Source organism: Candidatus Formimonas warabiya (genome assembly GCF_002777255.1).
GTDB classification, from domain to species: Bacteria; Bacillota; Dehalobacteriia; order Dehalobacteriales; family Dehalobacteriaceae; genus Formimonas; species Formimonas warabiya.
Window position 1 is genome coordinate 865,072 of the sequence record NZ_CP017634.1, and the last position, 57,530, is coordinate 922,601.

Sequence of the window (57,530 nt, forward strand, 5' to 3'; positions counted from 1 at the left end):
TCTTTTTTCCACCTCCTTACCAACCGCTCCCTCCCGTCTGGTTCATCCGCCCAGAATGGCCGGGGCTAAGACGATTTGGGAATTCTCCGTGACGGATTTCCATGCTTCTGTAGAACCGGCAAAAGTGCTCGGCAAGATTAAGTATTATGAGGAATTAGCCGGTTTTTCCGGATTATGCAGAGCCCAAGGGGCGGTTTTGGAAGCAGCCATTGCAGCTACCCGCTGGAGATGGATGACACGCAGCAAGATTGAGGAATCTTGGGCCCAGTGGAGGGAAACGGTGGAGAGGACCGGAGGATCCAGGGAACAGGAAGCTTTCAGCCGGGTGTGCGACTTTTTTGCCCAGAACGGGATCGACATGGGGGATGCGAAGTAAAAGGAGGAGTGATGATGAAAAAAATTCTTATTCATTTGGAATCAGATGCAAAAGCAAGCGTTTTCGATCAAATTACAGCTTATGATGCAGGCGTTGACCAGGTGATTGCTTATGGGGGCGTCCAGGTGGAAGAAGTGCCAAACTTGGTTTATGGCGCCATGTTTACCCGGGGAGGAGAGGGATTGCGCCATAGCGCAATTTTTATCGGCGGCACCCATGTGCCTGCGGCAGAGCGGCTGATGAAAAAAGTACTCGATACTTTCTTCGGTGATGTTCGGGTATCGGTGATGTTCGATGCCAATGGATCCAATACCACTGCGGCAGCTCTTGTCAGGAAAATAACCCAGGGCAGGGACTTAAAAGACAAGAAGGCTTTAGTCCTGGCCGGAACCGGTCCGGTAGGCATCCGGGGGGCCATCCTCCTGGCCCGGGAGGGATGTGAAGTACTTCTTTCTTCACGGCAGCTTTCCCGCGCCCAGGAGGTGAGTGAACATATCCTGGAGCATCATGGCATTCCTGTCACTCCCGTTGAAATTGCTACCCAGGAAGATGTTTCCCAAGCGCTCAGCCAGGGCATCCACATTGCCGCTTGCTGCGGTGCCCCGGGTGTCCGGGTGCTGGACCAAAAGACTTGGTCAACCGCGCCTGCCCTGGAAATCATTGCCGACATCAATGCCGTCAACCCTTTAGGGGTGGAAGGGATGAAAGTAACGGATAACGGCAAGGAACGGGAAGGCAAGATTTTCTACGGTGCCATCGCCATCGGCAATTTCAAGATGAAAGTACACCGTGCCGCCGTGCAGGCTTTATTCCAAAGCAACCATCAGGTGTTGGATTTCTCATCCATCTATGAATTGGCTCGGAACATGGAGGAATAAGATGATTCTTCTTGTCGGAGCAAGTGTAAGAGCTCTGATGGAATCGGCTGCCGCATCAGGGTATCAAGTAATAGGCATCGATTTCTTTGGCGATGTGGATGCCGGATGGCAGGGAAAAATCCTTAGCCTGGTTCAGGATGGTGGTTTGACACCTTCCCTGAAAAACTTATGGAAAATGGCCCGGGCCACGCCCTGTCAGGGCCTGGCCTATACTTCCGGCCCGGAAAATACGCCTAAGGAATTAATCTATTGGGAAAACCGGGGTCTTCTTCGGGGTAATGGCGCGTCTGTTTTGACCGGGGTACGTAATCCCTGGAGATTATCGGCTAGTTTAAAGCAAATCGGTTCTCATATGCCCAGGTTCTCTGCACCGGTCCAGGGGAAATCAGGTGAAGGCGGGGAGAAATGGCTCCTGAAACCGCTCCACCGGGGAGGAGGACATGGCATCGTGGAATTGCCTGAGGCAAAAGAGGATGTGGGGAAGCTGATTTCCCGCTTGCCTGATCCGGCCCAGTATATTATCGAAGAATATGTGGAGGGAATTCCTGCTTCCGCTACTTTTCTCGCCAACGGCCGGGAAGCCCTTTTATTGGGTACGAGCCGTCAGCTCATCAGCAGAAGGGGAGTAGCTAGACCCTTTCTTTATCAAGGAAATGTTGTTCCTTTGGATCTCAGCGGCATCTTAGAGGAAAAGGCCTTTGCGGAGGAACTGATCAAGATCATCGTACATCTCACCGGTGACTTTAAGTTACTAGGGATCAATACCCTGGACTTTATCGTCAACCGGGACGGCATCTGGATTCTGGAGCTCAACCCACGCTGGTCGGCCTCCGTGGAATTGATCGAAAGCTATTCGGGGAAACGCCTCTTTGCCGCCCATTTAGCCGCCTGTGCGGGACGGGAAATGAAAAAAATCTTTCCGGACTTGTTTCCTTTGTGGGGGAGAGGCAGAGAAAAAGCACCTGTTTTTTGGGGAAAGAGCATTGTCTATGCGGATCCTGCCCTGGTGATCAAGGCGCATAAAGAACAAGACCTGCGCTTTCTTTATGCACAGGGTATGCGCGATATCCCCCGGGCAGGAACGAAAATCAAGAAAGGGCAGCCTATTTGTACCGTATTGGCTGGGGGTGCCAGTGATCAGGATTGCCTGAGCAGGCTGAAGGAAAAATCCCGCTGGGTGGATCATTTTTTTCGGGAGCACTAGGGAAAAAGTCATTTAACAAAGGGGGAAGCCTATGGGAAGTATCACTGGATTATTGATTACAGTACGCACGGGTCGCCAAGGGGCCGCCATGGAAAAAGGAAAACTTTCCGCGGAGTATGAAGAGGAAATTTCCTCCCTGTCCCTGAATCCGGAGGATTTTGCCTTCCTGAAGTTGGCTTCGGACCGGCGGGCGATCCTAAAAAGTGCCGCGGGAGAAGTTCCGGTGGTATGCCGTTCCGCGGAAGGTCCCAGGGGGCTTTTCTTTCTTCCCTTAGGACCTGTGGCAAACCGGTTGATCGGTGCAGAGACTTATGGGACCGGCGTCCCGGATTTTAAAGGGATCCCGGTGCTGATTCGGGCAGATTACTCCCATATGGAGGGAGCAAAGGGGAAGGAGGGAATAAAAGATGGCTGTGACCCTACATGAAGACGTGGTTTGTGCTTTTTGCGGCTGCCTTTGCGATGACCTTCAGGTAGAGGTGGAAAACAATGTGATCCGGAAAGTGGGACATGTGTGCACCATTGGCCGGAATAAACTGATGCATGCCCAATCCCATTTGGCTTCGCTCCGGGTGAAAGGGCAGGAAGCCTCTTTAGAAGAAGCCCTCAATGCGGCGGCTGATATCCTCGTTGAGGCCCAGTCTCCTCTGGTTTATGGTTTAAGCAGCACCACGACGGAGGCCATCGGCGAAGCCGTGGCCTTGACGGAATTAGTCAAGGGTACGGTTGATAATCCTTCTTCCTACTGACACGGACCGGGCGTTCTCGCCCGCCAGCAAGTTGGGCTGGCTTCATGTACATTAGGAGAAGTGAAAAACAGGGCGGACCTTCTCATTTATTGGGGCGCGAACCCCATGGAATCTCATATGCGCCATTTAAGCCGCTATACCGCCATGTCCAAGGGGCTCTATACCGCGGAAGGGCGGAAAGGACGAAAGGTGGTTGTCATCGATATCAGACCCACCCCTACTTCAAAGGCTGCGGATCTGTTTATTCAGGTCGCTCCGGGAGAAACCTTTGAAATTGCCCATGTGCTGCGTTGCTTAGTGAAAAACATACGCTTGGAAGGCATTACCGAAACCAGTCTCATCGGGGGTGTCCCCCTGTCTCAATGGCAGGAATTAGCCCGCATGATGAAGCAAAGCCATTACGGCGTGCTCATGTTTGGCATCGGTGCTACCCAGAGCCGGGGCAAAGACATCAATATTGAAGAAATCAACACTTTAGTAAACGAGTTAAATCAATATACCCGTTTTTATGCCATTGCCATGCGGGGACATGGGAACGTCAATGGGAGCAATCAGGTTTTAGTCTGGCATTCAGGGTACCCCCTAGCCGTAAACTATAGCCGGGGCTATCCCCGCTTTAATCCAGGGGAGTTCAGCGTAGTGGATATGCTGATGCGCAAGGACGTGGATGCCGCCTTGATCATTGCCACGGATCCTGGGGCTCATTTACCCCAGCCGGCGGTCCGGTACCTGCAAAGCATTCCTACCATTGTGCTGGAGCCCCATGAGAACTTAACCACGCCCTGGGCCACGGTGGTGATTCCGGTTGCTCCGGCAGGCGTGGGTGCGGAGGGAACTTTTTACCGTATGGACAACGTACCTTTACGTCTGAAAAAGCTGGTAGATTTCCCTTATCCGTCGGACCTTACAGTTTTGCGTGCCATAAAGGAGAGAGTGCGCCATGCTAAAAATTGTTAACGGGCAGGTTTATGATCCCATCCATGGGGTAAGAGGAGAAGTAAAAGATATTTTTATGGAAAAGGGGAGAATTATGGAACCCCCTTTATCCGGTGCAGTCGATGAAATCATTGATGCCGCAGGCTGTGTGGTGATGCCCGGGGGCATAGAAATTCACAGCCATATTGCCGGAGCTAAGGTTAATAGCGCCCGCAGCATGTGCCCGGAAGACCATTATGACCATTTTAAACTGAGCACAAAGGAAACCCGGTCAGGGACAGGATACACCGTGCCCAGTACCTTCCTAACGGGATATTTATATGCCCAATTAGGCTATACCACCGCCTTTGAAGCAGCTGTACCGGCCTTGGAGGCCCGGCATGCCCATGAGGAATTGACGGATACCCCTTTGCTGGATGCCGGGATCTATACCCTGATGGGAAACAACCACATGATCATGAAGGTGTTAAGCGATCCGGACCCCTGCGCCTGTAAAGAACGCCTGCGTGACCTGGTGACCTGGCTCTTAACCAGCAGTAAAGGCTATGCCGTGAAAGTGGTGAATCCGGGCGGCGTGGAAAGCTGGAAGTGGAGTCAGGGGGCTGTAGACTTGGATACGGCCATTCCTCCTTTCGGAGTTACGCCCAGAAAGATGCTCTTGAATTTGGCAGAAGTGGTACGAGATTTAAAGCTTCCCCATGCCCTGCATCTGCATGCCAACCATTTAGGAGAGGCGGGCAATTATCGAACCACCTTGGAAACGATGAGAGCCCTGGAGGGATACCGGGTCCATTTTACCCACCTGCAATTTCATTCTTACGGGTTGACGAAAAAGGGAGGTATCCGTTCCGCGGCCCGGCGCATTGCCGAGTATCTCAACGAGCATCCGGAATTCACCTGTGATGTGGGGCAAATCGTCTTCGGACCGGCCACGACCATGACGGCGGATTCTCCCATGCAATTCCGGCTTCATCAAATGACCGGGCATAAATGGATCAATGCGGATATTGAAATGGAAACAGGGTCGGGAATTGTGCCTATGATGTACCGTCCTTCCGTGCTGATCAATGCCATTCAATGGTGCATCGGTTTGGAGTTGCTTCTTTTAGTGAAAAATCCCTGGCAGATTATTTTAACGACAGATCATCCCAACGCAGGGCCTTTTACCTCTTATCCCCATATTATTCGTTTGCTGATGGATGCGGATTACCGCAACGCTATGTTCCAGACCTTACACCCGAAGGTGGCCCAATATACCCACCTGAAAGAGCTGGACCGGGAGTATTCTCTGGAAGAAATCGCCATTGTCACCCGGAGTGCTGCCGCTAAGGCTCTAGGCCTGCCTCAAAAAGGACATCTGGGCGCCGGGGCCGAGGCAGATGTGGCCATTTACCGGGTGCAGCAGGATCAAGAGAAAATGTTTGCGCAGCCCGCCTATGTGTTGAAGGAGGGCAAGGTGGTGGTGCGAAACGGAGAAGCCGTACAGAGTTTCCCCGGCCGGAGATTGCTGGTGGAGCCCGATGGGGCCAAAGCTTTAGGTTCCGATCTGGCCCTGGATTTTGCCAATTATTATTCCATTGCCTTATCCAATTTTCCCGTCCAGGAGGAATATCTGTGCCGTCCGGAGGTGATACCATGCATTTAAACGGTGTAGAAATAGAAGATACCTTTGCGGAAGCCTTTACCATGCGCGCCGCCCGCCTCACCATTACCGCTGTCAACGAAACATGGGCCCAACATGCGGCTATTGCCGCCACCGGTTTTGCCACTTCGGTGATCGGCTGTGGCGTGGAAGCAGGCATGGAAGGGCCTACACCCTTTACCCCCGATGGAAGAGCCGGGGTGGATTGCCTTTTCTTTGCCTCATCCAAGGAGGATCTGGAGACCAATCTGATCAAACGGGTGGGTCAGGCGATTATGACGTCACCGACTTCTGCCTGTTATGATGGGGGCTTACCGGAGTTTTCTTCCGGCTATCAGGGGTTCAGTAAATTTAACATTGGCGGCAAGCTGCGCTTTTTCGGCGATGGATTTCAGGCCAGCAAGATCATTGGGGATCAACGTTACTGGCGTATTCCCGTCATGGAAGGAGAGTTTCTGATTCAGGAAGAGTTCACCATGGCAAAAGCAGTGGGGGGAGGAAACTTTTTGATCCTGGCCGAAAGTGTGGATGCTGCTCTTCAGGCCTCTGAAGCGGCAGTGGGGAAGATGAAGGAAATGCGCGGCATCATTCTTCCCTTTCCCGGAGGCGTGGTGCGCAGTGGCAGTAAAGTAGGGGCCAAGTATAAATTTCTTTCCGCGTCCACCAATACGGCTTACTGCCCCACCATTCGGGGCAGAGTGGAAAACAGCGCTTTAGCAGAGCATACCAATGCTGTTTTGGAGATTGTGATTGACGGTTTAACCGACCGCTTGGTGCATCAAGCGATGGAAGCAGGTATCCGGGAAGCGGTGAAAGTTGCAGGGGTGCACCGCATTACCGCCGGCAACTACGGGGGACGGCTGGGCAAATATCATTTTCATCTCCAGGAGATATTGGGAGGGAAGGAATCATGAAAAGGCAAATCACATTGAGACTGAAGGAACAGCCATCCTTACCCGTGGAAGCGGAAAGCATTACACCGGAAAATTTAAGCGGAAAAAGCCTGGACCAAATCTACCGGCTGCCCCTGTGGAGCGGTAACCGGGAAACCAGGCTGACCGACTATTTTGAAGTGGACATGGCCGAATTAGAGGGGGAAGAGCATCCGGATCAGGAAAGCCTAGCCAGGATTGTGATGCGGGGGGACTTATCCCGGTTTAAACGATTAGGCCAGGGCATGCGGGCGGGAGAAATGGAAATTCACGGACCAGTAGGTTTCCACGCAGGCGCTGGGATGGAAGGAGGCTCTCTCTTGATCAGGGGAAACGCCGGTGATTGGCTGGGTGCCCATATGAAAGGCGGAAACATTATCGTAGAAGGTTCCACCGGGCATTTTACCGGCGCGGCCTATCGGGGAAAAGTGCAAGGCATGACCGGGGGAACCATTTTGATCAAGGGAGATGTAGGTCAAATGGCCGGCTCCCGGATGCGGCGGGGTCTGATGGCAGTGGGCGGAGACTGTGGTGATTTTTTAGGTTTTAAAATGTTGGCGGGGACCATTATCCTGGCCGGTCGTGGGGGAAGCTGGATTGGGGCAAACATGCGCAGGGGGACAATTATTCTTTTTAAAACCATGGACCTCCTCCCCTCATTTTATTATAACTGCCTGTACCGGCCTGTCTTCTGGGGATTGCTCCGTCAAGAACTGGAGCGAAAAGGGTTTCTTGCCACCAATTGCTGTCCAGACGGTTTTTTTAAACGTTTTAGCGGGGATGCCCAGGAAGGAGGAAGGGGGGAAATTCTGATATGCCAATCCAATTGAACGATATGCCGGCGCTCAGCCCTAATTTGCGTGCACTTCCCTTTGTCAATCAGCTGATCGCCCATCGTGAACAGTTCAAGGTAGAGGTAAGCAAGATATCCGGGGTTACCATCATTGATTGCGGGGTCAGTGTCCCGGGAGGATGGGAAACCGGGTTGATCTTTGCCAAGATTTGCCTGGGCGGTTTGGCCAAGGTCAAGCTGCATTGGGCTGATTTCAGGGGATTACGCTGGCCGGCCCTAGAGGTGATCACGGACCATCCGGTTCGAGCGTGCATGGCTTCCCAATATGCCGGATGGTTTATTAAAAGGGACAAATTTTCTGCTATGGGCTCGGGACCTGCCCGGGCCGTGGTTCATTCGGAAGAGCTGTTTGGCAAGTTAGGATACCGGGATTCTGCCCAGGTGGCCGTACTTTGCCTGGAAAGCCGTAAGCTTCCTCCGGAGGGAGCGGTAAATCTGATCCTGGAAAAGTGTGGCTGTCAGGCAGAAAACCTTTATATCCTGGTGGCACCGACAGCTTCTATCGTGGGTTCAGTACAGATTGCCGCGCGTTCGGTAGAGACCGGGCTGCATAAAATGATGGAGCTGGGTTATGATCTGGGTCTGGTGGAAAGAGGCTGGGGCATTTCTCCCCTGGCTCCGGTGGCGGCGGATGACCTGAGTGCGATAGGGCGGACAAATGATGCCATTCTTTATGGAGCCACCGTCCAATATCAGGTGCAGGATGAAGATGCCTGCCTGAAAGCACTGGTGGGGAAAGTGCCTTCTGCCAGTTCCCGGGATTATGGACTGCCTTTTCGCGAACTATTTGACCGGGTGGGAAATTTTTATGACATTGATCCCCTTCTTTTCAGTCCGGCAGAAGTATGGCTCAGCAATGAGAAAAGCGGCTGCTCTTTCCATGCTGGAGAGATCCGCCCCGATTTATTACGTAAATCCTTTCAGCTGGGATCTTAAGGAAAGCTATTTCGTCTTTACTACTCAGGAGTCAGGTGCGTAATTCCGCACACCTGACCGACAGCAAGGAGAGAAATGGATCTATGAGCGCAACAGAGATGAAGAAAAAGCCGAGGATCGGTATTCTGGGCACAGCGAAAGGGTCCCATGTCCAGGCATTAGCAATTTCTTTACAGGGATTAGGCGCAGAGGTTATCTTAGTTGATCCCAAAAGGATGACTTCTTATCTGCCGGAACCACGGACGGTACGATGCGAGCGGGATGGTTCCAGCGAAACAATGGGAGATCTGGATGCCCTGGTGGTACGCTCTCTGCCCGGCGGTTCCCTGGAACAGGTGATCTATCGGGTCAATGTTTTGCATCGTTTAGAGAATTTAGGCTTAAAGGTGATCAACAGTGCCGGGTTAATCGAAAAAACAGTAGATAAATTCTATACCTCTGCCTTGCTGGCGGAAGCCGGTTTACCCGTGCCCAGAACGGTGGTGACCGAACGTTTTGATGAAGCCATGGAAGCGGTGAGAAAGCTGGGGACAGTGGTGGTAAAGCCGGTTTTCGGATCCTTAGGGAAAGGGATGATCTGCATCGACGACCTGGATATTGCCCATCGGGTTTTTCGTGCCCTGGAACTGGGCCGATACATCTATTATGTGCAGGAATTCTTGCCCAGTGGCAATGAAGATTTCCGTCTCTTCGTGGTAGGAGACCAGGTAGTAAGTGCCATGCGCCGCCGGGGCCTGAACTGGAAGACCAATATTGCCTGTGGATCCACCGCGGAAAAATATCGTCCTGAGCCGGCGATCGCCCAGCTGGCGATCCGAACGGCGAAAATCTTACACGCAGATTATGTAGGCGTAGACATCCTGGTCAGCGGTGGCATGCCTTATATTATTGAGGCCAATGGGATTCCAGGTTGGGCAGGGCTGCAGTCCGTGACAGAAGTAAATCTGGCCGATGTTTTGGCAAAATATGTCCTAAGGGAGATCAAGACGATATGAACAAAGAAGTGCTAAAGGATGGCTTTCATTGGGACCTTGCCTGGGCTGTCCAGGCTGCTTGTATTTTGGAAGCAGATGCGCCCAAGGTGGGGAATGTGAACCGTTACCACGACTTCTCGGATTGCTCTTTGGAGGACTTCCATTTGAGTGCCTTGGCACTGGGGCGTCCCTTTGGATTTATGGGCCGGCAAGGGGTCGGAGAAACAATTTTTCAGGCGATTAGCGCCACAAGGAAGCATGTAGATACCAATACCAACCTGGGCATGGTGCTCCTTCTGGCCCCCTTAGGAATGGCTTGGAGCCTGCTTAGGGAAGATCCTTCTTTTAACCGGCCAGATCAAGTTTCTTTACTGGAATTATGGAAGCAAAAACTTCGCCTGGTATTAGAGGGCCTGACCAGAGAAGACACGGATTATGTTTACCGGGCCATCCGGCTGGCGGCGCCTGCCGGAATGGGGGAGGTCAGGGAATATGATGTGCTTCAGGATCAGTTTCCGGAAATTACTCTTTTGGAGGTCATGAAGCTGGCGGCGGAACGGGACCTCATTGCCCGGCAGTATAGCAACAACTTTGATCAGGTGCTGGACGTGGGTTACCCTGCCCTGCAGCGCTTTCTGGATGAGCATCTCTCTCTGCCCCAGGCCATTGCCCAGACCCACCTCTTTTTATTAAGCCAATACCCGGACTCCTTGATCACCCGGAAGCTTGGGCCGGAGTGGAGCGGGGAAGTACAAAAGCGCGCCGGTGCGGTCTGGAAGCGGGGAGGATGGCGCACCATCACGGGCCGGGAATTTCTCTTGAGATTCGACCGCTGGCTGAGAAAGGATGGGCACCGTTTAAACCCGGGGACTACAGCAGACCTGATGGCGGCAATTATTTTTGTCCTGCTGCTTGTCAAAAAATGGGGAGACGGGGAGGCGTTGATGCGATGAAAGAAAGATGGCCATTTTCTTCTGAACCCAGCCTTTTGATCAGTGTGGTCAACGGGCGGGAGGCCCGGGCAGCCTTGGCGGGAGGCGCCGATATTATTGATCTGAAAAATCCTTTGGAAGGCCCTTTAGGAGCTCCTGCCCCAAAAGTGATTGAGGAAGTGTGTGGCGTAGTAAAAGGACATAAACCCTTCAGCATTGCCTTAGGAGAGTTTCCCGGAAAACCGGGAGCGGCAGCCCTGGCTGCTTTAGGAGGCGCCTATTTTCAACCGGATTTTCTGAAAATTGCCTTCCTTGCCCATACGCCTTCTGAGGAGATGGTGCGCACCTTAAAAGAAATAAAGAGCAGTATCGGCTCTCTCCCGCATCAAAAAACCAGTCAAATTGTCTCTGTAGCCTTTGCCGATACCATCCGGTCCGGGAGCTGGAATTTGGCCGACTTTGCCGCTTTTTCCCAGGAAGGGGGAGCAGCAGGGTGCCTCATTGATACCTGGGAGAAGAATGGCTCCTCTTTGCTGGATTATTTTACAGGAGCAGAACTGGGGGAATTTATTGAGAGTTGTCATACCCATGAGCTGTTTTGCGGCCTGGCCGGTGCCCTAAAATTTTCCCACATCCCCCTTTTGAGCCGGCTAAAACCGGAATTGATCGGGGTGAGATCGGCAGTTTGCGGGGGAGACCGCTTGGGAGGCACGGTATCATGCCAAAGTGTCCGGGAACTTAAGGAATTATGCGGGCAGACAGAGCATGAGAAGGCAGATAAACACCTTGCGTAGTGCCGGTTTGGATCAGCCGGGCTAACCGGTCCGGGTATAAACCGTTCAAGAACCAAACAGGCATCTTTAAAGGCAGCAGGTGCCGGATAAAAGGATCCAGATCCGGTTCTGCCAGGCGGGGATCGATGTCGGTGCTTTTTAAAATGATCAGCAAGGATGGGTTTAACTGTCCGGCCAGGTAGGCGGCAAGAGAGTCGGAGGTAACATCCCAAGATCTGGGAAGCCGATCTGAAGATATTTGGCTCAAAAAGCGGGCGCATAAAAGAATTTGAGGCTCCCTTGTAATAGGAAGGTCAGCTAGCGATGGGGTGCTGGACAGATCGGTGAGGATGCTGGGCGGAATAAACTCTTTCACCAAGAAAGCATATTGGTCCATGGCAGTCAAAGCCATGAAGTGGCAGGTCTCTTCACTGAGATGAAGCTGCTTGCCATACCGGCGCACCGTATCGGCAAAGGGCCCTCCGCCCGGTACGATCAGGAAAGGAACCTGCGTGGAGAGCTGGCTGATGCTACTCCCTAAACGGCGTAAGATTTCCCCGTTCTCATGGTGGATCAGGCTACCGCCCAGTTTGATCATAAGGGGTGTAAGCACGAAGACCATCCTCTCTCTGAATCATTCCCTTTTAACGAAAAGGGTGTAATTTATTATAACAAATAAAGGGGAGAGCGAGTGGTATGTAACTGTAAAATGTAATTTTTTTGCTGAATTTACCTGGGGGTGATCCTTTGCGGCTGTTCATTTTTGAGTATTTTGCTTCCGGAGCCAAGAAAGATCCCATTGATCTGAAAAAGGCCGGTTTTGCCATGTTGGATGCTGTTCTCAAAGACTTTACACAGCTTTCCCATATACAGATTTCCACCATGCTTGATTGTTCCTTAGGGGAGCATCTAGTCCGGGCGCCTTATGCGGATAAATTGGATATTTTTTGGAGGGAACAAGGGGAAAAAAACACCGATGAACATTTAGAAGAATGCCTGGAACAATGTGACGCGGTATTGATGATCGCCCCGGAGACGAATGGTACCATTGCTCAATTTACCGCTCGGGCTGAAGACCGGGGAAAAATGATTCTGGGATCATCAGCCCAAACTTTGGAGCTGGTCTGTAACAAGGAAAATATTCTGCGTTTTTTGGAGAGCAAAGGTTTGCCCGTTCCCAAGTCGAAGGTGCTTCGAAAGCCATTTTCTGTACACACAAAAGTGACCATTTTAGAGCATTTTTCTCTGCCTTTGGTGATAAAGCCAGTATCCGGAACAGGCGGCGAAGGGGTTACACTGGTAAAAACAGAGCCTCAACTGGAACATCTTCTGGAGGAGATGGCAGGAAAAGAGGATGATTCCTATCTGGTCCAGGAATTTGTCTGCGGACAAGATGTTAGTGTGAGTTGCTTTGTCCTTGACGGTAAAGTTTTGCCTTTAAGTCTGAATCGGCAAATCATCCAGAAAGAAGACGAACTCCTTTTTTCCGGAGTAACGGTTCCCTTTATTCATCCCGGGCAGCAGGCTGTCTTTGGGGTCGTTTCCGAAGCGTGTAAACGGGTGCAAGGGCTGAGAGGATTTGTCGGAGTTGATCTGGTGCTTGGGGCATCCGGCCCTGTGATTATGGAAATCAATTCCCGCATCACTTCCGCCTACGTGGCCCTGCGGGAAGTCGTGCCCGGCAACTTAGCCAAAGACCTTTGGTTCCTCTGCCGGGAGCATTGTTTTCCGGATCCGCCTGAGATCAAGGGAACCTTTACTTATCTGGTAAATACTCAGAAAGAGAGGGCTGAGGCGTGCCGAGAATCATTGGCTTGGATATAGGGGGAGCCAACACCAAGGTCTGCCTTCTGGAAAAAGAAGAGGGGGAGGTAGTGCGCGCAAAAGGGGATTCCATCTATTATGAGGTTTGGAAAAACCCTGCCGGCCTGGGGCAGGTGCTGACGAGTTATTCCTTATCGCTCACAAAGGATTTCAGCTTAAGTGGGATTGCTTTGACCATGACCGCCGAGCTTTGTGATGTCTTTACCTCCAAAGCCCAAGGAGTCCTCTTCATTCTTCAATTAGTGCAAGAGGCTTTTGGTGATGTTCCCATTTATGTCTGGACGACAGAAGGCGTTTTTCGCCGCCCTTCAGAGATCGAAAAGGATCCCATGCAAGCTGCTGCGGCAAATTGGTTGGCCAGCGCAGCGGCATTAGCCCATAGTCCCTTGCTGGGCACAGAAACCGTAATCCTGGCCGATATGGGAAGCACTACTACGGATATTTTGCCTGTACAGCGCGGAAAGGTTTTAGTCAAGGGAAAAACAGATACGGAACGGTTATCAGCAGGAGAGCTGGTTTATACCGGATTGTTACGGACCCCTCTTCATTCCCTGATGCCACAGATCTATCTTGACGGCATGCTCTGCCGGGGGGCAAATGAATATTTTGCCGTCACTGCCGATGTTTACCGGCTATTAGGACGGATCACCGAGCAAGACTATGACAATCCCACTCCTGATGGAGGCAGCCGGGATCTTGCAGGCTGTGCCAAACGTTTGGCCCGCATGATTTCCGCTGAGCCGGAAGAATTAGGCTGGGAACAGATCTGCTTAATCGCCCGCTATCTTCAGGAAAAACAGATCGGGCAAATTATGGACGGTATTTGGCAGGTCCTTTCCCGAAAAGAATTGTCCTTGCCCCGGCTGCTGGTTACCACCGGTCAAGGCAGTTTTCTCCTGGAGGAAGCAGCCCGGCGGTTGTCCTGGGAAACAGCTCCCTGGTGGAAAATGATCCCGGGAGCAGGCCCTGAGCAAGTGATGACGGCCTATGCGGTTGCTTGGTTATTATCAAGTGAACCAGGCAGGTGATTTTACAGGACATTTTCAACTTTTCATGGAAGGTGTGAATGATGCGATGAACAGATTTAGAATCATCCCGGTGCTTGATCTGAAGGACGGTATCGTGGTGCGCGGAATCAGCGGTGAAAGGGAAAAATACCTGCCTCTGAAAAGCTCCCTGACTGCCTCTGCACAGTTGCCTGCAGTGGTGGAGACCTTTATAAATCATTTCGATTTAAGAGAATTCTACCTTGCCGACCTGGATGCCATTTGCTCCGGCGGGAAGAAAAACCAGTTTCGTGTGATCTTTGGCGATGAGAGGCTAAGGTTTCCTGACCTGTCCTTGATGGTTGATGCAGGTGTTACTGATGTCGCCGGCGCGGAAAGAATCATCAGCGCCGGAGTAGATAAGGTAGTGGTGGGTACGGAAACCTTACCCTCCTTGCAAGTATTGGCAGATATTTTGGAAACGTGCGGGCCTGATACGGTGGTAGTGAGTCTTGACACCAAAGACTTAAAAATCATCAGCCCTGACCCGGAGCTGTCTCAGATGACTCCGGACCAATTGGCCAAAGAAATATCCGTTTTAGGGGTCCGACAATTTATTTTGCTGGAGCTGCTGCGGGTGGGGACCGGCTCCGGAATCAATAGGCATTTGATTGACGCGTGCCTGACCGTACTAAAGGATACGGATGCACTGATCATCGGGGGAGGTGTTTCAGGATACGAAGATTTAGCATGGTTGGCGGAGAATGGGGTTGCAGGTGCCCTGGTGGCTTCAGTTTTACATAACGGGCAGGTGAATAGGGAGATGATCCGGACTCTGGAAGGGATGAAATCAAGACCTAATTGAAGCAAGTTCTTAATTCAGATGGAGATTCTTTTACTCCATCTGAATTTTAGAACTGCAAATGCATGACTTAGTTGGCGTTTGACTCCCGCATATTTGGGGACATTCCTAAGAGAGGTGTGTCCCCTGACCGCTGACGGCGGGAGACTTACGCCAAGTTAGTCAGGTTAAATCAGAAATATTTTTGGGAGGTGGAGTTAGTGGAAATAGATCGGGAAAAGATTGAAAAAGCGGTACGGGCTATTCTGGAAGCGGTTGGCGAGAATCCTGACCGGGAAGGACTGAAAGATACCCCGGCGCGGGTAGCCAGGTTCTACCAGGAGGCTTTTTCCGGACTTCATGAGGATCCCAGCGCCAACCTGACGGTTCAGTTTGCGGAAAATCATGAGGAAATGGTCCTTGTGAAGGATATTCCCATTTATTCTATGTGTGAACACCATTTACTCCCTTTTTTCGGGCGCGCGCACATTGCTTATATTCCCCGCCATGGTAACGTGACCGGGTTATCCAAATTGGCCCGGGTGGCGGAAGCGTTTGCCAGGAGGCCTCAGCTTCAGGAACGACTGACAAGCCAAATTGCGGATACCATCGCCGATATCCTGGATGCCCATGGGGTCCTTGTGGTAATCGAAGCGGAACATATGTGCATGACCATCCGGGGGATCAAAAAGCCCGGATCCTATACGGTGACTTCTGCGGTGCGAGGAATTTTCAAGACCAGTGCGGCTACCCGGTCGGAAGCATTTTCCCTGATTATGGGCCATCATTAACGGTGAAAAGTTTGCAAAATAAATAGGACCAACCATGACGAAAAAAAGAATGAAAAAGTATGCTAAGGATAGACTTATGGGCACCCTGTCTGACAAGGTGCCTAAAAGTTTGCCTGATTGCCTTTGGACAGCCCCGGAAAATTATTTTTTGCCTGGTTATTATAGTATAATAGAATTACGTTTATGGAAACAGGAGGTTTTCTGATGGATCAGGACAAGGAAATCAAAGAATCCGACTTAGCGGTCTCTTATGTGGCCAGGAAAATAAAGGGGACAGAATGGCAGGAAGAAACCATGTTGATCGTCCGGGAAAAAGCGCTGACGATTTACGTGAACACCAAAGAGTTGGCGACAATTGTCTGTTCGCCCGGGCAAATTAGGCATATGGCGGTAGGATTCCTCTGCTCGGAGGGCATCCTCTCCGAACCCCAGGATTTGAAAAGCCTCCGCGTTGATGAAGAAAAAGGGCTGGTTTATGCGGAAATCGAAGGGTATGAGAAGAGCGATGCGGGAAAGGCTTTTTTAAGACGGTACATCACACCCTGCTGCGGGCGCGGCCGGGCAGCTTTTTATTATTTAGCCGACGCGCTGCTCTGTAAACCAGTGGAGTCGGACCTAAAAATACCCGCTGAAACAGTGCGGATTCTGGCCAAAAAACTGGAGGAAAATTCTCATCTTTTTAATAAAACCGGAGGCGTGCACAGCGCCGCTTTGGCCGAGGGCAGTGAGATGATCCTTTTTCAGGAGGATGTGGGCAGGCATAATACCCTCGATAAGATCCTGGGCCAGTGTTTTCTGGAAAAAATCTCCCTCAAAGATAAAATCATCGTTTTCAGCGGCCGGGTCTCCTCGGAAATTCTTTTAAAAACGGCGAAAATGGGTGTGCCCATTCTGCTCTCCCGGGGGGCTCCTACCGATCTCTCCCTGGGGTTGGGAAAAGATCTGGGTATTACGGTGATCGGTTTCGCCAGAGGGGACTCCTTTACGATTTATACGCATCCCGAACGTATTTTTTGAGCCCCTTATTCCGGTTATCTTGCACGATTTAATAAAATTATGCTACTATGGAAATAAATGATCAGGAAAATGAGGGTATGCGGCGGTGTTTATCAAAAAAATATTTTCCGTAACGGAATTAAATACCTATTTAAAAAACAAAATTGAAGAGGACGGCAGACTGAACAACCTGTGGATCAAAGGAGAGATCTCCAATTATAAAATGCATTTTTCCGGTCATGCCTATTTTGTACTGAAAGATGCCGGGGCTTGTGTCCGTTGCGTCATGTTTAAAAACCGGGCTTCCGGACTGGCTTTTCTCCCGCAAAATGGCATGAATGTGATCATCCGGGGGTATCTTTCGGTCTATGAAAGAGACGGGAATTACCAGGTATACGTGGAGGAAATGCAGCCGGACGGTGTGGGCGCCCTCCATTTGGCCTTTGAACAGTTAAAAGATAAATTGGAAAAAGAGGGTTTATTTGATGCCGGCAGAAAAAAGGCCCTGCCCCGGATACCCAAAAAAATTGGCGTGGTTACATCCGCTACCGGTGCCGCCTGGCAGGACATTCAAAAGGTCATTTTTTCCCGCTATGGTAACATCCATTTAGTGCTGGCGGCTGCTGCCGTCCAAGGAGAAAACGCGCCCCGGGAGATTTCCCGGGGGATCGAATTATTGCATCAAATTCCCGGAATTGATGTGATCATTGTAGGCAGAGGCGGGGGTTCCCTGGAGGAACTTTGGGCCTTTAATACGGAAACCGTGGCCCGGGCCATATATGCTTCCCGGATTCCTGTGATATCTGCCGTGGGACATCAAACCGACTTTACCATTGTCGATTTTGTAGCCGACCGGAGAGCAGCTACGCCTTCTGCTGCTGCGGAGATGGTGGTACCGGTGAAAGAGGAAATAAAAAACCTGGTAGATATTTTGCAAGGCAGGATGGAGAGAAGGGTTCTTGCCCAGATTGCCGTGGCGCAACAGCGCTTGGCTTATCTAAGTAAGAGTTCCCTCTTCACAAACCCCGAACGGATGCTGCGGGGAAAAATGCAGCTTATAGATGGACTAAAGCAGGCTTTGGAAAGAAACACCCTCGGCAAATTGCATGAATATCAAAACAGGTTCAAATTGTTAACGGAAAAAATGGATATGTTAAGCCCTCTGACTACCTTGGCGAGGGGCTATGCGGTTTGCCGAAAAGAAGGCGAAAAAGGAGTTGTCAGGTCTGCCTCCCAGTTGAATATTGGTGACATGGTGGAAATATTTTTGGCAAAAGGCTTGATTTCCTGTGCGGTCAAAAAGAAGGAGGAAGGAGATATCTGATCATGACCTTAAAAACATTAACTTTTGAACAGGCTTTGGAAAAATTGGAGCATACGGTAAAAACTTTAGAAGCAGGAGATCTTCCTTTGGATGAAGTTTTGCAGCTCTTTGAAGAAGGAGTTGGCTTGGTGAAAACCTGTCATAAAAAACTGAACGAAGCGGAACAAAAGGTGGAAGTTTTGATTTCCGGCATGACGGAGGAAAATAAAGAGCCTGACGGTGAAGGGCGGAGGGAAAACAGTGGATATTAATGAATATTTCCGGGAGAAAGTTGCTCTGGTGAATCAGCAATTAGATTTTTTGCTTCCTGCTCCGGAAGAGAAACCTCAAATACTTCATCAGGCAATGCGGTACAGTGTTTTTGCCGGGGGAAAAAGGCTCAGACCCGTATTGTTACTGGCGACGGCAGAAGCTTTGGAAAAGGCCAGTGCGCCTTTCCTGCCTTTCGCCTGCGCTTTAGAATTGATTCACACCTACTCCTTGATTCATGACGATCTGCCTGCCATGGATGATGACGATTTGAGACGGGGATTACCCACCTGTCACAAAAAATTCGGCGAGGCCCAAGCTATTTTAGCGGGAGACGCTCTTTTAACCTATGCTTTTAACTTGATGATTATGTGCCGGGGAAAAGGTATCTCACCGGACCGGCTGTTGTGGGCGATTGACGAAGTAGCTTTTGGGGCAGGCCTGAAAGGAATGATTGTGGGACAGGTAGCGGATATGTCTGCAGAAAACAAGGCCATCAGCCTGGACGAGCTCAAGTATATTCACCGGCATAAAACCGGGGCCCTTTTTCGTGTTTCTGTACGGGCAGGAGGGATCCTCTCAGGTGCTGACGACGATCAATTGCGCCACTTAACGTCCTATGCGGAAAATATGGGACTGGCTTTTCAAATTACTGATGATATTTTGGATGTGGTCGGTGACGAAAAAAAATTAGGAAAACCGGTGGGCAGTGATGAAAAGAAACAGAAAGCAACCTACCCGGCTCTTTTAGGGTTGGAAGAATCAAAGGCACTGGCGCGGGAAGCGGTGGAACAAGCGATTCGTTTTTTGGATCCTTTTGGCCCCGGGGCGGAGCCATTGAGGCAGGTGGCAACATCGCTTATCGACAGGGAAAGTTGAAAATTAGGGATAGGGAACCCTATTCCAGGTGTGCGGTTTCAGAACTCAGGGAAAAAGGCTGATCGATGAAGCAATTAAAGGAACCAGAAGCCAGGACTTGCATTTCTCCTGATTTTACGCTATAATACTTACTTGTTCACTGTTGTCGTTCTTGTTTGTGAACACGAGAATATGTTATAATTTCCCTGGCGGCAGGTGACGCAGTATTCTAGTCAGTGAAAGTTGATTTTGAAAACGGGCCTAAAAATCCGTTGCGGGCACATCGATGAAGTTCCTGGCGCCGGCTTTCGACGCCCAGTCGGGGGTCGGTACTGGGAGTTAAGGAGGATGGGGCGATCTACAATGGCATGTAGGCGTTGACCCCGCTTCCGTGGAGACCCAAGTGCGTGGGGGAGTGTCTTGGTCGGACAAAGAACTATGGCTTGGGATGAAACCTGCATTTGGTGAATTCTGGGTGCAGTGTAGCCTGCCTTGAGTGGTGCTGGTGGATTTTTGTAATCCTATCCTGGTATTTGGACCAAAAAATACCAGAAGATTGGAATGAAACCATCCCTGCAAAAGAGGCTAGAAATCAGTTTAATCTGTTGAGGAAAACTCCTAGACTGTTTATTTTATAAGATCTTTCGAGGATTAAAGTGTGGACTAAGTGGTAATCTGGCCCTGTAGCCTGGAGACACTACAGATTGATCCGTAAGGGGAAACCACCGGCCTGGCGACAGACCGGTATGATCAATGGGAAAGCCTGCCAGACCTAAGCCACAATGTTTACTTGAAAGGTTGTCACCTGCCTAAAAGGGAAGTATATTCGTATGGGGTGAAACTGTTTGGGTAATAATAAATCCAATCCTAAAAAAGGAAGTCCTATGAAACATGCCGTTTTGGTTGCTCTAGGTACTTTTTTTTTAGCTGTTCTGATTAGCAGTTATTCTCAGATATTATTACATAATATTGAATCCGTGATATTGGCTTTCTTGCTCTTATTTGTGATCATTTTTATCGGTATAATTTTTGATATTATTGGCATTGCCGCTACTGCCGCCGAGGAGGCGCCCTTTCATGCCAGGGCATCCAGAAGGTTACAAGGGGCGAATCAATCCATTTGGCTGATTAGAAATGCCGATAAAGTGGCAAATTTTTGCAACGATGTGGTGGGAGATATTTGCGGTACGGTGAGCGGATCTATAGGCGCTTTAATCGTATTCAGCTTAGTGAAAAATTTTAGCGAAACCGAATCCTGGGTCATCGGTACTGTGATGACGGGTTTTGTCGCTGCGCTTACCGTAGGCGGGAAAGCCGCAGGAAAAAGTACGGCTATTTATAAGGCCAATAACATTATTTTAGTGGTGGGACAAACCCTGGCCTGGTTCCAGAGAAATCCCCGGAAGGGGAAACAAGTCTCGAAAAGACAGCTGAAAGGAAAAAGATAATGGGCATTTTAGACAATGTCAACAATGTATCCGATCTGAAAAAGCTTTCCAATGCGGAATTAGATAAGTTGGCGCAGGAAATACGCAAGTTTATGATTACACATGTCAGTAAGACAGGAGGCCATTTAGCGCCCAGCCTGGGTGTGGTGGAATTAACTTTGGCTTTACATCAGGTGTTTAATTCTCCTCAGGATAAAATTATTTGGGATGTAGGGCATCAAGCCTATACCCATAAAATAATTACGGGTAGGAAAGAAAAATTCTCCTCTTTACGGCAGTATAAAGGCTTAAGCGGTTTCCCCAAGCTGGCGGAAAGCGAACATGACTGTTTCAACACCGGCCATAGCAGTACATCTATTTCTGCTGCCTTGGGCATGGCGAAAGCCCGTGATTTAAAGGGTGACAAGTACAAAGTGATTGCGGTGATTGGAGACGGCGCTTTAACCGGAGGCATGGCCTTTGAAGCTCTTAACCATGCCGGAGACCTCAAAACAGATTTAATCGTGGTATTAAATGATAATGAGATGTCTATCGCAGCGAATGTGGGGGCCATGGCAGGCTACTTAAGCCGACTCAGGACCGACCCCAGATATGGCAAAGGTAAGGATGAGATCGAGCAGTTGTTAAACAAAATACCCAAGGTTGGTCCCAGGCTGTTAAAAACTGCCGAACGGGTAAAAGACAGCGTAAAATATCTGGTTGTACCGGGCATGCTTTTTGAGGAGATGGGTTTTACCTATCTGGGTCCCATTGACGGTCATCATATTCCTGCCATGAAATCGGTATTTGAAAGTGCCAAAAAGATGAAAGGTCCTGTGCTGATTCATGTACTTACCCGAAAAGGTAAAGGATTCAAACCTGCCGAATGCAACCCGGACCGGTTTCATGGCGTAGGGCCCTTTGATATCCAAACCGGTAACGTGATCAAAACGGAGGCGCCGCCTACCTATACGGAAGTGTTTGGGGATGCCTTGATTGAGTTGGCGGAACAACAGGAGAATATCGTCGCTGTTACTGCGGCCATGCCAGCCGGGACCGGTTTGGCTAAATTTGCTAAAAAGTTTCCCCAGCGCTTTTTCGACGTAGGGATTGCCGAACAGCATGCCGTTACCTTTGCCTGCGGCCTTGCCGCTCAAGGGTTTCATCCGGTAGTGGCAATTTATTCAACTTTTATGCAAAGGGCCTATGACCAGTTGCTCCATGATGTGGCCATGCAGAAGCTTCCTGTGGTATTGGCGCTGGACCGGGCAGGTCTGGTAGGAGAAGACGGCGAGACCCATCACGGAATTTTCGATATCTCCTATTTGCGCCATATCCCCAATCTGGTTGTCATGGCTCCCAAGGATGAAAACGAACTCCGGGGCATGCTGGCGTGGGCCACAAAACATTCAGGCCCTTGTGCCCTAAGATACCCCAGAGGTCCCGGCGTAGGCGTAGAATTGAAAGACGGTTTTTTACCGGTCCACCTGGGCCGGGGAGAAGTTGTCAAGGAAGGAAAAGACGTGACGATTATCGGGGTAGGGCCGCTGGTGTATGACGCCTTAGCAGCTGCCCATCAACTGGAGCAGAAGGGCATTGAAGCTGCCGTAATTAATCCTCGGTTTATTAAACCCTTAGATAGCGGGCTGCTCGTACGATATGCCAAAAAGACCCGACGTGTGGTTACCATGGAAGAGCATGTTCTAGCCGGCGGATTCGGCAGCTCTTGTTTAGAGTTGTTTAATAAATATTGTCCGGGGATAGAAATAGACCGGATCGGCCTGCCGGATACTTTTGTGGAACATGGCGCCCCAGATCTTTTGAAACAGCATTATGGAATTACGGCCGACGGCATCGTGGAACGGGTACTGGCCCGGTTTCCGGAAAAAGCTGATTTCATGAAGAAGGGAGCAAAATGAGAAAAGACAGGTTGGATACCTTGTTGACCGAAAAAGGCTTTTTCCCCAGCAGAGAAAGGGCGAAAGCGGCAATTATGGCCGGACTGATCCTGGTTAACGGCGAAAAAATCGATAAAGCAGGTACAAAAGTCGACTTTGAGGCCGATATTCAGATCAAAGGCTCCGGCCTAAAATACGTCAGCCGGGGCGGTTTGAAGCTGGAGAAGGCTATTTTGTGCTTTCATCTGGATTTCACAGAAAAAATTATCGCGGATATCGGTGCTTCTACCGGAGGTTTCACCGATTGTGCCCTGCAAAACGGGGCGTCTAAAGTTTTTGCCGTTGATGTGGGATACGGCCAACTGGATTGGAAATTACGCCAGGACCCCCGAGTCGTTGTTTTAGAACGGGTCAATGCCCGGTATCTTACTGCCGGGGAAATTACGGAAGCGGTGGATATGATCACGATTGATGCTTCCTTTATTTCTTTGGGAAAAATTTTACCGGCGGTGAAAGAATTTCTCCGGGAAGACGGTTGCATCGTCGCCCTGATCAAACCCCAGTTCGAGGCAGGGCGGGAGAAAGTAGGGAAAAAAGGAGTGGTCCGGGACCCTGCCATCCATAAAGAAGTGATCATTCAGGTGCTGGCGGTGGCAAGAGACAATGCCCTTTTTTGCCGGGGCCTTACCTTTTCCCCTATTACCGGACCGGAAGGGAACATTGAGTATCTGGCGCTTTTTCAGTTTCTGCCCCCGGAACATCCCATAGTTTCTGTAGAAAACGTGGTTGAAGAGGCATTTGGTATATTAAAAAAGTCCTGACGGACTTTTTTATTGCATAAAACTGAATAATTGATTAAAATTTATTCATAAAGAGGTCGGCCATGTGACTGGAGCGATTAAAGATGAAATCAGTAGGCCTTGTCATTAACTTGAAAAAGCAAAATGCTTTAGAGGTTGCGGATAAAATTAAAAATTGGTTTATCAATCGTGAAATAGTCGTGAAAGAATATAAGCAAAATTTTCATCACCAAAATAACGGCTCAGCTCTTTTTTCCTATAAATCCTTTGAAGATGTGGATTTAATATTGGTTCTTGGGGGAGACGGCACTTTGTTAAATACGGCCCGGACCGTAGCTCCCTTCCAAATTCCTCTTTTAGGGATCAATATGGGTTATTTAGGCTTTTTAACGGAGGTTGATTTAGAGGATCTGTTTTTTTCCCTGGAAAAGCTGGTCTCAGGAGAATACCGGTTGGAAGAGCGGATGATGCTCCGGTGTGAGCTAAAAAGAGAGGGTACTGTAATGGATGAGTTTTTTGCCCTCAACGATATAGTCGTGGCCAAGGGTCCTTTTTCCCGCATGATTTTATTTGATACCTATGTGGAAGATCAGTATATCGATACTTTTTCCGCAGACGGCATCATCGTCTCGACGCCCACCGGCTCCACCGCCTATTCTTTATCTGCCGGAGGACCCATTGTCTCTCCGGAAATGGACCTGATGCTGATTACCCCTATTTGTCCCCATACTCTTTATTCCCGGCCCATGGTGATCGGTTCGGAAAAAAGTGTCCGGATAGTCCTGAAATCAGAGTCTGCGGAAGTGATGCTTACGGTAGACGGCCAGCACGGTTACCGGCTGGTGCGGTGGGATGAAATTATCGTCAAAAAATCTTCCTTACAAACAAAGCTTGTTCGTTTCCAAAACAAGACTTTTTATGATATTTTAAGAAAAAAGCTTCGAGAAAGCGGTGGTAATAATCGGCTTTAAAATTGGATCTCCTGTGGTGGACATTTCCCATCAGCTGTTGTCTCAAATCGTAACTGAAGGAAGTTTAGCTATTGATGCGACTGCCGGGAATGGGAATGATACCCTTTTTTTAGCCGGTTTGGTAGGAGAAACCGGACAAGTGTGGGCTTTTGACATTCAAAAGCAGGCCATAGAAAATACCCGTAGGCGTTTGACAGAAGCCGGCATGCTGCACCGGGTTCGGCTCATTCACGGGGGACACGAAGAGATCGACAGGTTTGTCCCCCAAAAAGTGCATGCGGTGCTATTTAATTTAGGCTATCTGCCCGGGGGAGATACCGGCATTGTCACTGTTCCGGAAACAACAGTCAAAGCACTGGAAAAAAGCAGAGAGCTTTTGTGGCCGGGAGGGATCCTGTGTCTTGCTGTTTATTGGGGACACCCGGGCGGAAAGGAAGAAAAAGAGGCAGTAGAAGGATGGGCAGCTCAATTATCTCCTTATGCGTGGGATGTGGAGAAAATCTCTTTTCCCAATCGAAACATCGCCCCTTTTGTGATGGTAATTCAAAAGAAATGTTTGGAGGCGTAGGAAAATGAAAACTCCCAGACAAAGGAAGATTCAGGAAATCATTGAGACCCAGGATGTGGAAACCCAGTTTGAACTGACTGAGGTATTGCGGAAATTGGGTTTTGAGGTTACCCAGGCTACAGTTTCCCGGGATATTAAAGAATTGGGACTGGTTAAGGTTCCTGCAGGGCTGAACCGGTCAAAGTATAGTATGCCTGGGAAGATTCCTTTTGTGAACGTATATGAGCGCACCAAACGCATGTTTATGGATAATGTGACGAATATGGACTTTAGCGAAAACTTGATTTTGATCCGTACTTTACCCGGAGTTGCTCAAGCGGTAGCTTCTTGTGTCGATCATTTGGATTGGAAAGAGATTATCGGCACAGTGGCGGGAGATGATACCATCATGGTTGTGGTAAAACCAAAAGAACTGGTACAAATTGTCTTAAAACGTTTTAACAGCCTGATGAATCAATAATAAACTTAGGGAGAGCCTCTAATGCTGGAAGAATTATATGTGGAGAATTTTGGTCTCATTGAAAAAATTAACGTGACTCTTTCTCCCGGTTTCAATGTGATCACGGGAGAAACGGGAGCAGGTAAGTCCTTGATCATTGATGCCGTGGGTTTGCTGATGGGGGGCAGGGGATCCCAGGATTTTATCCGCACCGGCACGGATAAACTAATGATCCAAGGCATGTTTCACGGGGAGTTCTCGCCAGAGGCCGTGCATGCATTACAGGAAGCCGGGTTGGACCTGGAAGAAAATACCTTGATCCTCAATCGGGAGTTTTCCCGGAACGGGAAAAATATTTGCCGCATCAATTTCCGGGTGGTACCCCTTTCTTTATATAAGGAGATTGGCAAAAAATTAATTAATATCCACGGACAGCATGAACATATGAACCTGATGGAGGAAGAGAATCAGCTGACCTTGCTGGATAATTACGGGGGAATAGAACTTCTCACGCTAAAGAATCAAGTAAGGGACAGTTTTTTGCGCTTAAAAAAGATCCAGAATCAAATGGAAGGATTAAAAGAAAAAAACCGGGATGCCGCCCAAAAAGCAGATTTTTTGCGTTTTCAAATCAAGGAAGTTGAAGATGCCCATTTAGAAATCCATGAAGACGAGGACATGGAAAAGGAGCGGATACTATTACATAATGCTGAGAAACTGGTAAACGACAGCAGACTGGCTTATACCAAATTGTATGGTTCCCGGCAATCCGGGGCCTGTGATTTAATCAGAGAGGCGGTTCAATTACTGAAGGATCTCTCTCCTTTAGATGATAAAATGATGCCTATTTTCCAAAGCATGAATGAAGTCTATTTTGCGTTAGAAGATATGACCCGGGAATTAAGCAATTACTGCGAGAGCGTGATCAGTGATCCTCTAAGGCTGAACGAGATCGAACAACGTTTAACATTCATTAATAAATTGAAAAAAAAGTACGGTAGCACCATCTCGGAAATAAAGGAATTTGCCCACGAGGCAATGAAAGAGCTGGCGGACTTAGAAAGCCAAGAGCAGAACGCCCAAGATTTAGAAGCCTCTCTGGAGCAAGAAAAGCAGAAATTCTCCGGACTTTCGGGTGATTTAAGCGCATTGAGAAAAAGTACGGGGGAAAAATTATCATCTGCCATCACCCATGAACTGCATCAGCTCCAGATGCCTTTTGCCAAATTCTTCGTTGCCGTGGAGGAGTCGACCTGGCATGTCAACGGCAAAGACCGGGGGCAATTTTTAATCAGCCCCAATCCGGGGGAAGAATTAAAGCCGGTGATGCGCATTGCTTCCGGTGGGGAAATGTCCAGAATTATGCTGGGCATTAAAGTGATCTTAGCCCAGTTGGATGAGATACCTACCCTGATTTTTGATGAAATTGACAGTGGCTTGGGCGGGAAAGTGGTTTATGCAGTGGGAGAAAAAATGCAAAAGATTTCTGCTTATGCGCAAGTAATTTGTGTCACCCATTCTCCTGTGATTGCTAGTTTTGCAGATACGCACCTTCATATTGTCAAAGAGATGACGGCAGGACGAACGGTGACAAAAATAAACAAATTAGATGATGAGCAAATTGTGGAAGAACTGGGTCGTATGGTCGCCGGTGATAATGTTTCAGAGGCAACGATCATTCAAGTGAAAGAATTACTGAAAATAGGACATGAAAAGAAAAATGATTAATAAGTGCCAAAACCGGCGCTTTTTTTATTTGTTACGTAAAATTACTTGAAGGACAAAAGGACAAACCGGGAAAGGATTATGCACGGATGGAAAGCAAATCCACGGCGCATCACCTTTTTGGGGGGCATAAAAGAATTTTGAAAAGGTTAACTTAAAGTTAGCTTTTACACCATTACAGTTTAGGAGTGATTCATATGCCCCCCAAAGGTCGACTTGTCCAGAGATTATTGCTTTTAGTGATTGTTTTAAGTACCTCCATGACAACGGCATTTTATTCCTACTTATTATTACCTGATGAACAAAAACTGTTAGTCGGGGATTCCCTTAATCTTCCTAAATTAACGACCCCTAAATTAGTAAGTGGTTTAACTGTTTACGTAGAAAGTAGTAAAAACGGTGCTCTTCAAATAAATGGTTGCCCGATTAACGAAAAAATATACAAATACACAGGAGAAACACCTGTCGTTACCGAACCCGGCCATTTAAATCTGAAGCTTAAATTATTCGGCATTATTCCCTTAAAAAGCATGATGGTAGATGTTCTTCCCCAAATCAAAGTAATTCCAGGCGGTCATTCCGTGGGTGTGATGCTGCAAACGGAGGGTGTCATTGTTGTGGGACATTCTCCGGTTTATGGAGAGAAGGGGCAAGTTTTTTATCCCGCCAGGGAAGCCGGTATTTCTTTAGGTGATTCCCTGCTCCAGATCAATGGGGTAAAAATCAAAAATGAAAAACATGCCGCAGAATTAATTGATCAATATGGCAAGAAAGGTCCCCTGGAAATCCTCATCAAGCAGGGAGGAAAGAAGAAAACGGTTCATGTCACTCCCCGCTTCTGTCAGGACACCCAATCATTTCGCATTGGGTTATATATCCGAGATAATGCAGCGGGGGTGGGAACCATCACTTTTTATGAGCCTCAAGCACGCAAATTCGGCGCTTTAGGCCATATGATTGTTGATTTGGACATTGTATCGGGAAAAAACAAAGGAAAAATCGTCAAAGCGGAAATTCAGGGGATTAAACCGGGGAAAAGAGGAGAGCCGGGAGAAAAGATCGGACTATTTATTGCCGATGAATTAAAGGGAAATATTGAAGTAAACAGTAATTTTGGAATTTTCGGCAGTCTGAGCACCCCCTTAAAAAACCCTTATTTTAAATCATCGATCCCCATTGCTTTATCCAGTCAGATCAAAGAGGGACCGGCAGAAATAATTACCGTCATTTTAGGAGATAAACTAGAAAAATTCGACATAAATATTCTGCGGGTTTTACCCCAGCATCAGCCTACCGGAAAAGGATTGGTGATTCAAATAACCGATCCCAGGCTGTTAAAAACGACCGGAGGAATTATTCAAGGAATGAGTGGGAGTCCTATTATCCAAGATGGCAGACTGGTGGGAGCGGTGACACATGTTTTTGTAAATGACCCCACAAAAGGCTATGGTTGTTTGGCCGAATGGATGGTACTGGAAGCTGGGCTGGTTCATAAAGAGGCATCTATTGACCGGGGATTTTGGCGAAATCTCCGGTTTTCTTATAGAATCTGTCAGAATATGATTGGAAAATTATGAGCAAATGAAGAAGGAAATCATCCACAAGTTGTCGAACAAGTTATGGAAAATTTAAACAATAAAGTTTGAAGGCGGGGTAAAAAAATGGGAGACAGGATTAAAACACTAATTGCAGATGATAATCGCGAGTTTTGTGAAATTCTTAAGGACTATTTTTTAGAGCAAGATGATTTCCAATTATGTGGCGTAGCAAACAACGGCGTAGAGGCAGTAGAAATGGTGGAAAAATTGGAACCGGACATCTTGGTTTTAGATATCATTATGCCACATTTGGACGGCATCGGCGTCTTAGAAAAATTAGGCTATCTTTCCTTAAGTAACAAACCAAAGGTTATTATTTTAACTGCCCTGGGACAAGAATCCATGACGCAAAGAGCAGTGGAGTTAGGGGCAGATTATTATGTGCTAAAACCTTTTGATTTGGAAGTCTTAGGCAATCGTATCCGGCAATTAGCCAAAGGACAATCTGCCACCACCCATGCTCCGGTGAAAACCAAAAACCTGGATGTGGAGGTGACCAACATCATTCACCAAATGGGCGTGCCGGCCCATATTAAAGGATACCAGTACTTACGAGACGCTATTTTACTGGTCATTGATGAAGTTAATCTCCTTGGTGCCATTACAAAAGAGCTTTATCCCATGATTGCTCAAAAGTACAATACCACGGCCAGCCGGGTGGAAAGGGCGATCCGGCACGCCATTGAACTGGCTTGGGATAGAGGAAATGTGGAAATGATGAATAAGTTTTTTGGTTATACCATTAATGTGGAGAGGGGAAAACCCACTAATTCCGAATTTATTGCCATGGTAGCAGACAAGCTGCGTATTTCTCAAAAATTAGCTTAAATTATTTTTTCAAATTGGACATGCTTTGATACCTCTGATCAGAATAGACAGAAGCTGAGGATACTTATGACAATCCAATTTGTCTGTAACCTTTATTTTTTGCCGTTAAAAGGTAGGAAATGGAGGTTTTTTTATTTTAGGGACATTTTTCCCATTATTTACTTAAAGGGAAAAAAAGCCATTTGTCGAAAAAAATAGAATCATTTTTTCATCAAGAAAGGAGGAGAAACAAAGAGGTTTTTTCAAAAGGGAAAAGGAGGATTCATCTTGCTGGGAAGAAATGTCAGAAAAACGTTGTTTATGAGTGCCTGTTCCTTGTCTCTGTTTTTATTTTGTTACATATTACCCGTATTTGCGGAAAGCAACCCCCCAGTCCAGCAATATTTTGTATCACCAGGAGATACCTTATGGTTATTGGCCCAGCGTTATGGAACGACAGCGGACATGCTGGTTAGCCTGAATCCCTCTGCAAAATCCGGGAGCCTTTATCAGGGGCAAGCCCTGTATATTCCGGTAATTGTGGACAAGGGGAGCATGATTTACAAAGTTCAAAAGGGGGATACCCTGTTTCTCATTTCCTCTCGTATGAACCGAAGCGTCAAGGAAATTCAACAAGCCAGCGGACTTGCTACGGATGCCATTGTCCCTGGGCAAATATTACATATTCCCCTTGCCCGGGGGGGTTATTCTTCTTATGTGGCGAAACCTGGGGATATCCTGTGGCGTATTGCCGCAAATAAATCTACCACGATCTCTCAATTAATGGCTGCGAATAAGCTGAGCAGCTCCTATATCTTGGCCGGCCAAATATTAGAAATACCCCAAAAAGCGGTGTCTGAAGCAACTATTTACCGGGTGAAGGCAGGGGATTATCTGGAGGCCATTGCCGCGAAGTTTGGTACGATAGAAGATGCCATTTATCAGACCAACCACCTGCACACGGATATTCTTATGCCCGGACAGCCTTTATTCATTCCTAAAGGCCGGGTGGCAGTATCTGTGGATGGACCCGACGGTTTAAAGAAAGAAGGCAAGGGGGAATTTCTCCCCTGGAATTGGGCGCGCTGGGTTTACAATAATGGGGCAATTGCTACCATTATCGACTGGAAGACAGGGAAAAAATTTCAGGTACGTTATTTAGGAGGAAGCAATCATGCGGATTCGGAACCTTTAACCGCCCAGGATACGGCGGTGATGGCTTCCCTCTATCCTAACGGGTGGAGTTGGGGGACCCGTCCAATTCTGCTAAAAGTGGGCTCTAGGACATTGGCCGCCTCCATAGCCGGTATGCCCCATGATGTGGAGACCATCTATGATAATAATTTTACCGGACATTTTGATGTCTATTTCTACAACAGTACCAGCCATAATACCAACGAGATTCAAACCAACCACCAGGCCAACATCCTTCAGGCTGCCGGTCTCACTGCCGCTGAGGCAAATTCTTTTGTGACCAAACTGAATACCGGATACAATTACCAGTAACGATAAAGAAATCTTCCCTGGACATTCACAGAGGTAATGAGAAATTTTCATTGACACAGTTTTTGTTCCATGCTAATATTTCTACAAGTGAATATTAATTTTTATGAGATGAGTAAGAGAAGAGTAGTAGAGGAGTCGAGTCGAGCTGAGGTGGGTATGGTGAAAGGGCCAGCACTCATTTGAGTGCTGGTTTTTTGTTGTTTTCGTCCACCAAAGGATACTCTCTTTTACAAACAAATGTCACAATTTATTAAAGAGGGGGTAATTTGTGTGAAAAGGAAAAGTATTTTGGGTTTGGTGGCTGTACTTATGCTCATTGGCTCAATGATCAGCGGGTGTGGAAAGGACACGGAAACGGCGGCGGAAGGAACAGGCTCAGACAACGGTCAAGTGATTACGCTCAAGTATGCCTTTTTTGCTCCGGCGACTACCTTCCCGGCAAAACAGATGGAAAAATGGAAAGAGGAACTGGAAAAAAGGACCAATGGAAAGGTAAAAGTGGAATTATTTCCGGGAGGAACCCTGCTTACAGATAAGAACATGTATGACGGTGTAAAAGACGCTGTGGCGGAAATTGGCTTATCCTGCACCACCTATGAACCGGGACGCTTTCCTTTGTTAGGCATTTCCGACATGCCCTCCGGATTTCCGAACTCCAAGGTGGCCAGTCAAGTTGTTTATGACCTGATCCAGGAGTTTCCCCCGGAGGCATTTAAGGACTGCAAAATCATTACTGCTTTTGCCACTGAACCGGCCTATTTAATGTTAAAAAAACCGGCCAAGAGCCTGGAAGATTTAAAAGGTAGACAATTGCGCATTTCCGGCGCCCTTACCCCTGTTTTAGAGGAATTAGGCGCTTCACCGGTGGGTATGTCCATGTCGGAAGTTCCCGAGTCTCTTCAAACCGGTATTATTGAGGGCTTGGCCTCCTCTCGTGAAGTATTAAAAGATCTCAAACTGGCAGAAAGCGTGAAATATGTGACCGATTATCCTTTAACCGTGACCACATTTGTCGCCGTGATGAATCAGGATGTCTGGAATACCTTGCCTGCCGACGTGCAAAAAGCAATTGACGAATTAGGCCCGGAAATGGCTGCATGGACGGGAGATTACATGGATAATCATGTGCAGGAAGCTCTGGAATGGAGTAAAAATGAGCACGGGCTGGAGATCACCTCTCTTTCTCCTGAAGAAGCCGCAAATTGGGATAAAAAATTGCAGCCCATGCAGAACAATTTAGTAGCAGAATTAAAGGCTCAGGGCTTGCCGGCGGAAGAATACCAAAAACGTCTTTATGAGTTGAAAGACAAGTACAGTAAGGAATAATTCAAGTTTTTACGGGGGTATCACCATGACAACCACAAATGCGCAAATTGCCCAAGACCAAATTTCCATCTCTGAGAAGGACTTAAGCAGGAAAAAGGATTTTGCCGAATCCTTAGATCAGGTAAGCACCGCGATTAATCAGGTGCTTGCCTGGATTGCCGGCCTGGCCCTGCTTTTAATGGTGTTTGTAGTAGTGGGAAATGGGATTTTCCGATCCTTTTATAAACCCTTTGCCGGAGCCACGGAGGTTGTAGGTTGGTTAGGTGCAGTTTCTGCCGCCTTCGGACTAGGGTATACGCAGGTTCAACGAGGTTACGTGGAAATCGATGCCTTGGTAGAACATTTTCCCCAGGCCGTGCAGCATATTTTAAGAGGAATAATCCTTTTTATTTGTACCGGATTTTGTGCCATGGTGTCCTGGCAGGTGGTTTTATATGGGTTAAACATTGCGGATAACGGTAATTTATCGGAAACAATGGGAATTCCTTTCTATCCGCTCATCTTTTTGGTAGCCCTTGGCTTTGGAGCTTTAACGCTGGCCTTACTGGTTGACTTTTTGAAACAAATCACGGGAAGGTGCTGACTATGGACCAAATCACCATTGCCATTATTGGCCTGATTGTACTGTTTGCCATTATGCTTTTAAAGATGCCGATCAGTTTCTCCATGTTTATTGTAGGCTTTTTAGGACTGGTTGTAGTAGCTTCCCCCCGGGCAGCGTATAACGTGCTGACAGCAGACCTGTGGACCCAGTTTTCCAGCTATACCATGAGTGTCATTCCCTTGTATATTTTAATGGGAGAGATTGTTTATCGTACCGGAGTAACCGACAGCCTGTTTCAAGCCGCTTATAAATGGGTGGGGCAATTCCGAGGAGGCATGGCCAGCACGGTAATTCTTGCCAGTGCCGGGTTTTCCGCCGTCTGCGGTTCCAATGCAGCCACGTCCGCGGCGATGGGAACGATGGCCTTGCCGGAGCTAAAAAAATACAAGTACGATGATGTCTTAAGTACCGGAACCATTGCGGCAGGAGGAACCTTAGGGATCCTTATTCCCCCCAGTACCGTTCTTTTGGTGATTGCCCTTCAAACGGAACAGTCTGTGCGGGAGTTGTTGGTAGCAAGCGTTATTCCCGGAGTGATCCTGACGGTGCTTTTTTTAGGCACAGTATTTTATCTGTGTACCAGGAATCCTGAGATGGGTCCGGCCGGACCCCAAACCAGCCTGAAGGAAAAATTATCATCCCTGACGGGAGTGATTCCCACCCTGTTTCTTTTCGCTTTTGTAATCGGAGGTTTGTTTTTGGGATGGTTCACTCCTACTGAGTCCGGTGCTTTTGGCGCATTTGGCTCCTTAGTCATCGCTGCGGTGATGGGAAAATTGAATTTGAAAAATTTAGGTGAGGCATTAAACAGTACCATAAAATCTTCCTGTATGGTGATCACCCTGATGATTAGTGCCATGGTTTTTAGCCGGTTCTTGGCTATTACCATGCTGCCAAATGCGGTAGTGGAGTGGACAAATTCCTTACAAGTAGCCCCGGTGCTGATTTTATCAACAATTTTAATTATTTTTGTCATAGGGGGGGCCTTAATGGATGCCCTGGGCTTTTTGATCATTGCCATCCCCATATTTTACCCGACCATTATTTCTTTAGGGTATGATCCACTCTGGTTTTCCATTCTTTTATGCATTGTGACCAGTGCCGGAGCCATCACCCCGCCGGTGGGGGTTACGGTATTTGTGACGAAAGGCTTTGCTCCTGAAACACCGATCATGTCCATTTTTAAAGGTGCCTGTTATTATCTGGTGGCATATTTAATTATCGTGGTTTTGTTGACAGCCTTCCCCCAAATTGTCACTTTTGTGGTGTAAACTTTTTTAGGAAAGAAGGAAAACACGATGGAAATAGCAGTATTAGGCGGGGGAAACGGTGCTTATGCAGCGGCCGCCGATCTTTCGGAAAAAGGACATAGGATCAGACTTTGGCGGCGAAATCAGCAAGAATTTAAGCCTGTTTTAGAAAAACAGGCTCTTATTTTAAAGGATTATAGAGGCACCCGCTTGGTCCGGTTAGCACTGGCTACAGGGGATTTAGGGCAAGCTGTGGACGGGGCTCAGGTAATTTTGATTCCCCTTCCTGCCTTTTCACAAACCGATTTAGCCAAAGAACTGGTTCCCCTTGTCCGGGATGAACAGGTGATCCTGCTTACTCCGGGTACCTTCGGCAGTTTCGTGATGGCCCAGGAAATGAGAAAGGCGGGGTGCACCGCGAAACTAATTTTTGGGGAAACCGGGACCTTGCCTTACCTGGCCCGAAAACATGGTCCGGATACTATCGCAATCACCACCCGGGCCACCCGGCTTCCTACCGGTATTTTCCCTGGAGAGGAGACCAGCCCGGCTTTTGCCATCATCAAAGAAGTATTTCCCGCGGCAGAACCATTAAGAGATGTTTTGGACGCTGCCCTGATGAATGCGGGACCCATCATCCATCCTCCTTTAATCCTGTTAAATTCGGCACCCATTGAGTATTTTGACCGCTGGGACATTCACAATGAAGGAACCCAGCCGTCCGTACGAAAAATTCATGATGCCTTAGATCAGGAACGTATTGCGACGCGAGAAATCCTTGGTTACATGGGGCCTCATTTCCCTTTGTCAGACCATTATTGTTCCCGCGGAGATGAATGGATGTATGGAAATGCTGCTCATGAAAAACTGGTAGACAGCACTGATTGGCGGGAAAAATTAGATTTGTATCATCATAGGTATATGCAGGAAGACATTGGTTACGGTCTCGCTTTCCTGGTCTCGGTGGCGGAATGGGCAGGAATCCCTGTTCCTCTGGCTAATGGGTTACTGTCTATCGCCTCTGTGATCACCGGCACCGATTTTCGGAACCAGGGGAGAACATGGGGAAATCTGGGATTATCCCCCTATTCCAAAGAAGAATTTGCTGATTTAATGAAGCGAGGAATTTAAACATGGAGAAGCCAAAGATTGCCATCGTCGGCTGCGGCCGCATGGGAATAGGAATTGCCCAAGTATTTGCCTATGAAGGTTTTATGGTGAACCTGATCGACGCCAAGGAACGTAGCGGGGAAGAGGCAAATGAAGTTTTTCGCCAGGCGGGTGATCAAATCGCCCATCATCTTTTCTTCTTATCCAACCTAAATATTTTGGATAAAAAAATGATCGCCCCTATTTTACAAAGAATTAATTTTTATCCATCCATTCAAATGGATAGTGCCCTTCTGGAGGCGGATCTTGTTTTTGAAGCAGTTCCTGAAGTAGGGGAGATCAAAAAAACAATCCTGGACCAACTAAATCGATGGACCAAAGAAGAAACCATCATTGCCTCTACCACATCAACCTTTTCCGTAAATGACCTGGCCGGACAGGTGCTCCATCCGGAAAGATTTCTCTGCACCCACTGGCTTAATCCGGCCTATTTAATGCCCTTAGTGGAGGTAAGCCCTGGAGAGCACACGTCCCGGAACACCCTTGATCAGATTTTTCGCTTGCTTGAGTCCATCGGTAAAATTCCCGTTAAATGTAACCCCTCACCCGGTTTTATTGTCCCGCGCATTCAGGCCTTGGCCATGAATGAAGCAGCCAGGCTGGCAGAAGAGGGTGTTGCTAGCCCTGAGGATATCGATAAAGCATCCCGTTTTGGTTTCGGTTTAAGATTTGCTGTTTTAGGGCTGTTGGAATTTATCGACTGGGGGGGAGGAGACATTCTTTATTATGCCAGTAATTATTTAAAAGACTCTTTCCAGGAGGACCGTTTTTCTCCTCCCCAGGTGGTGGTAGAACATATGGAACAGGGTCACATCGGCATTAAATCCGGAAAAGGTTTTTTTGACTACTCCCAAAGGGACATGGCACGCTACCAGCAGGAAACGATCGCTAAATTTGTAGACCTTTTAAACCATCTCGGTTTAATCAGGCCTCCCCATCAAGAAGCATAAGGGTGAAAAGGTTCCTTATGGGTGTCAGCCGGGCGTACGTCGAGCAAAAATGCGACGTAGATGGGTGTTTATCAACAAGCCTAAGCCCTTTATGGGCTTTTTTTACATTTCTGGGCATACATTTGATAAAAAAGATGCATACTAAGCAAAATATCTGGTTGGTGAAGCGCCGTGTCCATAAAAGGGATTGCCCGGCAGGGCACAAGAACGAAGGAATTGGTGAAAAAGCTTCAGCCCAACGAAATAGCCGTAATTAGTCATGAAGATATTGACGAATTGGCCGCCCGGGCATTGGTGGAAGCAAAAATCAAAGCAGTAATCAACACCAGCGCCAGTATTTCCGGACGATATCCCCATCGGGGACCGGAGGTTTTCATTCAATCGGGTATTCCTGTCCTGGATCAGGTGGGAGCGGATTTTTTTGACCGCATCAAAAACGGCAAGGAGATTGAGATTCATGGCCAGGAGATATTTCAGGAAAACCGGATCATCGGCAAGGGAGAGCGCTTAAATAAAGAAAGCTTTGCCCAAAAGATCAAAGAGGCGGAAAAAAATTATGACATCCAATTGGGCAAGTTTATTCAAAACACCATGGAATATGCGGCCAAGGAACTGGATATCGTCGGTAAGGAGTTGGCCATTCCGGAGCTTAAGGTAGATTTTAAAAAGCGTCATACCTTAATTGTGGTGCGGGGAAAAAATTATAAAGACGATTTGAGTGTGATCCGTTCTTACATTGAGGAAATTAAACCTGTATTAATCGGCGTAGATGGAGGGGCAGATGCCTTAAAAAGCTTCGGTTACTGCCCGGATTTGATTATTGGCGATATGGATTCGATTTCAGACGAGACATTAAAATGTGGGGCAGAATTAATTGTTCATGCCTACCCTGACGGGAGAGCCCCGGGTATGGAGCGGATTTCATCCCTAGGTTTAACAGCCGCTGTGCTTCCCGCTCCGGGGACCAGTGAGGATGTGGCGATGCTGCTGGCCTATCAAATGGGCACGGAATTAATTGTTGCGGTAGGGACCCATTCCAATGTGATTGATTTTTTGGAAAAGGGCCGCCAGGGCATGGCCAGTACATTTTTAGTCCGGTTAAAAGTAGGCTCCATTCTGGTAGATGCGAAGGGAGTAAGCAAGCTTTACCGTCAAAAACTAAAATTTCGTTACCTGGCGGAACTGGTGATTGCCGCCTTGATTCCCTTTGTCATTGTCAGCTTAGTATCCCCTAACGCTTATCAATTTCTCCGTCTGATTTACATGAAACTACGCATTTTTCTTCAAATCTAGGTGAAAAAATGATGATTTCTGTGATTATCCCGGCCTATAATGCGGGAAAAAAAATCCATGAAACGGTTCAGGCCATAAAAAATACCCGTCTCATTGATGAAATTTTTGTTGTGGACGACGGGTCAAAGGATGACACTGCCGATCAGGCAGCATCGGCGGGAGCAAAGATCCTTCGGCATCATAAAAACTTAGGTAAAGGCTCCGCTCTTAATACGGCTGCCGGCCAGGTCCAGGGAGATGTGATCGTTTTGTTGGACGCAGATCTGGGGGAAAGTGCCCAAAAATTCACCAGGTTATTATCCCCTATTTTCGCTAATGAAGCCGATGTTACCCTGGCCAAATTTCCCCCGCCTCCTGTTCCCGGAGGCTTTGGGCTGGTGAAAAAATTAGCGGCCGCAGGTACCTGGAGGCTCACAGGAAGAAAAATTTCTTGTCCCTTATCCGGACAAAGAGCAATGACAAAACAAGTATTCACGAGCATTTTACCTTTTGCCCGGGGGTATGGGGTTGAGGTGGCGGCTAACGTTGACATTTTAAAGAACGGTTGGCGGCTAAAGGAAGTAGAGATCGAGATGGTGCATGATTTTTCCCGAAGAGATTTTGCTGGTTTTATGCATCGGGGACGTCAATTTTATGATATTTTTCGCACACTGGTGCAAAAGTCTTTAGGAGAGTAAAATGATCGGTATGGCGTATTTCGTAATTGCTTTTTTGATTTCGTATCTGATTACCCCAAAAGCGTTGATGATGCTGAAAAGCGGCGGTTTGATGAAAAATAATTTTCAGGGGGCCCTCATTCCCTCCACAGCAGGAATCATTTTTTCTGCGGTTTTGGCACTCACCTATGTATTACTGTCCTTCACTTCAACTGTCAGCATTGTTGCCTATAGCTATCTAGGGTTTATTGCTTTTGTATCTTTAGCCGGATTGGTGGATGATGTGGCGGGCAGCCGAGATAATAGAGGCTTTAAAGGGCATTTTTCTTTTTTATTCAAACAAAAAGAGATCACCACCGGCGTATGGAAGGCGGCGATGGGAGGCATCATCGCCATACTCGCAGCCCTTTTGATCAGTACTACCTGGTGGGATATGGTGCTGAATGTTCTCTTGATTGCCCTCATGTCAAATATCTTTAATCTTTTAGACGTCCGCCCCGGGCGAAGCATCAAAGTTTTTCTCCTTTGTGCCTCTTTGGTGGTGATTTTCCTTCCCTCTGATACCACCACTATTTTATTGTATCCTTTGGCCGGAGCAGTAAGCGCTTACCTGGTTTATGATCTGCACGCCAAATCCATGATGGGAGATACGGGCTCAAATGTTCTGGGGTTAGCTTTAGGGTTGGCGCTGGCGTCAGGGGGAAATTTAGGAGCAAGGATTAGTGTGGTAGCGGGGCTGGTATTGCTTCATATTGTCTCCGAGTATTGCTCTTTTACGCGAATCATTGATCATAACAAAATCCTGGGTTTGTTAGATCGGTTAGGAAGAAGGGACTAATTTGGCAGGTAAAGTGGAAGCCACGGTGGGAAAAGTAACAGAGATTATGACCCAAAGGGAGGGCTTTACTGAAATTGAGGTTCAGGTAGATGAAAAAGTGGAAAAAGCAGTTAACTATGACGATATCACAGGAAAAATCTCTAAAGGGGATCGGGTGGTTTTAAATACGACGGCAGTAAGGCTGGGACTGGGCACAGGGGGATATCATTTTGTTCAGGCCAATTTGACCCACCCGGTGGTTCATATGGAGGGCCCCGGGCATATCATGAAGCTCCGCTATACTCCTGAGCAGATTAAAGTGCTAAGTATCGAGGAAGAGGCAGCGGGTTTTTCCGAAGTGTTTAACCGGTTTCAATCCCTGGACGGATTTCCCGTGGTTATTTTTTCTTTGCATAGTGCTTTGGCCCCCATCGTGGTATCCATCAAGCTTTTAAGGCCAAAGCTGAAAATTGCTTATATCATGACGGACGGAGGGGCTCTTCCCGTTCGGATCAGCCATTCCGTTTATGAGCTGCGGAATTCCGGCCTGTTGGATATGGTGATCACCAGCGGGCATACCTTTGGAGGTGATTTTGAGACAATCAATATTTATTCCGCTTTAATCACAGCCAAGGAAATTGCCGGGGCAGATGCTGCCGTGATCGGCATGGGGCCAGGCAATGTAGGTACCGGAACCAAATGGGGTTTTTCCGGAATTCAGTTGGGAGAAAGCATCAATGCCGTGAATATTTTGGGCGGCAGGCCGGTATTTTGCCCCAGAATCAGTTTCTGTGATCCCAGAGCGAGGCATCGCGGGATCAGCCATCATTCTCAAACCGTATTGTCAACGGTGGCACTTACTCCCGCTATCGTTGTTTTACCTTACTTAGCGGAACCAAAGAATGATTTTTTAAAAAAGCAGATCGAAAATAATGAAATAGAAAAAAAGCATCGTGTCATTTGGGAACATGGAGACAGGGGGTGGGAAAAACTACAGGAAATGTCCCTCCGTGTCACTACCATGGGAAGAGGAATCCAGGAAGAAAAGGATTTCTTTTTAGGTGCCTGCGCCTCAGGATTATATCTGGCAAAACTGTCACGGCAAATTGGCCTCAATTAGCTGTTGTATGCTATAATATTTTTTGGCTAATTCCCCCAACTGTTGGGTTAAGTATTTCATTTTTCCACAAAGAACAACTTGATCCGGGAAAACATAAATATCCATCTCGAGACCCCCTTGATCTATGAAAATCACTTTCCATATCCAAAGTATATGTAAAACAAAATCTAGATATACGGGAAGGAGAAACAAGATGAATAAAAAAGAACCCACTCTAGACTCTGCCTATATTTACCGTGGCAAGGTAGTTACCTTGCGCAAAGACACCGTGTTGCTTCCCAACGGCCGAAAAGGGGAAAGGGAAATCGTGGAGCACCCTGGAGCGGTTGCTGTTGTGCCCGTGACCGCGGAAGGAAAAATTATCTTCGTCAAGCAATACCGAAAGCCTCTGGAACAAGAGACCATCGAGATTCCCGCCGGGAAACTGGATAGGGGGGAAGGCCCGGAAAAATGTGCCCTGAGGGAACTGCAGGAAGAAATCGGCTTTTTGGGGAAACTGGAGTACAAGTTTTCTTATTTTACCACCCCCGGATTTTCCGATGAGATCATGCATCTGTTTATCGCGCGGGATTTGGAACAGTCCTACCTGGCCTGCGACGAGGATGAATTCATTGAAAAACTGGAAGTATCTCCTTCAGAAGCACTGCATATGATTATGAAAGGAGAAATCAAAGACGCTAAAACGATTATCGGTATTTTTACCTTTTTACAGGAGGGTCATAGGCAGTGACCATTTCCTTTGTGGAAACGCTAAGTGATGCCAGCGGGGCATTTGACGCAGCCCTGCGGGGAAATATCGTCGTTGTGGTCGATGTGATTAATATGTCTACTACTTTAGAAGCCGCTTTGGAAGCGGGTGCTTTAGGCGTTTTCGGGGCTAGTCCTGATATCACCAAAGCACCCGTTTTTGTTAACCCCGCTTATGTGGGATTTTATGCCGGGTGTTACGCCAAAAGTAATCAAACGGAAGTGATTCTCGTCACCGAGCCCCGGGTCGGCACGGCCAGAGAACGTGTGGAGCATGCCTCCTGTGCCCTAGCCGGAATTCACAAGGCAGGCTTCTCCGATATCACCATATTGCCCAACCTGGGCGCAGAAACGGTAAAAATATGCGATTTTAACAAAAAGGTGGTTCTTGCCGTTACGGACAGCGGAGGAGTTGCTTATGACGCTGCCTTTAATGCCGGAGGGATTGTGACAACAGCCACGATCGCCAGAACGTTACGCAAAAAGGGATTAGAACCGGCCCAGGCCGGGGTACAAAGGGCCATCACCATGGCCCACTTGAAAAATACCGGCATCAGTGTGGTGGCAGCCAGTTCCCGCTCTTTGGAAGATGTTTTAGCCTCAGAATTTGTTTCCGCTTCTATCCTATCCTGTCTTTTTCCTTCCTCCGGCCGACTATAAAATGGCCAACTTTTATTCATAAACAATAAAACAAAACATAAACATGTACGAGAATCTATTTGAGGAGCGATGGGATCGTGGCAGGAACTTTGAAAGCACTGATTGCAAAGAATCTGCAGGAAAACCTGGTGATTTATTTGATCATTCCCGTCATCTTTCTTTGCGGCGTATTTTTTGGCACGCTGGGAGTAAAAGAACTTAATTCAAGTCAGGTAAAAGAGCTGGTTGATTTTGTGGACGGGTTTATCAATAATTTGCCTACCGCCGCTGTCAATGCCAGCTTAGAAACCAGGCACGCTCTCACAGTTAATCTAAAAACCCTGTTTTATATCTGGCTTTTAGGCTTGATGGTCATTGGCATCCCGCTGACCATGATTATTGTTTTTACCAGGGGGTTTATTTTTGGTTTTACCGTGAGCTTCCTGATTGAGCAAAAATTATTTCAAGGAATTTTGGTTGTTTTACTGACAGTGCTTCCCCAAAATGTCTTATTTATCCCGGTGATCCTGGTCGCGGCCGTCTTTTCCATTTCATTTTCCCTATTTGTGGTGAAAGGAAAGTTTGCCGGCAAAACGCTAAATTTATCGAAAAAGTTTGTCAGTTATACCCTTACTTTTGTGGTTTTAGGCCTGTTCGTTGTGCTCGCTTCTTTCATCCAGGGATATGTTTCCCCTTCATTGGTGAAGGCTGTGTTCTATTTTAGCTGAAAAAGGGGACCAGCATGGTCATATTTCATTCCCATCATCCATATGAATTAATATATTAATTAGGAAGGGGCCCTGTTTATGATTCTGATTACGGTTACTCATACAAAAGAAAAACTGATCCTGTTATTAAAATTATTGCTCCTCATCATGTTGTTGGGCTTGTTTGTGCCGAAATTATTCGTGATTCTGTCCGATGCCGGATCCCTCCATCGGTGGGCGGAAAAGGAACAACTTCCTCCGGAACCCATGAGAGTAGAGCAGGCAGCGCCGGCAGAAGACGACAACTCTCTTTGGACCCTTATTGTAAACAGTTTTAAGTAAGAAAATTCCGCCGCGGCTGCAGGGGTCAGGTTTCAGCTTTCAGACACATCAGCATCATCCCGCCGTGAGATGAGTAGATCCTCAGTAAAGAAAAGCTGGGGATTTTATTTTTCTTTTGAATCCTGAAGAGGAATTTCCTTTTTCATGAGGAATTTTTTTTTATTCATCAATTGATATGTTTAGGGAAGGTCAAAAAAGGAGATCCATAGGCATGTTACATGTATTACTGGAAAATTTTTTATATTTTCTGGTTGTGGAAAAGGGACTTGCTGAGAATACTTTATCGAATTATCAATTTGACTTAAAATCATTCTTTGCTTTTTTGGCGAGCAAATCGGTCTCGGAAATCGGCACGGTAACCCGGCATCATATCATTGCTTATTTAGTATCCCTGAGAGGCCAAGGAAAGTCACCCGCAACCCTGGCTAGGCACATGGCTTGTCTAAAATCTTTTTTTCATTTTTTATTGCGGGAGAAAATCATTGATCAGGACCCCACCGCTAATTTGGAGACACCTAAGTTAGCGAAAATTTTTCCCCGGGTACTCTCGGTAAATGAAGTAACACTTTTACTGAATCAGCCTGCTCTCGGCACCCTATTAGGCTTGCGCGATAAAGCGATGCTGGAATTAATCTATGCCACCGGTTTAAGAGTTTCCGAATTGACCGGATTAAACGTGAATCATGTGAATCTGGACATGGGTTTTCTTCGTTGCGTGGGAAAGGGTTCGAAAGAAAGAATTGTACCGGTGGGCTCTTTTGCCGTAAAAGCATTAATGGAATATTTAAATCGATCTCGTGCTAAATTAGTAAAAAAGACAAAAGAGGAAGCACTTTTTGTAAACCAGCATGGAAGGAGGCTCACCCGACAGGGTTTTTGGAAAATATTAAAGTACTATGCCGGACAAGCAGGTATCACCGTAGAGATTACGCCCCATACCCTGAGGCATTCTATTGCCACACATATGTTAGAAAACGGAGCTGATTTGCGTACGGTCCAAGAAATGTTGGGGCATGCCGACATTACCACGACCCAAATTTATACCCATCTCACCAGGACACATTTGAGAGAGGTCTACGACCATTGTCATCCCAGAGCTAAATAATGATTTTGAGCATTAGAAAGGAATGAATGTGCATATGCCGAAAAGGGTAATTTTAATGATATTAGACAGCGCGGGAATCGGCGCCTTACCTGATGCCTCTCTTTACGGGGATGAAGGGAGCAACACCTTGGGAAATATGGCCCGGGTCCTGGGCGGATTAAATCTGCCCCATCTGGCCAAATTGGGATTAGGAAATATTTCTGAGATTTTGGGCGTGACGCCAACGGAGACCCCTTTGGCAGCTTACGGGCGGATGGCTGAGCGGTCTCCGGGAAAGGATACCACAACCGGCCATTGGGAAATGTCCGGGATTATCTTGAAACATCCCTTTCCCACTTACCCGATGGGTTTTCCTCCGGATTTAATCGCCCGGTTTGAAGAGGCCATCGGCACGAAAACATTAGGCAACCTGGCCGCCTCCGGAACGGAAATTATTAAGCGGTTAGGGGAAGAGCATCTGGTGACGGGGTACCCCATTGTCTATACCTCGGCAGATAGTGTTTTCCAAATTGCGGCCCATGAAAAGATTGTTCCTCTGGAAAGGTTATACCAGATGTGTGAAATTGCCCGGAAACTCCTGGTGGGTCCCCATGCCGTAGGGCGGGTGATTGCCCGGCCCTTTGACGGAAAACCGGGAGAGTTTTTCCGTACTTCCGGGCGCCATGATTTTTCCCTGTTACCACCGGATGAGACCATGCTGGATCTCATCAAAGGAACCGGTCAAAAGGTTGTTGCCATCGGAAAAATAAAAGATATCTTTGCCGGTCAGGGGATCACCCAAGTGATCAAAGCCGTTAACAATTCAGAAGGAATTAACAGCACGCTGGCCGCCATGGATGAATGTGATCGGGGATTAATATTTACGAATTTAGTTGATTTTGATATGCTTTATGGACACCGGAACGATCCGGCCGGATACGCCAACGCCCTGGCGTATTTTGATGCCAGTATTCCCAAGTTGTTGGATAAAATGAGAGAGGAGGATCTCATGATCATCACTGCGGACCATGGCACAGATCCTACAACAGGCAGTACGGACCACTCCAGAGAATATGTTCCTCTCTTAATTTGCGGCGAACCGGTTAAAAAACGGATTTTTCTGGGAACGCGGGAAACATTCGCGGACGCCGGGGCAACAATCATTGATTATCTTGGCGCCGGCACACTGAAAGCAGGTGTAAGTATGTTGCCTTTAATCCAATAAACAGGTGGTGATTCTCGTGAGCATGTACGATATTATTTTGAAAAAAAGAAATGGCGGTGCTTTAACCAGGCAGGAAATTCAATTCTGGGTGAACGGCTTTGTCCAGGACACCATTCCTGACTATCAAGTTGCCGCTCTCTTGATGGCTGTTTTTTTCCAAGGTCTAACGCCTCAAGAAACCGTTTATTTGACAGAGGCCATGATTGATTCAGGGGAAAAGCTGGATTTAACTCATTTGCCGGGAACTAAGGCCGATAAACACAGCACGGGGGGAGTAGGAGATAAAACAACCCTGGTGCTGGCTCCCTTAGTCGCATCAGCAGGGATTACCATGGCCAAAATGTCAGGCAGAGGATTGGGACATACGGGAGGAACATTGGATAAGCTGGAATCAATACCCGGTTTTCACACCGATTTATCCCCGGAACAATTTATCGGCAATGTAAAAAACATCGGCATCTCTGTTGTGGGGCAAACGTCAAATTTGGTGCCGGCGGATAAAAAAATTTACGCTTTACGGGACGTTAGTGCTACCGTTGATTCCGTGCCTTTAATCGCCGCCAGTGTCATGTCTAAAAAATTGGCGGCGGGAGCAGATGTGATTGTTTTAGACGTCAAGTGCGGCTCGGGAGCTTTTATGAAAACTCCCGCACAGGCAGAACATTTGGCCAGGATGATGGTTAATATTGGCAGGAATATGGGTAAAAAGGTAGCTGCTGTGATCAGCAACATGGAGCAACCTTTAGGTTACGCGGTAGGTAATGCCCTGGAGGTGAAAGAAGCCATCCATGTGTTACAGGGAAAAGGCCCGAAAGACATACGGGAGATTTGCCTTTATCTGGCAGGAGAAATATTTCTCTTGGCCGGTAAAGTGGACAATATCCATCAAGGGAAAACAATGGCAGGGGAACTGCTGGATCAGGGTCTGGCCTTAAGGAAATTCCGGGAATTTGTCCAAGCCCAGGGGAGCAATGGGGGGGTAGTGGATGATGATAAATTGCTTCCTGAGGCGAAGTATCGCTTTTCTTTAGTATCGGAGCAAGACGGTTTCATCACCAAAATGGAAACAGAAGCCATCGGACGGGCCGCCATGATACTTGGAGCAGGCAGAGAAAAAATGGGAGACCTCGTTGATCCTGGCGTAGGCATCGTTTTTTATAAAAAGATGGGGGATTGGGTAAACAAAGGAGACACCCTGGCCATGATCCATGCCAATGAGGAAGATAAAGCGGATAAGGCCAAGAATATACTGGCGCAAAGTATTTTTCTGGACAAAGAACAAAAGCAAGGTGATGCCCTGATTTACGGGGTGATTACAAGTTAATAGGAATTTTTCCTCCTTTTGGATGAGCACCGGTGCGGTCTAAAAAAACATTTAGGTAAATTTTTATGTATAACCGGCTGGTTTTTTCCATAAGATTTAAGTAGGATAGACAAACCTAAAGGAGGAAAATTTGATGCTGAAAAGAATAGTTGTTTTTGTAATAACAGTCAGTATACTATTATTTTCATTTGCACCGGGAATATGGGCGGCAGGGGAACTGAACATCAAAGGGGAAGCCTGCATTTTAGTAGATGGGGTGTCCGGACAGGTTCTTTACGAACAAAATGCCGATAAAAAATGGTTTCCGGCAAGTATCACTAAAATTATGACTTTAGTCTTAGCCTTGGAAGCGATCCAGCAAGGCAAAGCAAGCCTGGACGACCAAGTTTCCACCAGTGAATATGCCGCAAGTATGGGAGGATCTCAGGTTTATTTATATCCGGGAGAAACCCGGACGCTGCACGAAATGCTCATTGCTATTGCCGTAGGATCGGGGAACGATGCTTGTGTGGCGGTGGGAGAATTCCTGGCCGGATCAAATGAGGCTTTTATCGAGATGATGAATGCGAAGGCCAAAAAACTTGGCATGGATCACACTCATTTCGTCAACGCCCATGGTTTACATGATGACAACCACTATACCAGTGCGGGAGATATGGCGAAACTGGGCGTGTATGCTTTAACCGTACCGAAATTTTTAGACTATACTTCAGTTTATGAATATGACTTCCGACCGGAGCCCAAACCATTGAAACTTTGGAATACCAATCGGCTTTTAAAATGGTATGACGGCTGCGACGGTATGAAAACCGGTTATACACCCCAGGCCAAAAGGAATCTGGTCAGTTCAGCGGAAAGAAACGGTTTGCGCTTAGTATCCGTTGTATTAGGTGTAGAACCTGCCCAGGGTCATTTTACGGAATCTATGAAACTGCTGAATTACGGGTTTAATCAATTTGAGTTTGCCGGACTATACCAGGCGGGAGATAAAATTACCACCATCGATGTCGGAAAAGGGGATGTGGATCAAGTTGACCTGGTAGCGGCAAAAAAGGCAGGCGCCATTAAAAAGAAGGGGGAAGAAATTAAGCTTGATTCCCGGATTACGGTCTCTCCTTACACGACTGCTCCCATCAAGAAGGGACAAAAACTTGGTGAAGTCTCTGTATTAAAAGATGGAAAGGAAATTGAAAAGGTTGATTTAATTGCCGGTCAAGACGTGGGAAGAGGGAGTCTGGGCAGACAAATCGTCAAGATGCTCCAGCAAGTAGCATTGGCGGTAAAATAGTATAAACTTAATCTTAAGGTCTTAAAGGTTCTATATTGTTTTTCCGGTAACCGGTTCCCGGAACCTGCAAAAAAGCGCATTTTTTGATACGCGCTTTTTTCTTGTTTAACGACAGGATTAGTGATATTTTTTTGCAGGAGATTTTTGGGAAATGGTAGAAATACACGTCAAATTATGGTAACGGGAGGCAGTCGTTGTGAAATTGCACTTTGATGTGGAAAAGGACAAGCTATATGTAAAAATTACCGGGGAATTAGACCTTTCGGTTGCGGAAAATTTTCGTTCAGAACTGGACTGTATGCTGAACAATAAACAGGCACGTCATTTAATTCTTGATTTTACAGATGTCACCTTTATTGACAGTTCAGGGTTAGGAGTAATCTTAGGGAGGTATAAACGTTTGGCAGAAATCGGCGGTACTGTTCAAATCTGCGGTGTGAATGGTCAGATTGCCAAAATTTTAGAACTTTCCGGCTTAAGCCGGATTATGGAAATCCGGCATCAAACCGATATCCAGAGCACGCCAAGCATGTAAGGGGGAGAAAGCATGATGGAACAACTAAATAATCTTGTGAAGCTGGAATTTAAAAGCATCCCGGAAAACGTGTCGTTGGCCCGGGTTCTTGTGGCCTCCGTCGGCGCCCAATTAGACCTTACCATTAGTGAGTTGGAGGAATTGAAGGTGGCCGTTTCCGAAGCCGTATCCAATGCCATTATCCACGGATATGGCAATGACCCGGATCAAACAGTGGAAATGGTCATTCACAGTGGGGCGGATAAATTGATCGTCACTGTGGTGGACCACGGCATCGGCATGGCAGATGTGAATCAGGCTTTACAGCCTTCATTTTCCACCGATAATGATCGCATGGGGCTAGGATTTGTTTTCATGCAATCTTTTATGGACAAGTTGGAAGTAAAATCCGAACCCAACATGGGAACCAGTGTCACGATGGTGAAAAATCTGGTCTTCCCCCGGGAAAGCTAGGTGGTAAAATGAGACAGAGGTTGTCGGAAATGAATCTTCCGCGGTTTCCTCTGTTGTCTGAATCGGATACAAAAAAATTATTGCACAAAACCAGACAAGGAGATGAACAGGCGCGGGAACGTTTAATTAATTGTAATCTGAAGTTGGTTTTTAATTTGGTGCAAAGATTTCAAAACAGGGGATATGAACTGGAGGATTTATTTCAGATCGGGACCATTGGGTTAATGAAGGCCATCGACAAGTTTGATGAGTCCTTTGAAGTGAAATTTTCTACTTATGCGGTACCGATGATTATTGGTGAAATACGTCGCTTTATACGGGATGATAGCCCTGTCAAGGTAAGCAGATCATTTAAAGAACTTGCCGGACGCATTTACAAGACAAAAGACTCGCTGGCCAAAGAACTGGGCAGGGAACCGACGATTAACGAATTGGCCGAGGAACTGGGTGTTTCAAGCGAAGAAATCGTTCATGCTCTGGAAGCGGTTCAGACGCCGGCCTCTATTCATGAAACTGTTTTTCAGGATGAAGGAGATCCTATTTTCGTCTTGGACCAATTGGCTACGGAAAGTGAAGTAGATGAGGCATGGTTTGATAAACTGTTGTTAAAAGACGTCCTGCGACAGTTGCCCCCAAGATTTAAGCATATTATTGTGATGCGATTTTTTCAAGATCGCACCCAGGTAGAAGTCGCGGAAAAATTAGGCATATCTCAAGTACAGGTTTCTCGTATCGAACGCCAGGCCTTGAAGCAGATCAGGCTATTGTTGATGGAAAACAAGTCATAAAAAATGACTTGTTTTTTTATTTGAATAACCGAGAATCTCCAAGGGAAAGATAAGCATGTAATAAAAATTTACATTTCCATAGGAGGTTCATTATGCAGATTAAGGTTGTGGAACTAATTGGCGAATCCAATGATAATTGGAACGATGCAGTACAGCAAGCCGTAAAACAGGCTTCCCGAACGATCCCCAACATTACCGGAGTTGAAGTGTATAATCTTACAGCGGGTGTATCAGCAGGGCGGTTAACCGAATACAAAGCCAACGTAAAGATTGCTTATTCAGACGAAACTTCTCTTTAAAAAAGCGCTGGCAGCGCTTTTTTACTGTCCCTTACACCAGAATAACAATGGAATTTTTTGGTTATACTAGTAAAAAACAAATACTTTAGGTGAGGAAAGTTGGCTAAAAAGAGAACCCAACTGGAGCAAAAAATGGAGAAATCCGTGCAATCATATCGGCAGCAAGAATACCAGGCAATGGTGCATAGTCTAAAACCCAGTCCCCCAATTCTCAAAAATGCTTTGGCAGCTTTCAGTGTGGGCGGTTTTATCTGTGCTTTTGGCCAGGTCTTTTTTAACTTGTTTTCGCAAATGGGTATGAATGAAAAAGATGCCGGGACGGTGGTAATCATTTTGATGCTATTTATCGGAGCTTTTTTAACGGGTTTAGGGATCTATGATAACCTGGGAAAATTCGCTGGAGCCGGTTCTATCATTCCGATTACGGGTTTTGCCAACTCCATCGTGTCCTCCGCCATGGAATGGAAAAGGGAAGGATACCTATTCGGAGTGGGAGCCAGGATGTTTACTATTGCCGGGCCCGTACTGGTTTATGGGTTGCTCTCATCAGCGATGATCGGATTGATTGCATTTTTATGGTAAAGAGTGAAGAGATGAAGCGTGCTGGAAAACAAACCCTGATTTTTCAAAACCCTCCGGCTATTTTATCCTCCTCTGCTGTTGTAGGCCCGAAAGAAGGGGAAGGTCCCTTAAAAAAAACCTTTGATTTAGTTATGAAGGATACCCTTTGCGGTGAAAAAAGCTGGGAAAAGGCAGAATGCAAAATATTGCAGGAAGCAGTTAAAATTGCCCTCAACAAGGTAGATTTAAAGCCTGAGCAGGTAGATTTCTTACTGGCGGGAGATCTGCTTAATCAAACTATTTCCGCAAATTATGCCGCACGACAGCTGGCAATTCCCTTTTTGGGTCTTTATGGTGCCTGCTCCACCATGATCGAAAGCATGATTTTAGGATCCGTCCTGGTGGATGGGGGATATGCGGATACGGTGGTAGCTGCTGCTTCCAGTCACCATGATACAGCCGAACGGCAGTATCGTTTTCCTTCGGAGCTAGGCGTGCAAAGGCCTTTAACGGCACAATGGACGGTGACGGGAGCAGGAGCATGCCTAATCGCCAAAGGGTCAGGGGGACCGCGTATCACCAGCGCTACCATCGGCAAAGTGATCGATTTAGGCATAAAAGATCAAAATGATATGGGGTCTGCCATGGCACCTGCGGCAGTTGATACCATTACCCAGCATTTTCAGGACACCGGACATAGCATGGATGATTTTGACTTAATTATTACCGGTGACTTGGCCTCTCTGGGAAAAGCTTTAGCCCAGCAATTATTGGAAAGACAGGGGTATCTACCGGGAGATAAGTATTCCGACTGCGGCATCTTAATTTTTGATCCCACCCAGGATACCCATGCGGGTGGCAGCGGTTGTGCCTGTTCAGCCGTAGTAACCTGTGGCTATTTGATGCAAAATATCCGGTCCGGGAGGTACAAAAGAATGATGGTGATCGGTACGGGAGCTTTATTAAGCCCGGTCAGCTTGCTGCAGGGAGAATCCATCCCCGGGATTGCCCATGGGATAGTAATTGAAAATGAAAATGGGTACCGGGACCAGAAAGAAATGTGATCCTTCAACAAAAAATAACGTAGCAAAAGGAGACCTGTTATGGAAGATATTTTACGGGCATTTATCGTGGGTGGGGCCATTTGCCTGATTGGACAGCTGATTATGGATCTTACTCCTTTTTCTATCACTCCATCCCATATTTTAGTAGGGTTTGTGGTGGGAGGAGCGGTATTGAGCGCACTCGGTCTGTATCAGCCCTTGATCGATATAGGTGGAACAGGTGCTACCATCCCTTTGAGCGGGTTTGGCCATTCTCTGGCCCAAGGAGCCATTTCCGGAGCAGAAAATAGAGGTATTTTGGGCGTTATCGGCGGGGGTATTGAAGCGACCGCTGTAGGAGTTGGCGCCGCAATTATCTTTGGATATCTCATGGCAGTTATATTCCATCCTCAGGGTTAACATGATGAGCGACAAAAAGAGAAAAGTGATTATTATCACAGACGGCGATGAAATGGCCCGGAAGACTGTGGAAAGGGTGGCGGCAAATATTGGGGGATGCTGCATATCGGCATCGGCGGGAAACCCGACGCCCATCAGTGGGGAAAAAATCCTGGCTTTAATTAAAAAAACAAATACCGATCCCGTACTGATTATGCTGGATGATAAAGGGTGCAGACAAAAGGGAAAAGGGGAAAGAGCCCTGGAATTTATCGTCAAGCATCCCGACATCGAAGTTTTAGGTGTGGTTGCCGTTGCTTCCAATACAAAGAAGTGTAAAGGCGTAGAGGTGGAGCAGTCCATTACCCTGGAAGGGAAAGTAATTGACCGGCCGGTAAATAAAGATGGGGAGCCGGAACCGGAAGGGCACCATATTCTGGAAGGGGATACGGTAAGTGTGCTGGAGTCTTTGAAGATACCGACAATTATCGGTATCGGCGACATTGGGAAAATGCATGGAAGAGACAAATTCGAGCGAGGTGCCCGTATCACGACACAGGCTGTAAAGTATATACTCGAGAGGGGCGGTTTTGTCCGTGAGTAACGAAAACTTGAAAACGATTTCCAAAAATTATCAAAAAAACGTGGACTATTTTAAAGTTCAATTGGGCGTAGAACCGAATTATGATGTTTTTTGTCATGAAATGATCATTGGCGGGAAGCAGGCGGCTTTTTTCGTCATTCAAGGATTACCGGATACGGAGGTTTTATCGGACATTTTTCGTCACCTCAGTAATTTGGAGAGGGAGCAAATTGTCCCCAATACTGTAGAAAAACTGAAAAAACAGCATTTAGCCCACTTTCAGCTGGATACGAGTGACCAAACAGATAAAATTATTGATGCCGTTTTAATGGGGCAAACGGCCATTGTGGTTGAAGGGGAACCGGAAGCAATCTTGTTGGATTTGCGTAAATATGCGGCCCGGGGACCGGAAGAGCCGGACTTGGAAAAAGTTGTCCGGGGTTCCCGGGACGGTTTTACGGAAACCCTGGTTTTTAATACCATGTTGGTACGGCGGAGAATTCGGGACAGAAGTTTAAGAATGGAGGCAATGCAAGTCGGCAGAAGGTCTAAAACGGATATTTGCGTCAGTTACCTGGCCGACGTGGCGAACCTGGATCTGGTAGAGGAAATTAAAAAAATGCTCCGGTCCATTGACATCGATGGACTTCCCATGGCGGAGAAATCCGTGGAAGAATTAATTACGCCGGGAAGCTACTGGAACCCTTTGCCGAAAGTCCGCTATACGGAAAGACCGGATGTAGCCGCCCAGCACCTGTTTGAAGGGCACATTTTAATTATGGTTGACACCTCTCCCAGTATCATCATCTTGCCCACAACCTATTTTCACCAGATGCAACACGCAGAAGAATACAGGCAGAGCCCTACCATAGGGGTCTATTTAAGATGGGTTAGGTTTTTTGCTATTTTTGTTTCCGTTTTTTTATTACCCCTCTGGTTTTTATTCTCCATAGAACCTTCCCTGCTGCCCCAGTCTTTAAAATATATCGGCCCCTCGAAAGTAGGAAAGGTCCCTTTAATTGCCCAATTTATCATCGCGGAAGGAGCAGTTGATGTCATCCGCATGGCTGCAATTCATACGCCTGCCCCCCTGACAACCTCCTTAGGCTTGATTGCCGCTTTAATGATCGGTGATTTGGCTGTGACGATCGGGCTTTTTGCCCCGGAAGTTGTCATGTATACGGCTGTAGCGGCTACCGCAGTTTTCGCCACACCCAGTTATGAGCTGGGGATGGCGCACAGGCTAGCGAGGCTGTTTTTACTGCTTATGGTTTATATCATTCATCTGCCGGGATTTATCCTGGGATCGATCGCCATGATTTTGTTTGCCGGATTTACCAAGTCCTTCGGAGTGCCTTATTTATGGCCCCTCGTTCCTTTTAATTTTGCCGCCTTAAAAACTGTTTTATTACGGACTCCGGTACCGGCCCAAAATAAACGGCCCAGTATTTTGCATACCCAGGATATTACCAGGCAGACAGTAAAATCCGCCCCTGCTTTTAAGCCCATGACAAAAGAGAAAAAGAAACAAACGAAGGAAAAAGAGAAAGAGAAATAAGGGAGTATGAGAAATGACACAAAGAACTGTGGGAATACCGAAAGGCCTTCTCTATCATTATTACCACACGCTGTGGACAACATTTTTTCTGGAGTTAGGCTTTGATATCAAGGTATCTCCGGATACAAACAAAAAAATTATGCAGATGGGCATTACATCGGCAGTCGATGAAGCCTGTTTACCGGTGAAAGTTTTTTACGGACATGTTTTGGAATTAGCGGACCAGGTAGATTATCTTTTTCTGCCCAGAATGGTTAGTGTGGCCCGAAAAGAATACATGTGCCCGAAGCTTTTAGGGTTGCCGGATATGCTCCGGGCCTATTGTGTGAACCCGCCTCCTTTCATCGACGTTACAGTGAACCTGAGGAATAAAGACGGCCACATAGACCAGGTGATCAAAGATATCTGCACCATCATTCAAGTCCCTGTACCCCAGGGGAAAAGAGCATGGGAAAAGGCAGAAGCAGCCCAAAAGAGATATGAGGAGTATCTGCACGCCGGCCACCTGCCGTCCGGGTTTTGTTGCTTGGTGGGAGGCTATCCGATTGCCGTGCTGGGACATGGATATAATGTGTATGATTCTTATATTAATTTGGGCCTGATTCAGAAATTACGCGATTTAGGCGCTGATGTACACACAAAGGAAATGGTGGCACCGGAGATTGTAGACCGGTTTGCTCAAAAATTGCCCAAAAAAATGTTTTGGACTTTTGGCAAACAATTGGTGGGCAGCGGTTTGTATTATCTGAGCGCACCTGAAATAAAAGGGATCATCTTTCTTGCCTCCTTTGGGTGTGGTCCCGATTCCATGGTGGGAGAATTATTGGAACGATGGGCCACCAGGGCAAAGAAAAAACCCTTTATGTTTTTAACCATCGATGAACATAGCGGGGAGGCAGGCATGGTGACCCGCCTGGAGGCTTTTATGGATATGATTAAACGGAGGGTAAGCTGATGAAAGTGACGTTTCCCCATATGGGCAATTTGCATATTGTTGGGAAGGCAGTTTTTGAGTCTTTAGGTGTTGATGTGGTGGTGCCGCCTCCCATCACGAAGAAGACTTTACGCTTAGGCATTGAGCATTCTCCAGAGTTTGCCTGTTTGCCGCTTAAAGTGAATATGGGAAATTTTATTGAGGCTGCGGAACTGGGCGCAGATACCATCGTCATGTCCGGAGGGGTTGGACCTTGCCGGTTTGGTTATTACGCCCAGGTGCAACGAGAAATTCTCCAGGACATCGGATTGCATTATGAAATCATTGTAGTCGAACCTCCGGATACTCATTTTAGTGAGCTGATTAAAAAAATTAAATATTTGTCCAATAATAAACCCCTTTGGCAGGTGGTGAAAGCCATCCGTTTTGGCTGGGTAAAGGCAAGAGCTATCGATGTGGTGGAACAAAAGGTGCAGAAAATACGGGCCCGGGAATGCGTCAAAGGAGAGGCAGATACCATCTATCTCCGGGCTTTAAATGAAATAGACCAGGCAAAAACCTTTCAGGATGTCCAAGCGGTGCAGAAGAATACGCTCAGAGAGTTGGACCAAATTCTCCTGGATCAAAATAAAAAGGTATTAAAGATAGCTATTATCGGAGAAATATATACCATTCTGGAGCCTTTTGTGAACCTGGATATCGAAAAGCATTTAGGAAGACTGGATGTGGAAGTGAGTCGATCCATTTATTTAAGCGAATGGGTAAACGATCACTTATTTATGGGTTTGGCCAGAATCCGAAGCATGAAAGAGGCGGCCAAGCTAGCTCCGCCCTATTTGCGCCATTTTGTGGGAGGACACGGCCAGGAAACCGTAGGGAGCACAGTAAGGTATGCCCAGGAGGGCTACCATGGAGCGATTCAATTAGCCCCGCTCACTTGTATGCCGGAAATTGTGGCCCAATCGATTTTGCCCGTAGTTAGTGAAAAAGAATCTATCCCTGTCATGACTATTTATTTTGATGAGCAATCCGGGGAAGCGGGCATGCGTACCCGATTGGAAGCATTCGTGGATCTTTTATACCGGAAAACAGATTTTGAAAAAAAGGAGAACGCATAGTGAAAGCATATCTAGGAATCGATGTAGGATCAGTAAGTACCAATTTAGTGGTGATGAACCATTCAGGCGACATTCTGCAGGCCATTTATATTCGAACCCAAGGGCAACCCATTGTCAGTGTGAAAAAATGCCTCCATATGGCCATAAACCAATACCCGGACCTGGACATCATCGGCGTGGGTACCACCGGAAGCGCCAGGTACCTGGCTGCGGTAATTGTGGGGGCGGATTCCATAAAAAATGAAATTACCGCTCATGCCGTAGCCGCCTCTTCTGTAGTACCGGGAGTACGTACTGTACTGGAAATAGGGGGTCAGGACTCCAAACTGATTATTCTGCGCGAGGGAGTGGTGACCGATTTTGCCATGAACACGGTTTGTGCTGCAGGGACCGGGTCCTTTCTGGATCAGCAGGCGGCAAGATTAGGGATTCCCATTGAAGAGTTCGGCCAGCTTTCTCAAAAGGCAACTCTTCCCGTACGGATCGCCGGCCGATGTGCTGTATTTGCCGAATCAGATATGATTCACAAGCAGCAAACCGGTTATGCGTTAGAAGATATCGTCGCAGGTCTTTGCGAAGCCTTGGTGCGCAACTTTTTAAATAATTTAGGAAAAGGGAAGCAGCTTCTGGGCCCTGTTGTCTTTCAGGGAGGCGTGGCGGCGAATATAGGAATGCGGGATGCTTTTAGCAAAGCATTAAAAAAAGAGATCATTGTACCTGAAAATTATCACGTGATGGGGGCTTTAGGAGCAGCCATTTTGGCCAGAGAAGAAGTAAGCGGTAAAAAAGTGACCAATTTTCGCGGTTTTGAAGCAGTTGACGGGAATTTTTCCGCTAAAAGCGTCGAATGTAAAGGATGCCCGAATCATTGTGAAATTGTCTCCATCCTGGGAGAAAAGGATGTTTTAGCCCGCTGGGGAGACCGGTGCGGAAAGTGGTCCGGGATGGGCAACTCCCGATCCGCATCCCTACAAGAGGAGCTTTTGGAAGCGCAATAATGCTAAATAAAAAAGTTCAACCTAATAGTTGAATTTTTTTATTTTTTCTGTTAAAATTGGTGCAATTTTAAATCACAATTTATAAAGGAGAGTTGAGATGAGTAAGCTGAGAGATCCTAAAGTAATTTTATCCGCTGAGGAAATGCCTACCCAATGGTATAACATCATGGCCGACATGCCTAACCTGCCTGCACCCGGTATTAATCCCGGCACCCTGGAGCCCCTTGGTCCTGAGGCTCTGCAAGCTATTTTCCCTATGGAGTTAATTAAACAGGAAGTCACGCAAGAACGATTTGTGGAAATCCCTGATGAAGTCCAGGAGCTTTATCGTTTATGGAGACCTGCTCCTCTCATGCGTGCTTACCGTTTAGAGAAAGCTCTGGATACCCCGGCCAAAATATTCTATAAATATGAGGGCACCAATCCGACGGGTAGCCACAAACTTAATACCTCTATCCCTCAAGCCTATTATAATAAGCAAGCAGGCATAAAACGATTGGCCACGGAAACCGGGGCCGGACAATGGGGCAGCGCTTTAAGCCTGGCGTGCAGTTTCTTCGGACTGGAATGTATGGTTTATATGGTAAAAGTAAGCTACCATCAAAAACCTTACCGGCGTTCTTTCATGGAACTCTTTGGCGCACAAGTCGCCGCAAGCCCCAGTAATCTCACTGAGGCAGGCAGAAGGGCTTTAGAGGAAGATCCTGACTCCTTAGGCAGTCTGGGACTTGCCATCAGTGAAGCCGTTGAGGATGCGGCGTCCCGGGATGATACCAATTATGCTTTGGGCAGCGTGCTGAATCACGTGATTCTTCATCAGACCGTAATTGGCCTGGAATCGAAAAAACAATTGGAAAAAGTGGACGAATACCCGGATGTGGTCATTGGCTGCTGTGGCGGGGGAAGCAACTTTTCCGGCATTTCTT

At 47.3% G+C, this 57,530-nt stretch carries 62 protein-coding genes and 1 pseudogene (2 of these 63 only partly in view); 61 read left to right on the forward strand and 2 right to left on the reverse strand.

Annotated features, from left to right (window positions below; translation table 11 throughout):
* From DCMF_RS03930 to DCMF_RS03985, 13 genes and pseudogenes are all read left to right on the forward strand, one after another.
* A protein-coding gene (locus tag DCMF_RS03930) for a DUF447 domain-containing protein (protein WP_214659070.1) crosses the window boundary here: on the forward strand, nt 1–376 show its 3' portion. 218 nt of this gene lie to the left of the window's left edge; the window shows 376 of its 594 coding nt (coding positions 219–594); the start codon falls outside the window, past its left edge; it ends in the stop codon at nt 374–376.
* Between the two features lie 11 nt (nt 377–387).
* Nucleotides 388–1,254, forward strand: coding sequence for an NAD(P)-dependent methylenetetrahydromethanopterin dehydrogenase (locus DCMF_RS03935; protein ID WP_214659071.1), 867 nt, complete (start codon nt 388–390; stop codon nt 1,252–1,254).
* A 1-nt stretch (nt 1,255) separates the two neighbouring features.
* On the forward strand, nt 1,256–2,458 hold the full coding sequence (locus DCMF_RS03940; RefSeq protein ID WP_214659072.1) for an ATP-grasp domain-containing protein: 1,203 nt from the start codon (nt 1,256–1,258) through the stop codon (nt 2,456–2,458).
* A 31-nt stretch (nt 2,459–2,489) separates the two neighbouring features.
* Entirely contained in the window at nt 2,490–2,885 is a 396-nt protein-coding gene (locus tag DCMF_RS03945; RefSeq protein ID WP_148133220.1) for a hypothetical protein, read from the forward strand.
* A complete protein-coding gene (locus tag DCMF_RS29065) occupies nt 2,866–3,207 on the forward strand; it encodes a hypothetical protein (protein WP_214659073.1) in 342 nt (113 codons plus the stop codon). Before DCMF_RS03945 ends, DCMF_RS29065 begins: the two co-directional genes overlap by 20 nt.
* 12 nt (nt 3,208–3,219) lie before the next feature.
* A pseudogene (locus DCMF_RS03950) lies at nt 3,220–4,164 on the forward strand (formylmethanofuran dehydrogenase subunit B); the annotation flags it as partial.
* Nucleotides 4,148–5,788, forward strand: a complete 1,641-nt coding sequence (locus DCMF_RS03955) for a formylmethanofuran dehydrogenase subunit A (protein WP_148133221.1) — start codon at nt 4,148–4,150, stop codon at nt 5,786–5,788. The pseudogene DCMF_RS03950 and the gene DCMF_RS03955, both read left to right, overlap by 17 nt.
* On the forward strand, nt 5,758–6,699 hold the full coding sequence (fhcD, locus tag DCMF_RS03960) for a formylmethanofuran--tetrahydromethanopterin N-formyltransferase (RefSeq protein WP_214659074.1): 942 nt from the start codon (nt 5,758–5,760) through the stop codon (nt 6,697–6,699). Before DCMF_RS03955 ends, fhcD begins: the two co-directional genes overlap by 31 nt.
* Nucleotides 6,696–7,547: a formylmethanofuran dehydrogenase subunit C gene (locus DCMF_RS03965; RefSeq protein WP_148133222.1), complete on the forward strand. Its 852-nt coding sequence runs from the start codon at nt 6,696–6,698 to the stop codon at nt 7,545–7,547. Before fhcD ends, DCMF_RS03965 begins: the two co-directional genes overlap by 4 nt.
* A complete protein-coding gene (gene mch, locus DCMF_RS03970) occupies nt 7,532–8,506 on the forward strand; it encodes a methenyltetrahydromethanopterin cyclohydrolase (protein ID WP_148133223.1) in 975 nt (324 codons plus the stop codon). Before DCMF_RS03965 ends, mch begins: the two co-directional genes overlap by 16 nt.
* An 83-nt stretch (nt 8,507–8,589) precedes the next feature.
* A complete protein-coding gene (locus DCMF_RS03975; protein ID WP_148133224.1) occupies nt 8,590–9,501 on the forward strand; it encodes an ATP-grasp domain-containing protein in 912 nt (303 codons plus the stop codon).
* Nucleotides 9,498–10,433, forward strand: coding sequence for a triphosphoribosyl-dephospho-CoA synthase (locus tag DCMF_RS03980; RefSeq protein ID WP_148133225.1), 936 nt, complete (start codon nt 9,498–9,500; stop codon nt 10,431–10,433). Before DCMF_RS03975 ends, DCMF_RS03980 begins: the two co-directional genes overlap by 4 nt.
* Nucleotides 10,430–11,206, forward strand: coding sequence for a (5-formylfuran-3-yl)methyl phosphate synthase (locus DCMF_RS03985; RefSeq protein WP_214659075.1), 777 nt, complete (start codon nt 10,430–10,432; stop codon nt 11,204–11,206). Before DCMF_RS03980 ends, DCMF_RS03985 begins: the two co-directional genes overlap by 4 nt.
* Here the strand turns inward: DCMF_RS03985 and DCMF_RS03990 are convergent.
* A complete protein-coding gene (locus DCMF_RS03990) occupies nt 11,151–11,798 on the reverse strand; it encodes an amino acid kinase family protein (protein ID WP_214659076.1) in 648 nt (215 codons plus the stop codon). The genes DCMF_RS03985 and DCMF_RS03990 overlap by 56 nt on opposite strands.
* A 134-nt stretch (nt 11,799–11,932) precedes the next feature.
* On the opposite strand from DCMF_RS03990, the gene DCMF_RS03995 reads away from it, so the two are divergent.
* From DCMF_RS03995 to DCMF_RS04125, 27 genes are all read left to right on the forward strand, one after another.
* On the forward strand, nt 11,933–13,009 hold the full coding sequence (locus DCMF_RS03995) for an ATP-grasp domain-containing protein (protein ID WP_214659077.1): 1,077 nt from the start codon (nt 11,933–11,935) through the stop codon (nt 13,007–13,009).
* Nucleotides 12,982–14,037, forward strand: a complete 1,056-nt coding sequence (locus DCMF_RS04000) for a hydantoinase/oxoprolinase family protein (RefSeq protein WP_148133229.1) — start codon at nt 12,982–12,984, stop codon at nt 14,035–14,037. Before DCMF_RS03995 ends, DCMF_RS04000 begins: the two co-directional genes overlap by 28 nt.
* A gap of 46 nt (nt 14,038–14,083) precedes the next feature.
* Nucleotides 14,084–14,860 (forward strand): HisA/HisF-related TIM barrel protein, encoded by a 777-nt coding sequence (locus tag DCMF_RS04005; protein WP_214659078.1) that lies wholly within the window; start codon nt 14,084–14,086, stop codon nt 14,858–14,860.
* Between the two features lie 197 nt (nt 14,861–15,057).
* Nucleotides 15,058–15,627 carry a GTP cyclohydrolase I FolE gene (gene folE / locus DCMF_RS04010; protein ID WP_214659079.1) on the forward strand — a complete coding sequence of 190 codons (570 nt, stop codon included), beginning with the start codon at nt 15,058–15,060 and terminating at the stop codon, nt 15,625–15,627.
* 204 nt (nt 15,628–15,831) lie between these two features.
* Complete coding sequence (fdhD, locus tag DCMF_RS04015; RefSeq protein ID WP_148133232.1) at nt 15,832–16,644, forward strand: formate dehydrogenase accessory sulfurtransferase FdhD; 813 nt, start codon at nt 15,832–15,834, stop codon at nt 16,642–16,644.
* Between the two features lie 85 nt (nt 16,645–16,729).
* The gene (xseA, locus tag DCMF_RS04020; RefSeq protein WP_236860180.1) at nt 16,730–17,947 is read left to right on the forward strand and encodes an exodeoxyribonuclease VII large subunit; all 1,218 of its coding nucleotides are present in this window, start codon (nt 16,730–16,732) and stop codon (nt 17,945–17,947) included.
* 2 nt (nt 17,948–17,949) lie between these two features.
* Nucleotides 17,950–18,198: an exodeoxyribonuclease VII small subunit gene (gene xseB / locus DCMF_RS04025; protein ID WP_148133233.1), complete on the forward strand. Its 249-nt coding sequence runs from the start codon at nt 17,950–17,952 to the stop codon at nt 18,196–18,198.
* Nucleotides 18,188–19,075: a polyprenyl synthetase family protein gene (locus DCMF_RS04030; RefSeq protein ID WP_148133234.1), complete on the forward strand. Its 888-nt coding sequence runs from the start codon at nt 18,188–18,190 to the stop codon at nt 19,073–19,075. Before xseB ends, DCMF_RS04030 begins: the two co-directional genes overlap by 11 nt.
* Before the next feature lie 863 nt (nt 19,076–19,938).
* Entirely contained in the window at nt 19,939–20,502 is a 564-nt protein-coding gene (locus tag DCMF_RS04035) for a hypothetical protein (RefSeq protein WP_148133235.1), read from the forward strand.
* A complete protein-coding gene (gene dxs / locus DCMF_RS04040) occupies nt 20,502–22,400 on the forward strand; it encodes a 1-deoxy-D-xylulose-5-phosphate synthase (protein ID WP_148133236.1) in 1,899 nt (632 codons plus the stop codon). The genes DCMF_RS04035 and dxs overlap by 1 nt, the downstream gene beginning before the upstream one ends.
* Nucleotides 22,397–23,200, forward strand: coding sequence for a TlyA family RNA methyltransferase (locus DCMF_RS04045; RefSeq protein ID WP_148133237.1), 804 nt, complete (start codon nt 22,397–22,399; stop codon nt 23,198–23,200). The genes dxs and DCMF_RS04045 overlap by 4 nt, the downstream gene beginning before the upstream one ends.
* A gap of 83 nt (nt 23,201–23,283) precedes the next feature.
* Nucleotides 23,284–24,150 carry an NAD(+)/NADH kinase gene (locus DCMF_RS04050; RefSeq protein WP_148133238.1) on the forward strand — a complete coding sequence of 289 codons (867 nt, stop codon included), beginning with the start codon at nt 23,284–23,286 and terminating at the stop codon, nt 24,148–24,150.
* Nucleotides 24,131–24,718, forward strand: a complete 588-nt coding sequence (gene mnmM, locus DCMF_RS04055; protein WP_236860181.1) for a tRNA 5-(aminomethyl)-2-thiouridylate-methyltransferase MnmM — start codon at nt 24,131–24,133, stop codon at nt 24,716–24,718. The genes DCMF_RS04050 and mnmM overlap by 20 nt, the downstream gene beginning before the upstream one ends.
* A gap of 4 nt (nt 24,719–24,722) precedes the next feature.
* Nucleotides 24,723–25,178 (forward strand): arginine repressor, encoded by a 456-nt coding sequence (argR, locus tag DCMF_RS04060; protein ID WP_148133239.1) that lies wholly within the window; start codon nt 24,723–24,725, stop codon nt 25,176–25,178.
* A gap of 21 nt (nt 25,179–25,199) precedes the next feature.
* Nucleotides 25,200–26,885, forward strand: coding sequence for a DNA repair protein RecN (gene recN / locus DCMF_RS04065; RefSeq protein ID WP_148133240.1), 1,686 nt, complete (start codon nt 25,200–25,202; stop codon nt 26,883–26,885).
* 194 nt (nt 26,886–27,079) lie between these two features.
* Nucleotides 27,080–28,459: a SpoIVB peptidase gene (spoIVB, locus tag DCMF_RS04070; RefSeq protein ID WP_148133241.1), complete on the forward strand. Its 1,380-nt coding sequence runs from the start codon at nt 27,080–27,082 to the stop codon at nt 28,457–28,459.
* A gap of 84 nt (nt 28,460–28,543) precedes the next feature.
* Nucleotides 28,544–29,308, forward strand: coding sequence for a sporulation transcription factor Spo0A (gene spo0A, locus DCMF_RS04075; protein ID WP_148133242.1), 765 nt, complete (start codon nt 28,544–28,546; stop codon nt 29,306–29,308).
* A 267-nt stretch (nt 29,309–29,575) separates the two neighbouring features.
* Nucleotides 29,576–30,793 (forward strand): LysM peptidoglycan-binding domain-containing protein, encoded by a 1,218-nt coding sequence (locus DCMF_RS04080; RefSeq protein ID WP_148133243.1) that lies wholly within the window; start codon nt 29,576–29,578, stop codon nt 30,791–30,793.
* 270 nt (nt 30,794–31,063) lie between these two features.
* The gene (locus DCMF_RS04085; RefSeq protein ID WP_148133244.1) at nt 31,064–32,119 is read left to right on the forward strand and encodes a TRAP transporter substrate-binding protein; all 1,056 of its coding nucleotides are present in this window, start codon (nt 31,064–31,066) and stop codon (nt 32,117–32,119) included.
* A 25-nt stretch (nt 32,120–32,144) separates the two neighbouring features.
* On the forward strand, nt 32,145–32,702 hold the full coding sequence (locus tag DCMF_RS04090; protein WP_148133245.1) for a TRAP transporter small permease: 558 nt from the start codon (nt 32,145–32,147) through the stop codon (nt 32,700–32,702).
* Nucleotides 32,703–32,704: 2 nt separating this feature from the next.
* Complete coding sequence (locus tag DCMF_RS04095) at nt 32,705–33,994, forward strand: TRAP transporter large permease (RefSeq protein ID WP_148133246.1); 1,290 nt, start codon at nt 32,705–32,707, stop codon at nt 33,992–33,994.
* A 27-nt stretch (nt 33,995–34,021) separates the two neighbouring features.
* Complete coding sequence (locus DCMF_RS04100; protein WP_148133247.1) at nt 34,022–35,104, forward strand: NAD/NADP-dependent octopine/nopaline dehydrogenase family protein; 1,083 nt, start codon at nt 34,022–34,024, stop codon at nt 35,102–35,104.
* Nucleotides 35,105–35,106: 2 nt separating this feature from the next.
* Nucleotides 35,107–36,093, forward strand: coding sequence for a 3-hydroxybutyryl-CoA dehydrogenase (locus tag DCMF_RS04105; RefSeq protein WP_148133248.1), 987 nt, complete (start codon nt 35,107–35,109; stop codon nt 36,091–36,093).
* Nucleotides 36,094–36,264: 171 nt separating this feature from the next.
* Nucleotides 36,265–37,386: a putative cytokinetic ring protein SteA gene (gene steA / locus DCMF_RS04110; RefSeq protein WP_148133249.1), complete on the forward strand. Its 1,122-nt coding sequence runs from the start codon at nt 36,265–36,267 to the stop codon at nt 37,384–37,386.
* 8 nt (nt 37,387–37,394) lie between these two features.
* Complete coding sequence (locus tag DCMF_RS04115) at nt 37,395–38,063, forward strand: glycosyltransferase family 2 protein (protein WP_214659080.1); 669 nt, start codon at nt 37,395–37,397, stop codon at nt 38,061–38,063.
* A 1-nt stretch (nt 38,064) separates the two neighbouring features.
* The gene (locus DCMF_RS04120) at nt 38,065–38,880 is read left to right on the forward strand and encodes a hypothetical protein (protein ID WP_148133250.1); all 816 of its coding nucleotides are present in this window, start codon (nt 38,065–38,067) and stop codon (nt 38,878–38,880) included.
* A 1-nt stretch (nt 38,881) separates the two neighbouring features.
* A complete protein-coding gene (locus DCMF_RS04125; RefSeq protein WP_236860182.1) occupies nt 38,882–39,979 on the forward strand; it encodes a DUF3866 family protein in 1,098 nt (365 codons plus the stop codon).
* Here the strand turns inward: DCMF_RS04125 and DCMF_RS30030 are convergent.
* A complete protein-coding gene (locus DCMF_RS30030; protein WP_257790945.1) occupies nt 39,956–40,084 on the reverse strand; it encodes a hypothetical protein in 129 nt (42 codons plus the stop codon). The two genes, DCMF_RS04125 and DCMF_RS30030, sit on opposite strands and share 24 nt — an antisense overlap.
* Before the next feature lie 88 nt (nt 40,085–40,172).
* Between DCMF_RS30030 and DCMF_RS04130 the strand changes: the two genes are divergently transcribed.
* The 21 genes from DCMF_RS04130 to DCMF_RS04230 form a co-directional block, all read left to right on the forward strand.
* Nucleotides 40,173–40,709: an NUDIX hydrolase gene (locus DCMF_RS04130; RefSeq protein ID WP_148133251.1), complete on the forward strand. Its 537-nt coding sequence runs from the start codon at nt 40,173–40,175 to the stop codon at nt 40,707–40,709.
* Nucleotides 40,706–41,386 (forward strand): hypothetical protein, encoded by a 681-nt coding sequence (locus tag DCMF_RS04135; RefSeq protein WP_236860183.1) that lies wholly within the window; start codon nt 40,706–40,708, stop codon nt 41,384–41,386. Before DCMF_RS04130 ends, DCMF_RS04135 begins: the two co-directional genes overlap by 4 nt.
* Before the next feature lie 77 nt (nt 41,387–41,463).
* Complete coding sequence (spoIIM, locus tag DCMF_RS04140; protein ID WP_214659081.1) at nt 41,464–42,093, forward strand: stage II sporulation protein M; 630 nt, start codon at nt 41,464–41,466, stop codon at nt 42,091–42,093.
* A gap of 78 nt (nt 42,094–42,171) precedes the next feature.
* On the forward strand, nt 42,172–42,414 hold the full coding sequence (locus DCMF_RS04145; RefSeq protein ID WP_148133253.1) for a hypothetical protein: 243 nt from the start codon (nt 42,172–42,174) through the stop codon (nt 42,412–42,414).
* Between the two features lie 211 nt (nt 42,415–42,625).
* A complete protein-coding gene (xerD, locus tag DCMF_RS04150; protein ID WP_148133254.1) occupies nt 42,626–43,519 on the forward strand; it encodes a site-specific tyrosine recombinase XerD in 894 nt (297 codons plus the stop codon).
* 55 nt (nt 43,520–43,574) lie between these two features.
* Nucleotides 43,575–44,723 carry a phosphopentomutase gene (locus tag DCMF_RS04155; RefSeq protein WP_472297456.1) on the forward strand — a complete coding sequence of 383 codons (1,149 nt, stop codon included), beginning with the start codon at nt 43,575–43,577 and terminating at the stop codon, nt 44,721–44,723.
* A gap of 22 nt (nt 44,724–44,745) precedes the next feature.
* Nucleotides 44,746–46,047: a pyrimidine-nucleoside phosphorylase gene (locus DCMF_RS04160; protein ID WP_335582426.1), complete on the forward strand. Its 1,302-nt coding sequence runs from the start codon at nt 44,746–44,748 to the stop codon at nt 46,045–46,047.
* A 133-nt stretch (nt 46,048–46,180) separates the two neighbouring features.
* A complete protein-coding gene (locus DCMF_RS04165) occupies nt 46,181–47,335 on the forward strand; it encodes a D-alanyl-D-alanine carboxypeptidase family protein (RefSeq protein WP_148133256.1) in 1,155 nt (384 codons plus the stop codon).
* 196 nt (nt 47,336–47,531) lie between these two features.
* Nucleotides 47,532–47,870, forward strand: coding sequence for an anti-sigma F factor antagonist (gene spoIIAA, locus DCMF_RS04170; protein ID WP_335582381.1), 339 nt, complete (start codon nt 47,532–47,534; stop codon nt 47,868–47,870).
* 12 nt (nt 47,871–47,882) lie between these two features.
* Nucleotides 47,883–48,323: an anti-sigma F factor gene (spoIIAB, locus tag DCMF_RS04175; RefSeq protein WP_236860184.1), complete on the forward strand. Its 441-nt coding sequence runs from the start codon at nt 47,883–47,885 to the stop codon at nt 48,321–48,323.
* 8 nt (nt 48,324–48,331) lie between these two features.
* Nucleotides 48,332–49,111 carry an RNA polymerase sporulation sigma factor SigF gene (gene sigF / locus DCMF_RS04180; protein ID WP_148133257.1) on the forward strand — a complete coding sequence of 260 codons (780 nt, stop codon included), beginning with the start codon at nt 48,332–48,334 and terminating at the stop codon, nt 49,109–49,111.
* A gap of 92 nt (nt 49,112–49,203) precedes the next feature.
* A complete protein-coding gene (locus tag DCMF_RS04185) occupies nt 49,204–49,410 on the forward strand; it encodes a dodecin family protein (protein WP_148133258.1) in 207 nt (68 codons plus the stop codon).
* 132 nt (nt 49,411–49,542) lie between these two features.
* Nucleotides 49,543–49,992 (forward strand): stage V sporulation protein AC, encoded by a 450-nt coding sequence (gene spoVAC, locus DCMF_RS04190; protein WP_148137729.1) that lies wholly within the window; start codon nt 49,543–49,545, stop codon nt 49,990–49,992.
* Nucleotides 49,993–50,003: 11 nt separating this feature from the next.
* On the forward strand, nt 50,004–51,035 hold the full coding sequence (gene spoVAD, locus DCMF_RS04195; RefSeq protein ID WP_236860185.1) for a stage V sporulation protein AD: 1,032 nt from the start codon (nt 50,004–50,006) through the stop codon (nt 51,033–51,035).
* Nucleotides 51,036–51,074: 39 nt separating this feature from the next.
* A complete protein-coding gene (gene spoVAE / locus DCMF_RS04200) occupies nt 51,075–51,434 on the forward strand; it encodes a stage V sporulation protein AE (RefSeq protein ID WP_148133260.1) in 360 nt (119 codons plus the stop codon).
* A gap of 1 nt (nt 51,435) precedes the next feature.
* The gene (gene spoVAEA, locus DCMF_RS04205; RefSeq protein WP_236860186.1) at nt 51,436–52,017 is read left to right on the forward strand and encodes a stage V sporulation protein SpoVABEA; all 582 of its coding nucleotides are present in this window, start codon (nt 51,436–51,438) and stop codon (nt 52,015–52,017) included.
* A complete protein-coding gene (locus DCMF_RS04210; protein ID WP_236860187.1) occupies nt 52,010–53,554 on the forward strand; it encodes a spore germination protein in 1,545 nt (514 codons plus the stop codon). The genes spoVAEA and DCMF_RS04210 overlap by 8 nt, the downstream gene beginning before the upstream one ends.
* Nucleotides 53,555–53,567: 13 nt before the next feature.
* Nucleotides 53,568–54,509: an acyl-CoA dehydratase activase-related protein gene (locus DCMF_RS04215; protein ID WP_148133262.1), complete on the forward strand. Its 942-nt coding sequence runs from the start codon at nt 53,568–53,570 to the stop codon at nt 54,507–54,509.
* A complete protein-coding gene (locus tag DCMF_RS04220; protein ID WP_148133263.1) occupies nt 54,509–55,606 on the forward strand; it encodes an acyl-CoA dehydratase activase-related protein in 1,098 nt (365 codons plus the stop codon). Before DCMF_RS04215 ends, DCMF_RS04220 begins: the two co-directional genes overlap by 1 nt.
* Nucleotides 55,606–56,604, forward strand: a complete 999-nt coding sequence (locus tag DCMF_RS04225; RefSeq protein ID WP_214659082.1) for an acyl-CoA dehydratase activase — start codon at nt 55,606–55,608, stop codon at nt 56,602–56,604. Before DCMF_RS04220 ends, DCMF_RS04225 begins: the two co-directional genes overlap by 1 nt.
* 97 nt (nt 56,605–56,701) lie before the next feature.
* Nucleotides 56,702–57,530: the 5' portion of a TrpB-like pyridoxal phosphate-dependent enzyme gene (locus DCMF_RS04230; protein ID WP_148133265.1), read on the forward strand. Its footprint extends 536 nt past the window's final position; only the first 829 of its 1,365 coding nucleotides appear in the window; its start codon is at nt 56,702–56,704; its stop codon lies off the right edge, out of view.

Coding starts and splice junctions, on each gene's coding strand:
- DCMF_RS03935 (WP_214659071.1), top strand. CDS start 388: ATGATGAAAAAAATTCTTATTCATTTGGAATCAGATGCAAAAGCAAGC.
- DCMF_RS03940 (WP_214659072.1), top strand. CDS start 1,256: ATGATTCTTCTTGTCGGAGCAAGTGTAAGAGCTCTGATGGAATCGGCT.
- DCMF_RS03945 (WP_148133220.1), top strand. CDS start 2,490: ATGGGAAGTATCACTGGATTATTGATTACAGTACGCACGGGTCGCCAA.
- DCMF_RS29065 (WP_214659073.1), top strand. CDS start 2,866: ATGGCTGTGACCCTACATGAAGACGTGGTTTGTGCTTTTTGCGGCTGC.
- DCMF_RS03955 (WP_148133221.1), top strand. CDS start 4,148: ATGCTAAAAATTGTTAACGGGCAGGTTTATGATCCCATCCATGGGGTA.
- DCMF_RS03965 (WP_148133222.1), top strand. CDS start 6,696: ATGAAAAGGCAAATCACATTGAGACTGAAGGAACAGCCATCCTTACCC.
- mch (WP_148133223.1), top strand. CDS start 7,532: ATGCCAATCCAATTGAACGATATGCCGGCGCTCAGCCCTAATTTGCGT.
- DCMF_RS03975 (WP_148133224.1), top strand. CDS start 8,590: ATGAGCGCAACAGAGATGAAGAAAAAGCCGAGGATCGGTATTCTGGGC.
- DCMF_RS03980 (WP_148133225.1), top strand. CDS start 9,498: ATGAACAAAGAAGTGCTAAAGGATGGCTTTCATTGGGACCTTGCCTGG.
- DCMF_RS03985 (WP_214659075.1), top strand. CDS start 10,430: ATGAAAGAAAGATGGCCATTTTCTTCTGAACCCAGCCTTTTGATCAGT.
- DCMF_RS04005 (WP_214659078.1), top strand. CDS start 14,084: ATGAACAGATTTAGAATCATCCCGGTGCTTGATCTGAAGGACGGTATC.
- fdhD (WP_148133232.1), top strand. CDS start 15,832: ATGGATCAGGACAAGGAAATCAAAGAATCCGACTTAGCGGTCTCTTAT.
- xseB (WP_148133233.1), top strand. CDS start 17,950: ATGACCTTAAAAACATTAACTTTTGAACAGGCTTTGGAAAAATTGGAG.
- DCMF_RS04035 (WP_148133235.1), top strand. CDS start 19,939: ATGAAACATGCCGTTTTGGTTGCTCTAGGTACTTTTTTTTTAGCTGTT.
- dxs (WP_148133236.1), top strand. CDS start 20,502: ATGGGCATTTTAGACAATGTCAACAATGTATCCGATCTGAAAAAGCTT.
- DCMF_RS04045 (WP_148133237.1), top strand. CDS start 22,397: ATGAGAAAAGACAGGTTGGATACCTTGTTGACCGAAAAAGGCTTTTTC.
- DCMF_RS04050 (WP_148133238.1), top strand. CDS start 23,284: ATGAAATCAGTAGGCCTTGTCATTAACTTGAAAAAGCAAAATGCTTTA.
- argR (WP_148133239.1), top strand. CDS start 24,723: ATGAAAACTCCCAGACAAAGGAAGATTCAGGAAATCATTGAGACCCAG.
- recN (WP_148133240.1), top strand. CDS start 25,200: ATGCTGGAAGAATTATATGTGGAGAATTTTGGTCTCATTGAAAAAATT.
- spoIVB (WP_148133241.1), top strand. CDS start 27,080: ATGCCCCCCAAAGGTCGACTTGTCCAGAGATTATTGCTTTTAGTGATT.
- spo0A (WP_148133242.1), top strand. CDS start 28,544: ATGGGAGACAGGATTAAAACACTAATTGCAGATGATAATCGCGAGTTT.
- DCMF_RS04090 (WP_148133245.1), top strand. CDS start 32,145: ATGACAACCACAAATGCGCAAATTGCCCAAGACCAAATTTCCATCTCT.
- DCMF_RS04095 (WP_148133246.1), top strand. CDS start 32,705: ATGGACCAAATCACCATTGCCATTATTGGCCTGATTGTACTGTTTGCC.
- DCMF_RS04100 (WP_148133247.1), top strand. CDS start 34,022: ATGGAAATAGCAGTATTAGGCGGGGGAAACGGTGCTTATGCAGCGGCC.
- DCMF_RS04105 (WP_148133248.1), top strand. CDS start 35,107: ATGGAGAAGCCAAAGATTGCCATCGTCGGCTGCGGCCGCATGGGAATA.
- DCMF_RS04115 (WP_214659080.1), top strand. CDS start 37,395: ATGATGATTTCTGTGATTATCCCGGCCTATAATGCGGGAAAAAAAATC.
- DCMF_RS04120 (WP_148133250.1), top strand. CDS start 38,065: ATGATCGGTATGGCGTATTTCGTAATTGCTTTTTTGATTTCGTATCTG.
- DCMF_RS30030 (WP_257790945.1), bottom strand. CDS start 40,084: ATGGATATTTATGTTTTCCCGGATCAAGTTGTTCTTTGTGGAAAAATG.
- DCMF_RS04130 (WP_148133251.1), top strand. CDS start 40,173: ATGAATAAAAAAGAACCCACTCTAGACTCTGCCTATATTTACCGTGGC.
- DCMF_RS04145 (WP_148133253.1), top strand. CDS start 42,172: ATGATTCTGATTACGGTTACTCATACAAAAGAAAAACTGATCCTGTTA.
- xerD (WP_148133254.1), top strand. CDS start 42,626: ATGTTACATGTATTACTGGAAAATTTTTTATATTTTCTGGTTGTGGAA.
- DCMF_RS04155 (WP_472297456.1), top strand. CDS start 43,575: ATGATATTAGACAGCGCGGGAATCGGCGCCTTACCTGATGCCTCTCTT.
- DCMF_RS04160 (WP_335582426.1), top strand. CDS start 44,746: ATGTACGATATTATTTTGAAAAAAAGAAATGGCGGTGCTTTAACCAGG.
- DCMF_RS04165 (WP_148133256.1), top strand. CDS start 46,181: ATGCTGAAAAGAATAGTTGTTTTTGTAATAACAGTCAGTATACTATTA.
- spoIIAB (WP_236860184.1), top strand. CDS start 47,883: ATGATGGAACAACTAAATAATCTTGTGAAGCTGGAATTTAAAAGCATC.
- sigF (WP_148133257.1), top strand. CDS start 48,332: ATGAGACAGAGGTTGTCGGAAATGAATCTTCCGCGGTTTCCTCTGTTG.
- DCMF_RS04185 (WP_148133258.1), top strand. CDS start 49,204: ATGCAGATTAAGGTTGTGGAACTAATTGGCGAATCCAATGATAATTGG.
- spoVAC (WP_148137729.1), top strand. CDS start 49,543: ATGGAGAAATCCGTGCAATCATATCGGCAGCAAGAATACCAGGCAATG.
- spoVAD (WP_236860185.1), top strand. CDS start 50,004: ATGAAGCGTGCTGGAAAACAAACCCTGATTTTTCAAAACCCTCCGGCT.
- spoVAE (WP_148133260.1), top strand. CDS start 51,075: ATGGAAGATATTTTACGGGCATTTATCGTGGGTGGGGCCATTTGCCTG.
- spoVAEA (WP_236860186.1), top strand. CDS start 51,436: ATGATGAGCGACAAAAAGAGAAAAGTGATTATTATCACAGACGGCGAT.
- DCMF_RS04215 (WP_148133262.1), top strand. CDS start 53,568: ATGACACAAAGAACTGTGGGAATACCGAAAGGCCTTCTCTATCATTAT.
- DCMF_RS04220 (WP_148133263.1), top strand. CDS start 54,509: ATGAAAGTGACGTTTCCCCATATGGGCAATTTGCATATTGTTGGGAAG.